At 37.8% G+C, this 46,293-nt stretch carries 49 protein-coding genes and 3 riboswitches; of the genes, 42 read left to right on the top strand and 7 right to left on the bottom strand.

What is annotated here, in order from left to right; translation table 11 throughout:
- Positions 1-83: 83 nt before the first annotated feature.
- Positions 84-257, bottom strand: coding sequence for a YozQ family protein (locus tag DIS06_RS13680; protein ID WP_110113806.1), 174 nt, complete (start codon positions 255-257; stop codon positions 84-86).
- 312 nt (positions 258-569) lie between these two features.
- Positions 570-1,562 (bottom strand): ABC transporter substrate-binding protein, encoded by a 993-nt coding sequence (locus DIS06_RS13675; protein WP_110113805.1) that lies wholly within the window; start codon positions 1,560-1,562, stop codon positions 570-572.
- Between the two features lie 187 nt (positions 1,563-1,749).
- Here DIS06_RS13675 and DIS06_RS13670 point away from each other — a divergent pair, with 187 nt between their 5' ends.
- The 6 genes from DIS06_RS13670 (at position 1,750) to DIS06_RS13645 (ending at position 6,893) form a co-directional block, all read left to right on the top strand.
- Positions 1,750-2,754 carry a FecCD family ABC transporter permease gene (locus DIS06_RS13670; RefSeq protein WP_110113804.1) on the top strand — a complete coding sequence of 335 codons (1,005 nt, stop codon included), beginning with the start codon at positions 1,750-1,752 and terminating at the stop codon, positions 2,752-2,754.
- Complete coding sequence (locus tag DIS06_RS13665; RefSeq protein WP_110113803.1) at positions 2,751-3,803, top strand: FecCD family ABC transporter permease; 1,053 nt, start codon at positions 2,751-2,753, stop codon at positions 3,801-3,803. The genes DIS06_RS13670 and DIS06_RS13665 overlap by 4 nt, the downstream gene beginning before the upstream one ends.
- Positions 3,804-3,875: 72 nt before the next feature.
- The gene (locus DIS06_RS13660; protein ID WP_110113802.1) at positions 3,876-4,700 is read left to right on the top strand and encodes an ABC transporter ATP-binding protein; all 825 of its coding nucleotides are present in this window, start codon (positions 3,876-3,878) and stop codon (positions 4,698-4,700) included.
- A complete protein-coding gene (locus tag DIS06_RS13655) occupies positions 4,687-5,460 on the top strand; it encodes a (2Fe-2S)-binding protein (RefSeq protein ID WP_110113811.1) in 774 nt (257 codons plus the stop codon). Before DIS06_RS13660 ends, DIS06_RS13655 begins: the two co-directional genes overlap by 14 nt.
- A 3-nt stretch (positions 5,461-5,463) precedes the next feature.
- Positions 5,464-5,709: a YusU family protein gene (locus DIS06_RS13650; protein WP_110113801.1), complete on the top strand. Its 246-nt coding sequence runs from the start codon at positions 5,464-5,466 to the stop codon at positions 5,707-5,709.
- A 266-nt stretch (positions 5,710-5,975) separates the two neighbouring features.
- Complete coding sequence (locus DIS06_RS13645; RefSeq protein ID WP_110113800.1) at positions 5,976-6,893, top strand: proline dehydrogenase family protein; 918 nt, start codon at positions 5,976-5,978, stop codon at positions 6,891-6,893.
- Positions 6,894-7,077: 184 nt separating this feature from the next.
- Here DIS06_RS13645 and DIS06_RS13640 read toward each other — a convergent pair whose 3' ends face one another.
- Positions 7,078-7,227 carry a YuzL family protein gene (locus DIS06_RS13640; protein ID WP_110113799.1) on the bottom strand — a complete coding sequence of 50 codons (150 nt, stop codon included), beginning with the start codon at positions 7,225-7,227 and terminating at the stop codon, positions 7,078-7,080.
- A gap of 184 nt (positions 7,228-7,411) precedes the next feature.
- On the opposite strand from DIS06_RS13640, the gene DIS06_RS13635 reads away from it, so the two are divergent.
- From DIS06_RS13635 to DIS06_RS13510, 27 genes are all read left to right on the top strand, one after another.
- Positions 7,412-9,796, top strand: a complete 2,385-nt coding sequence (locus DIS06_RS13635; RefSeq protein ID WP_110113798.1) for a 3-hydroxyacyl-CoA dehydrogenase/enoyl-CoA hydratase family protein — start codon at positions 7,412-7,414, stop codon at positions 9,794-9,796.
- A gap of 12 nt (positions 9,797-9,808) precedes the next feature.
- Positions 9,809-10,987 carry an acetyl-CoA C-acetyltransferase gene (locus DIS06_RS13630; protein ID WP_110113797.1) on the top strand — a complete coding sequence of 393 codons (1,179 nt, stop codon included), beginning with the start codon at positions 9,809-9,811 and terminating at the stop codon, positions 10,985-10,987.
- A gap of 29 nt (positions 10,988-11,016) precedes the next feature.
- Complete coding sequence (locus tag DIS06_RS13625; RefSeq protein ID WP_110113796.1) at positions 11,017-12,801, top strand: acyl-CoA dehydrogenase family protein; 1,785 nt, start codon at positions 11,017-11,019, stop codon at positions 12,799-12,801.
- Positions 12,802-13,066: 265 nt separating this feature from the next.
- Positions 13,067-13,423 carry an arsenate reductase family protein gene (locus tag DIS06_RS13620; RefSeq protein ID WP_110113795.1) on the top strand — a complete coding sequence of 119 codons (357 nt, stop codon included), beginning with the start codon at positions 13,067-13,069 and terminating at the stop codon, positions 13,421-13,423.
- Positions 13,424-13,551: 128 nt separating this feature from the next.
- A complete protein-coding gene (gcvH, locus tag DIS06_RS13615; protein WP_110113794.1) occupies positions 13,552-13,935 on the top strand; it encodes a glycine cleavage system protein GcvH in 384 nt (127 codons plus the stop codon).
- Between the two features lie 97 nt (positions 13,936-14,032).
- Positions 14,033-14,275: a YusG family protein gene (locus DIS06_RS13610; RefSeq protein WP_110113793.1), complete on the top strand. Its 243-nt coding sequence runs from the start codon at positions 14,033-14,035 to the stop codon at positions 14,273-14,275.
- Between the two features lie 225 nt (positions 14,276-14,500).
- On the top strand, positions 14,501-14,851 hold the full coding sequence (locus DIS06_RS13605; protein ID WP_110113792.1) for a toprim domain-containing protein: 351 nt from the start codon (positions 14,501-14,503) through the stop codon (positions 14,849-14,851).
- A 16-nt stretch (positions 14,852-14,867) separates the two neighbouring features.
- The gene (locus tag DIS06_RS13600) at positions 14,868-15,170 is read left to right on the top strand and encodes a thioredoxin family protein (RefSeq protein WP_110113791.1); all 303 of its coding nucleotides are present in this window, start codon (positions 14,868-14,870) and stop codon (positions 15,168-15,170) included.
- 173 nt (positions 15,171-15,343) lie between these two features.
- A riboswitch (SAM riboswitch) is annotated at positions 15,344-15,444 on the top strand.
- Between the two features lie 74 nt (positions 15,445-15,518).
- Positions 15,519-16,832 carry an O-acetylhomoserine aminocarboxypropyltransferase/cysteine synthase family protein gene (locus DIS06_RS13595; protein ID WP_239422060.1) on the top strand — a complete coding sequence of 438 codons (1,314 nt, stop codon included), beginning with the start codon at positions 15,519-15,521 and terminating at the stop codon, positions 16,830-16,832.
- A 92-nt stretch (positions 16,833-16,924) separates the two neighbouring features.
- Positions 16,925-17,031: riboswitch (SAM riboswitch) on the top strand.
- Positions 17,032-17,161: 130 nt separating this feature from the next.
- Positions 17,162-18,187 carry a methionine ABC transporter ATP-binding protein gene (locus DIS06_RS13590; protein ID WP_110113790.1) on the top strand — a complete coding sequence of 342 codons (1,026 nt, stop codon included), beginning with the start codon at positions 17,162-17,164 and terminating at the stop codon, positions 18,185-18,187.
- Positions 18,180-18,848, top strand: coding sequence for a methionine ABC transporter permease (locus tag DIS06_RS13585; RefSeq protein WP_110113789.1), 669 nt, complete (start codon positions 18,180-18,182; stop codon positions 18,846-18,848). Before DIS06_RS13590 ends, DIS06_RS13585 begins: the two co-directional genes overlap by 8 nt.
- A 22-nt stretch (positions 18,849-18,870) precedes the next feature.
- The gene (locus DIS06_RS13580) at positions 18,871-19,707 is read left to right on the top strand and encodes a MetQ/NlpA family ABC transporter substrate-binding protein (RefSeq protein ID WP_110113788.1); all 837 of its coding nucleotides are present in this window, start codon (positions 18,871-18,873) and stop codon (positions 19,705-19,707) included.
- Positions 19,708-19,830: 123 nt separating this feature from the next.
- Complete coding sequence (locus tag DIS06_RS13575; RefSeq protein WP_110113787.1) at positions 19,831-20,196, top strand: carboxymuconolactone decarboxylase family protein; 366 nt, start codon at positions 19,831-19,833, stop codon at positions 20,194-20,196.
- Between the two features lie 423 nt (positions 20,197-20,619).
- Positions 20,620-21,405, top strand: coding sequence for a Fe-S cluster assembly ATPase SufC (gene sufC / locus DIS06_RS13570; protein WP_110113786.1), 786 nt, complete (start codon positions 20,620-20,622; stop codon positions 21,403-21,405).
- 17 nt (positions 21,406-21,422) lie between these two features.
- The gene (sufD, locus tag DIS06_RS13565; protein WP_110113785.1) at positions 21,423-22,730 is read left to right on the top strand and encodes a Fe-S cluster assembly protein SufD; all 1,308 of its coding nucleotides are present in this window, start codon (positions 21,423-21,425) and stop codon (positions 22,728-22,730) included.
- Complete coding sequence (locus DIS06_RS13560) at positions 22,730-23,950, top strand: cysteine desulfurase (protein WP_110113784.1); 1,221 nt, start codon at positions 22,730-22,732, stop codon at positions 23,948-23,950. The genes sufD and DIS06_RS13560 overlap by 1 nt, the downstream gene beginning before the upstream one ends.
- A complete protein-coding gene (gene sufU / locus DIS06_RS13555) occupies positions 23,940-24,386 on the top strand; it encodes a Fe-S cluster assembly sulfur transfer protein SufU (RefSeq protein ID WP_110113783.1) in 447 nt (148 codons plus the stop codon). Before DIS06_RS13560 ends, sufU begins: the two co-directional genes overlap by 11 nt.
- Before the next feature lie 45 nt (positions 24,387-24,431).
- The gene (sufB, locus tag DIS06_RS13550) at positions 24,432-25,829 is read left to right on the top strand and encodes a Fe-S cluster assembly protein SufB (protein WP_110113782.1); all 1,398 of its coding nucleotides are present in this window, start codon (positions 24,432-24,434) and stop codon (positions 25,827-25,829) included.
- Between the two features lie 347 nt (positions 25,830-26,176).
- On the top strand, positions 26,177-27,031 hold the full coding sequence (locus tag DIS06_RS13545) for a DUF72 domain-containing protein (protein WP_110113781.1): 855 nt from the start codon (positions 26,177-26,179) through the stop codon (positions 27,029-27,031).
- Between the two features lie 30 nt (positions 27,032-27,061).
- Positions 27,062-27,226, top strand: a complete 165-nt coding sequence (locus DIS06_RS20180; protein WP_162595976.1) for a hypothetical protein — start codon at positions 27,062-27,064, stop codon at positions 27,224-27,226.
- Between the two features lie 34 nt (positions 27,227-27,260).
- Positions 27,261-28,085, top strand: coding sequence for a sulfite exporter TauE/SafE family protein (locus DIS06_RS13540; RefSeq protein ID WP_110113780.1), 825 nt, complete (start codon positions 27,261-27,263; stop codon positions 28,083-28,085).
- Positions 28,086-28,151: 66 nt separating this feature from the next.
- Positions 28,152-28,454: a YunC family protein gene (locus DIS06_RS13535; protein ID WP_110113779.1), complete on the top strand. Its 303-nt coding sequence runs from the start codon at positions 28,152-28,154 to the stop codon at positions 28,452-28,454.
- 253 nt (positions 28,455-28,707) lie between these two features.
- Positions 28,708-29,802: an HD-GYP domain-containing protein gene (locus tag DIS06_RS13530; protein ID WP_110113778.1), complete on the top strand. Its 1,095-nt coding sequence runs from the start codon at positions 28,708-28,710 to the stop codon at positions 29,800-29,802.
- 68 nt (positions 29,803-29,870) lie between these two features.
- Positions 29,871-30,635 carry a sporulation protein YunB gene (yunB, locus tag DIS06_RS13525; protein WP_110113777.1) on the top strand — a complete coding sequence of 255 codons (765 nt, stop codon included), beginning with the start codon at positions 29,871-29,873 and terminating at the stop codon, positions 30,633-30,635.
- Between the two features lie 78 nt (positions 30,636-30,713).
- Positions 30,714-30,904: riboswitch (Lysine riboswitch) on the top strand.
- A gap of 156 nt (positions 30,905-31,060) precedes the next feature.
- Entirely contained in the window at positions 31,061-32,641 is a 1,581-nt protein-coding gene (locus DIS06_RS13520) for a Na+/H+ antiporter NhaC family protein (RefSeq protein ID WP_110113776.1), read from the top strand.
- Positions 32,642-32,853: 212 nt separating this feature from the next.
- Entirely contained in the window at positions 32,854-34,368 is a 1,515-nt protein-coding gene (locus tag DIS06_RS13515; protein WP_110113775.1) for a sodium-dependent transporter, read from the top strand.
- On the top strand, positions 34,368-34,478 hold the full coding sequence (locus DIS06_RS13510) for a methionine/alanine import family NSS transporter small subunit (RefSeq protein WP_110113774.1): 111 nt from the start codon (positions 34,368-34,370) through the stop codon (positions 34,476-34,478). Before DIS06_RS13515 ends, DIS06_RS13510 begins: the two co-directional genes overlap by 1 nt.
- Before the next feature lie 131 nt (positions 34,479-34,609).
- Here DIS06_RS13510 and DIS06_RS13505 read toward each other — a convergent pair whose 3' ends face one another.
- A complete protein-coding gene (locus DIS06_RS13505; protein WP_481746866.1) occupies positions 34,610-35,611 on the bottom strand; it encodes a M23 family metallopeptidase in 1,002 nt (333 codons plus the stop codon).
- Between the two features lie 356 nt (positions 35,612-35,967).
- On the opposite strand from DIS06_RS13505, the gene lipA reads away from it, so the two are divergent.
- Complete coding sequence (gene lipA, locus DIS06_RS13500; RefSeq protein WP_110113773.1) at positions 35,968-36,870, top strand: lipoyl synthase; 903 nt, start codon at positions 35,968-35,970, stop codon at positions 36,868-36,870.
- Between the two features lie 44 nt (positions 36,871-36,914).
- On the opposite strand, the gene DIS06_RS13495 is transcribed toward lipA, so the two are convergent.
- Positions 36,915-37,586: a YhcN/YlaJ family sporulation lipoprotein gene (locus tag DIS06_RS13495; RefSeq protein ID WP_110113772.1), complete on the bottom strand. Its 672-nt coding sequence runs from the start codon at positions 37,584-37,586 to the stop codon at positions 36,915-36,917.
- Between the two features lie 117 nt (positions 37,587-37,703).
- On the opposite strand from DIS06_RS13495, the gene DIS06_RS13490 reads away from it, so the two are divergent.
- Entirely contained in the window at positions 37,704-37,979 is a 276-nt protein-coding gene (locus DIS06_RS13490; protein ID WP_110113771.1) for a YutD family protein, read from the top strand.
- 46 nt (positions 37,980-38,025) lie between these two features.
- On the opposite strand, the gene DIS06_RS13485 is transcribed toward DIS06_RS13490, so the two are convergent.
- A complete protein-coding gene (locus tag DIS06_RS13485) occupies positions 38,026-38,292 on the bottom strand; it encodes a DUF3055 domain-containing protein (RefSeq protein ID WP_110113770.1) in 267 nt (88 codons plus the stop codon).
- 129 nt (positions 38,293-38,421) lie between these two features.
- On the opposite strand from DIS06_RS13485, the gene DIS06_RS13480 reads away from it, so the two are divergent.
- Positions 38,422-38,859: a DUF86 domain-containing protein gene (locus tag DIS06_RS13480; RefSeq protein ID WP_110113769.1), complete on the top strand. Its 438-nt coding sequence runs from the start codon at positions 38,422-38,424 to the stop codon at positions 38,857-38,859.
- Positions 38,860-39,025: 166 nt separating this feature from the next.
- Positions 39,026-39,796: a TIGR01457 family HAD-type hydrolase gene (locus DIS06_RS13475; protein WP_110113768.1), complete on the top strand. Its 771-nt coding sequence runs from the start codon at positions 39,026-39,028 to the stop codon at positions 39,794-39,796.
- Positions 39,797-39,960: 164 nt separating this feature from the next.
- On the opposite strand, the gene DIS06_RS13470 is transcribed toward DIS06_RS13475, so the two are convergent.
- Positions 39,961-40,443 carry a phosphatidylglycerophosphatase A family protein gene (locus tag DIS06_RS13470; RefSeq protein WP_110113808.1) on the bottom strand — a complete coding sequence of 161 codons (483 nt, stop codon included), beginning with the start codon at positions 40,441-40,443 and terminating at the stop codon, positions 39,961-39,963.
- Positions 40,444-40,686: 243 nt separating this feature from the next.
- Here DIS06_RS13470 and yutH point away from each other — a divergent pair, with 243 nt between their 5' ends.
- From yutH to thrB, 5 genes are all read left to right on the top strand, one after another.
- The gene (gene yutH / locus DIS06_RS13465) at positions 40,687-41,694 is read left to right on the top strand and encodes a spore coat putative kinase YutH (RefSeq protein ID WP_110113767.1); all 1,008 of its coding nucleotides are present in this window, start codon (positions 40,687-40,689) and stop codon (positions 41,692-41,694) included.
- A gap of 74 nt (positions 41,695-41,768) precedes the next feature.
- Positions 41,769-42,758 carry a 2-hydroxyacid dehydrogenase gene (locus tag DIS06_RS13460; RefSeq protein WP_110113766.1) on the top strand — a complete coding sequence of 330 codons (990 nt, stop codon included), beginning with the start codon at positions 41,769-41,771 and terminating at the stop codon, positions 42,756-42,758.
- 245 nt (positions 42,759-43,003) lie between these two features.
- Positions 43,004-44,305: a homoserine dehydrogenase gene (locus DIS06_RS13455; protein ID WP_110113765.1), complete on the top strand. Its 1,302-nt coding sequence runs from the start codon at positions 43,004-43,006 to the stop codon at positions 44,303-44,305.
- Entirely contained in the window at positions 44,305-45,366 is a 1,062-nt protein-coding gene (gene thrC, locus DIS06_RS13450; protein ID WP_110113764.1) for a threonine synthase, read from the top strand. The genes DIS06_RS13455 and thrC overlap by 1 nt, the downstream gene beginning before the upstream one ends.
- Complete coding sequence (gene thrB, locus DIS06_RS13445) at positions 45,360-46,283, top strand: homoserine kinase (RefSeq protein ID WP_110113763.1); 924 nt, start codon at positions 45,360-45,362, stop codon at positions 46,281-46,283. The genes thrC and thrB overlap by 7 nt, the downstream gene beginning before the upstream one ends.
- Positions 46,284-46,293 lie beyond the last annotated feature (10 nt).

Here is a 46,293-nt window from a genome sequence, read left to right as displayed (position 1 = left end):
CATTTTGAGCAAGCAGCATAATGAAATAACCGTGTCTAACTTTTAGGGGTCACTTCATTCGTCCCTTGCTTTTTTTCTCATGATTAACGATTTGTATCTTCAACCGTTCCTTCGCTATATACATCGCTCATTTGCTCATGCGTTTCAGCAAGACCTTGCGATAACTCATCTTGGCGATTGTAATCTTCGGCTTCAAATTGACGATCAGCCATTTCTTCTGTATGTAGTTCATGTTGTTTTGGTTGCTTTGGATCCATGTTCATTCCTCCTTTTTATGTGTTCAGTATGTGTAAAACAAGCCGGAGCTATGCATACGCACACACAAGAGTAGGACAAGTCAGCGTATAATATATTAATGGCTCAAAAGAATGTCACATAAAGGAAGAGGCTAAGAGTTGGGTAGTTAAGTGACGTTGAGTCAAGAAGATTTACATGCTATTTCTCTTTAATCAAACGTTTGTTTAAAAGCGGTGGAGCTCAATGATAGAGCGAATCCTCAAAGGATTACTTTGATGTGTCTTCAAAATGAAAAAGGAATTGACACATGGCCAACTCCTTTTGTCTTCGTCTTATTTATTTTCTTCTAAGAAATACTTTTCGATGTCATCTAGCATTAAGTTTGCAGCAACAACACCACCAGCAGTGTTCCAGATAGGGTCACTTACTTTATGAACTTCTCCTGCTTTTGCTACGTTTAAGTTTTGGAATAATGGATCTTTTGTCCACTCTTCTTCAAGCTTTGTTGCTTCTCCATCACCTGTTTCGTAAGAGAAGTAGAACATTACGTCTCCGTCCATTGCAGGAATACGCTCTTTCGTTGCGTTCATTTCAGCAAAGTCATCGACGTTTTGTGATTCTGGACGAGCAAATCCTAGTTGTTCTAAAATCACACCCGAGAATGAATCTTTATGATAGATCCGAACATCGCCAGCCGTAAAACGAACAATTGATACTTCTTTTTGTAATTGATCGCCTAGTTTGCCTTTTAACTCTTCAATACGACCATCAAAGTCAGCAATCACTTTTTGACCGTCTTCTTCTTTATTTAATGCTTTTGCATAAAGTTCAAAGTTTTCTTTCCAATCACCACGTAAAGCTTCTGAAAAGACGGTTGGTGCAATTTGATTTAATTGATCATAAACAGCTTCTTGACGTTGCTTGTTTCCAATGATTAGATCAGGTTTTAGTGAAGCAATTGTTTCAAGACTTGGTTCGCTTTCTGTTCCGACACTTTTTACATCTTTCATGTCATCTTTAATGTGATCGTACCAAGGGTCACCAATCCAAGATTGAACAGCTCCAACAGGCGTTACACCCATTGCTACTAAAGCTTCTGTTCCTTCATTTGTTAAAATAACAACGCGTTTTGGCGTTCCTTCAATCTTTGTTTCACCCATTGCATGTTGAACGGTATATGTTTCTTCTGATGCTGCTTTATCTTTCTCGCCATCTTCAGCAGGCTTTTCTTCTGTTGTGTTACCGCAAGCGGATACAACTAATAGCGCCATAATAGATAGAAGTGCAAGAACATATGAAAAGCGATTTTTCACATATGTATTCATTTGTTTACCCCCATTTATCTTTATGATAATGATTTTCATTCACAAGTAAGATATTATTCCAAGTTCATAACACTGTCAACACAAAAGTGAAAATGATTCTCAAACTCATTGACACATATCATTTTCTTTCCTAAACTTAAAAATAGAGAAAAAGGACTTTTTACGCATAGTTTAGAGGAGCAACGATATGGTATTACGAACCTTCAATTTAAAAGTAGTCGGGTTAATAATAGGATTCATTATTTTAATGATATGTATTGGCTTGAGTATTATACTCGGTTATACAAATACGAGCATTGAAACATCCATTGCAGCTTTTCGCGCGTTTGACGGATCAAACGAACATCTTATTATTCAAAATGTAAGGTTGCCGCGTGCGTTAATTGGTGCAGCTGTTGGAAGTAGTTTAGGAATTGCAGGAGCCATGATGCAAGCGTTAACGAAAAACCCACTTGCATCTCCAGATATTATCGGGGTGAATGCTGGGGCAAGCTTTTTCATTGTCATTGCAATCATGATTTTTTCCATTACATCATTACAAGCTTTTACGTGGATTGCCTTTTTAGGAGCTGCAATTACAGTAGTCGTGGTTTATTTCTTAGGTTCACTAGGAAGAGAGGGGTTAACACCTATTAAATTAACGTTAGCTGGAGCTGCGATTGCCGCTTTGTTCTCCTCATTAACACAAGGTTTCCTCGTATTAGATGAATCATCTTTAGATCAAGTACTTTATTGGCTAGCAGGTTCGGTTCAAGGAAGAAAGTTAGAAATCTTATATTCGGTTCTACCTTACCTTGTGGTTGCCACGGTAGGAGCATTTTTACTAGCTAACAAGATTAATATTTTAACAATTGGAGAAGACGTTGCAAAAGGATTAGGACAGCGCACGGGAATGGTGAAGATAGGTGCAGGTATCATCATCGTTCTTTTAGCAGGAGGAGCCGTAGCCATTGCAGGGCCCATTAGTTTTGTAGGTATCATTGTACCTCATATGGTGCGTTGGTTAGTCGGCCAAGATTATCGCTGGATTTTCCCTTACTGTGGAGTAATGGGGGGCATTTTATTATTGGTTGCCGACATTTCTGCTCGTTATGTCATTATGCCAGAAGAAATACCAGTTGGGATTATGACAGCTTTTATTGGAACTCCTTTCTTTATTTATATTGCACGTAAGGGGGTTCGCTCATCATGAATAAACATAAATCGGTTCGAGTTGGCAAGCTCTCATTTTTGCTGAATGTTCCAGCAACCGTTGTTCTATCTATCTTATCGATCTTATTAATAGGATTATTTCTTTTAAGTGCAGGTATGGGAGAGTTATTTATCGGCCCTCTTAAAATCATTCAAATTATCTTTGGACAAGGTGCAGAATTTGAACAACTCATTGTAAAGTCATTCCGTTTGCCACGTATTATAATCGCGATCTTAGCAGGGGTTTGCTTGGCTGTTGCAGGAGCTATTTTACAAGGGCTTGTTCGAAATCCTCTTGCTTCACCGGATTTAATTGGATTGACAGGAGGGGCATCTGTTGCCGTCGTCTTATTCTTAACACTGTTTAGTGATGAAAACCACTCTCTGACAGTGAGCATCCATTGGTTACCTCTTAGTGCGTTTATTGGAGCATCTGTCGTCGCTTTATTGCTATATGTCTTAGCTTGGAAAGACGGTGTATCGCCCATTACTCTTGTATTAATTGGGATTGGGTTAACAGCTTTGACGAAATCTCTTACCACGTTATTTATGATCATTGGTCCCATTTATCAAGCGAGTCAAGCAAACATTTGGATTACAGGTAGTGTATATGGATCTAACTGGAAAAATGTTTATACATTGTTTCCTGTGACTTGTTTGTTAGTCGTAATCAGTTTTATGATGGTTCGACATGTTAATATTCAAGAACTTGGTGAGGATATGGCAAAGAACGTAGGAAGTCATGTTCAAAAAAATCGACTCAGTTTGCTCTTGATGAGTACCGCTCTAACAGGAAGTGCTGTTGCATTTGCTGGAGGAATCAGCTTTGTCGGATTGCTTGCACCGCATATCGCAAGAAGATTAGTTGGTTCTTCGTTTGGGGCATTGTTACCTGTATCAGCACTAATTGGGGCGATTCTTGTATTAGTCGCTGACTTAATAGGTCGAACGATGTTTTTACCAATTGAAATACCAGCGGGCGTTTTTACAGCTGCCATTGGAGCACCTTATTTTATTTACTTGTTATATAAACAAAGAAATGCGTCATAAATTAAATAGTCAAAGAGTTGATTACTGTTCGCGAATGCGAAGTTACATTCTTTGTTAAAAGGAGCGATTGAGATGAACTCACTCGAAACAAAGTCGCTAACGTTGTCTTATGGAGAATCAATTATTATAAATGAACTAGATTTAAAGATTCCAAAAGGAGAAATTACCGTTTTTATCGGTAGTAACGGTTGTGGAAAATCAACGTTACTTCGTTCTTTGGCTCGCTTGTTAAAACCACAAGATGGTTCCATTCTTATTGAGGGAGAGAAGATATCAAAACTCCCGACAAAAGAAATTGCCAAGCAACTTGCGATTTTACCTCAAGGGCCAGTTGCACCAGAAGGGCTAACGGTTTTACAACTTGTAAAGCAAGGACGCTATCCTTATCAAAACTGGTTTCGTCAGTGGTCAGAGGAAGATGAGCGAAAAGTAAACGAAGCCCTCGAAGCAACGGGGATGAAAGAGTTGGCAGATCGTGCGGTTGATTCCTTATCAGGTGGTCAGCGTCAACGTGCTTGGATTGCTATGACATTGGCGCAAGATACGGATATTATCTTGTTAGATGAGCCAACTACTTATCTTGATATGACACATCAAATCGAGATTTTAGATTTATTGTTTGAACTGAATGAAAGGGAGAATCGGACCATTATTATGGTTCTTCATGATTTGAACTTGGCTTGTCGTTATGCGCATAACCTTGTTGCTCTTCAAAATAAACAGATTTATGCACAAGGGAAGCCAGAAGATGTAATTAGCTGTGACCTAGTACGTAACGTTTTTCAAATGAATTGTGACGTGACAGTTGACCCACTCTTTGGAACACCATTATGCATTCCGCACGGAAGAGGGCGATGCATTGTAAAAAAGGTAGGGACAGCAAATGAAGCAATTTAGTCATGAAGAACTCACTCTTTTAGAAGAAAAATTTCGTCTTATCGTAAAAAAAGTACCCTCTTCTTTAACAATGAAAACGACTGAACTAATGAGTGAACAAACATTGCGTTCACATTTACAGTTTGTGCAACAGCAAATAGAAGCGCCAGATTTTAAAGTGGCTGCTTCTATTTTTGCAAAAAGGTACAGTTTTGTTGTATTGGTTTTCCTTTATTCTTTTTCCGTGCTTCATAAAAAAATAAACATCAATCGTGAGCATATTTCGTTAGAAACAACCGATATGAACGATCGCTTATGGTTGCCATCCATTTACTTAGACAGCTATGAGGTCGAGGAAGTGAATGAAACCAATCGGGTGCAAAAGCGTGAAGAGCTTTTACAAGAATTATTTGCCCAACACATTGATAAAATATGGATAGAAGCTCGAAAAATTTCAAAGGTTTCTAAGCTTATTCTTTGGGAGAACGCTTCGGTTTATGTCATGTGGATGTATGAGATGCTTTTAAATGAACCAGCTTTAGAGTCAATAAAAGAGCGCATTCAAGCTGATTTCTCCTATTTGTATGAAGAAGAAAACGGTTCGTTATTTGGGGCGTATCATCAAAACCCTTTATCAAGATATAACAAACCGAAGCAGTTTGTAGAAAGTTTACAGGTAGATGTGAGAGTAAGAAAAACGTGTTGTTTTTCTTATCAAACAGCAGCCAAAAATCAATATTGTACAACGTGCCCAATTATGTGCAAAGTGAAAGGAGAGTAATGATTGGATCAAAAATTGAAAGATCAATTCGACGGACTGTTAGAAAAGTATACAGAATTAATGGTTGGAGAAAGTTCGGAGGAGTTAAAGGAAAAGGTACAGATGTGGGCCTTATATACATACATTGCGAAAACAATGCCGGCTCTAGCCAAACACTGGAATGAAACGTATCCGGACGGGAAAACAGAAATGATGAATGTCATTCGCGAAATTAAAGAATTAAACGATAAGCACCGCTCGAAGCGATAAAAATAAGAAGCAGAATAATCATGCTTGTCATGGTCGTTCTGCTTCTTATTTTTGTTTATGCGCGCAAGTGAGAGGGTATTTAGACGACAAAGGAATCTATTCTTCAAGTTAATATATGACACCGCTGATAAAACGACAAATTTTTCAAAAAAATATATTCAAATAATAAAAAAAGTGCTAAAATTTTAATAAATCGTTTTATTCGTTTGCTTCATATATTTATAGATAATAACAACACTATCTTGATTGGAACTGGGGGATGAGCTATGGAACAAGCGATGCGTGATTTCTTTTTATTTTTATCAAAAAATAAAACGCTTACAAAATTAGCGAAGAGATACGGCTTACGCTTTGGTGCGTCACGTTTTGTAGCAGGAGAAACAATTGATTTAGCGGTAAAGGCAATTAGGGAGTTAAATGAAAAAGGATTAGCGGTTACAATTGACTATTTAGGTGAGTTTGTTGATAACGAAAGAGAAGCAAACGAAATGGCAGATCACTGTATCGATGCCATTCGTGCAATTGGGCGTGAAAAGTTAAATGCTCAATTGTCATTAAAGATGACCTCGATGGGGTTAGATATTTCAGATGACATTGTGTTGCGAAACATGAGAAAAATTTTGGATGCAGCACAAACGCATGATGTGTTTGTAACAATCGATATGGAAGATTATTCACGGTGTGGTAAGACCATTGAAATTTTTAAGACATTAAAATCAGAGTACGATCACATCGGAACGGTTATTCAAGCGTATCTATACCGTACAGAACAAGATATGAACGATTTAAATGCATACAGCCCAAATTTACGTCTTGTAAAAGGGGCCTATAAAGAGTCACCTGAAGTAGCATTTCCTGATAAAAAAGATGTAGATGATAATTTTAAAAAGATTATTAAAACCCATTTAATGAATGGAAATTATACAGCGATAGCTACACATGATGACAACATGATTGAATACACAAAACAACTTGTAAAAGAGCAAGGTATTTCAAATGATCAATTTGAATTTCAAATGCTCTATGGCATTCGCCCTGAACGTCAAGAACAACTAGTAAGTGAAGGGTATACGATGAGAGTATATGTGCCGTACGGGACAGACTGGTATGGTTATTTTATGAGACGTTTAGCAGAGCGTCCCGCTAATGTTGCATTTGTTTTAAAAGGAATTGTGAAGAAATAATAAAGAGCAAAGGGGATGAGTCCAAATGACAGGAAAGAACGCCTTAATTAGATTCATCCCGCAACATCGTTTGCTTGCAAAATCTAGTCCTATCAATGGACAGATTGGCAAAGGATGTTGCACATAAGTTTTACTCACTTATGTCTAGGTCTCTTTGTTTTTAGTCTTGTTGCATGTTTTGTTTTTAGTCTTGTTGCATGTTTTGTTTTTTATATTGTTGATTTTGAGACGTTTTTTTGCCGTGTGCGTCCATTTCGATGGTTGGACCTGCGTTTCCTTTTACACTAGAAGCGCTGACTCCTCCTGGAGAAGGGTTCTTTTTTAATCGTGACATGGTATATTCACCTCCCATTTATTAAAGTAACCAGTTCAAGAAAAAATAGGCTTAGACTTTTTTGTAAATATATTGCGAAAATTTAAAAAATGTTTTATAGTAAAAAATAGAGATGGAAGCAGTTCTATTTTTTTATCCATAAAATGAATGACTGTTCATTCAATATATTAAGGGGGATATGTATATGAGCCTACGAATTAAGAAAGCCGCTGTTCTTGGTTCAGGAGTAATGGGATCAGGAATTGCTGCGCATTTAGCAAATGTTGGCATCCCAACATTACTTCTTGATATCGTGCCAAAGGAGTTAACAGAAGAAGAGAAAGCAAAGGGATTGACGTTAGAAGATAAGAAAGTTCGTGACCGCTTTAGCTCTTCGGCTCTACAGAAGTTAGTGAAACAAAAGCCAGCTCCACTGACGTCGAAAGCAAACTTATCGCTTATTCAATCAGGTAACTTAGAAGATGACCTGCAAAAGTTAGCAGAATGTGATTGGATCATTGAAGTAGTGGTTGAAAACTTAGACGTGAAAAAGCAATTATTCAGCAAAGTTGATGCTGTGCGCAAACAAGGCAGTATCGTAAGTTCAAATACATCAGGTATCTCTGTAGAGGCAATGGCTGAGGGACGTTCTGAAGATTTTAAAGCGCATTTCTTAGGAACGCATTTCTTCAATCCACCTCGTTACTTAAAGTTATTAGAAATCATTCCAACAAATGACACAAAACAAGAAATTGTTCAACATATGAAAGAATTTAGTGAAGATGTATTAGGAAAAGGTGTAGTTTTAGCAAAAGATACACCTAACTTTATTGCGAACCGCATTGGAACATATGGACTACTTGTAACGGTTCAGGAAATGTTAAAGGGTGGTTACAGTGTCGGTGAAGTAGACTCGGTTACAGGACCTTTAATTGGTCGACCAAAGAGTGCGACGTTCCGTACATTAGATGTCGTAGGATTAGATACTTTTATTCATGTAGCGCACAACGTTTACGAAAAAGTAGAGGGCGCTGAGAAAGAAGTCTTTGATGTACCGGTATTTATGAAGGCGATGCTAGAAAATAAATGGCTTGGAAGTAAAACAGGTCAAGGGTTCTTCTTGAAAAAAGGCAAAGAGATCTTAGAACTGAATCCAACAACTCTTCAATACGAAGAAAGAAAGAAATTAAAAACAGCAGCGACTGAAATGAGTAAGCAGGAAAAAGGTTTAGCTAACAAAATGAAAGCGCTTGTATATGCGAATGACAAAGCAGGAACATTACTGTGGAATATCATCAGTCCGGTTCTTCTTTACTCAGCACAATTAAAAGACGAAATTGCAGATGATATCGTTGCAATTGACCGCGCGATGAAGTGGGGCTTCGGTTGGGAACTTGGTCCATTTGAAACATGGGATGCAATCGGTGTAGCTCGATCTGTTGAGAAGCTTCAACAAGAAGGAAAAGAAATTCCAGGTTGGATCACAGAGATGCTTGAAAGTGGCATCACATCGTTTTATAGCGAATTAGATGGCGATCTTCACTACTACAATAAGGGTGAATATAAGCAAGTAGAAGAAAATAAAAAAGTCATTCACTTGAAAAAGTTACGTAATCAAGAACGTGTAATCAAAAAAAATAGCGGTGCTAGTTTAATAGATTTAGGTGATGATGTTGCATGCTTGCAATTTACATCACCAAATAATGCAATTGGATTAGACATTATCCAAATGATCAACTACTCGTTAGAAGAAGTAGGAAGAAACTATAAAGGTCTTGTGATTGGAAATCAGGCAAAGAATTTCTGTGTGGGTGCAAACCTTGCGATGATTCTAATGGAAGCACAAGATGATAATTACTTTGAAATTGACTTTGTGATTCGTCAGTTCCAACAAGCGATGATGAACATTAAGTACAGTGATAAGCCTGTTGTTTCTGCACCATTCGGCATGACACTAGGTGGTGGAACAGAAATTTGTTTACCAACTTCTCATATTCAAGCTTCTTCTGAAACGTATATGGGACTTGTGGAAGTAGGTGTAGGCCTTATCCCAGGTGGTGGTGGTAACAAAGAGTTGTACATCAAACAACTTAATAGCTTACCAAAAGGTGTCGAGTTTGATCTTCAGAAAGTCGCGAATAAGACATTTGAAACAATTGCAACAGCAAAAGTTTCAACATCTGGAGCAGAAGCGCGTGAATTGAACTTTTTAAATGCTCAAGATGGCATTAGCATGAATGGCGATCACTTATTACATGATGCAAAGCAAGCAGCTATTCAGTTGTTTGATAACGGTTATAAAGCACCGGTTCGACAAAAAGTTCCGGTTGTAGGTGAGACAGGATATGCAACGCTTTTATTAGGCGCACAAGCAATGAAATACTCTGGCTACATTTCAGAGCATGACTATAAAATTGCTAAAAAGCTTGCTTTTGTTATTGCAGGAGGAAGCGTACCGTATGGAACAGAAGTTGACGAGCAATATTTATTAGACTTAGAGCGCGAAGCTTTCTTAAGTCTCGTTGGAGAAGGAAAGTCACAGCAACGTATGCAACACATGTTAGTAAAAGGAAAGCCACTTCGTAACTAAGGGGGAGAAAAAATGAGAGAAGCGGTCATCGTAGCTGGTGCTAGAACACCAGTTGGAAGAGCTAAGAAAGGGACGCTTGCAAATGTTCGTCCAGATGATTTAGGAGCGATTGCAGTAAAAGAAACGTTAAAACGAGCAGGTGGCTATGAAGGTCCAATTGATGATTTAATCTTTGGTTGTGCGATTCCAGAAGCAGAACAAGGGCTCAATATGGCGCGTAACATTGGGGCATTAGCGGGATTACCATATACAGTACCAGCGATTACAATTAACCGTTATTGTTCATCTGGTTTACAAAGTATCGCCTATGGTGCAGAGCGTATCATGCTAGGACATGCAAAAACAGTATTAGCGGGCGGAGCAGAATCTATGAGTCTAGTACCGATGACTGGACACGTTGTTCGTCCAAACATTCAATTAGTGGAACATGCACCTGAATACTACATGGGGATGGGACATACAGCGGAGCAAGTAGCTGTAAAATATGGAATTTCTCGCGAAGATCAAGATGCATTTGCCGTTCGCAGTCATCAACTTGCAGCCAAAGCACTTCAAGAAGGACGATTCAATGATGAGATTGTGCCAGTAGAGGTGAAGAGGCGCTCAGTTGGTCGCGACAATAAATTGAGAGAAGAATCATTTTTATTCTCTCAAGATGAAGGAGTTCGTGCTAGTACAACGGCAGCCGTACTTGGCAAGTTACGTCCTGCGTTCTCAGTAACAGGTAGTGTAACAGCTGGTAACTCTTCACAAACAAGTGATGGAGCAGCATCTGTACTGTTAATGGATCGTGAACAAGCAGAGGCTGAAGGATTACAGCCACTAGCTCGATTCCGTTCTTTTGCAGTTGGTGGAGTACCACCTGAAGTAATGGGAGTGGGGCCAGTTGTTGCAATTCCAAAAGCATTAGAGTTAGCAGGCCTTGAGCTTTCAGATATTGGATTATTCGAGTTAAATGAAGCATTCGCATCACAAGCGATTCAAGTTATGCGTGAACTTCACATTGACCAAGATAAAGTAAACGTAAATGGTGGAGCCATTGCATTAGGGCATCCATTAGGGTGTACAGGAGCTAAATTAACGTTAAGTCTTATTCATGAGATGAAGCGTCGTAATGAGCAGTTTGGTGTTGTGACAATGTGTATCGGTGGCGGCATGGGTGCTGCTGGTGTGTTTGAATTACTTGCTTAATAAAACGAGTTAATTAAGGGGGAAAAATGATGTCAAAGACAACTGAAAACGTAACTAAAGGTGGAAGCTTTTTAATCGAGGAAGTGTTATCAAGTCAAGTGTATACACCAGAGGATTACACTGATGAGCATAAAATGATTGCGAAAACAACAGACGAATATGTAGAAAATGAAGTGCTTCCGCAAGTCGAGCATTTAGAGAACCACGAGTTTGATCGTTCAGTAAAATTATTAAAGCAAGCTGGTGATTTAGGTTTATTAGGTGCAGATGTACCTGAAGAGTATGGTGGATTGGGCTTAGATAAAGTAAGCTCAGCATTAATTGCTGAAAAAATGTCGAAGGCAGGGGGATTCTCTATTACGCATGGTGCACATGTTGGAATCGGTTCACTGCCAATCGTGTTATTCGGTACAGAAGAGCAAAAGCAACAATACTTACCTGCATTAGCAACAGGTGAGAAGATTGCTGCGTATGCATTAACAGAGCCAGGTTCAGGATCAGATGCATTAGGTGCGAAAACGACAGCTCGCTTAAATGCTGAAGGTACACACTATGTATTAAACGGTGAAAAACAATGGATTACAAATGCAGGATTTGCAGATGTATTCGTTGTGTATGCAAAAATTGATGGTGAGCAGTTCTCAGCTTTTATCGTAGAACGTGAGTATGAAGGTGTATCAACAGGGCCAGAAGAGAAGAAAATGGGGATTAAAAGCTCATCTACTCGTACGCTCATTTTAGAAGATGCCCTTGTTCCGAAAGAAAACTTACTAGGTGAAGCTGGTAAAGGCCATATTATTGCATTTAACATTTTAAACATTGGTCGTTATAAATTAGGTGTAGGAGCAGTAGGAGCAGGTAAGCGCGCATTTGAATTATCGGTTCAATATGCAAACCAACGTCAACAATTCAAAACGCCAATTTCAAAGTTCTCGTTAACACAAGAAAAATTAGCAACGATGGCTGCAAAGCTTTATGCATCTGAAAGTTCTGTTTACCGTACAGTTGGTTTGTTTGAAGAGCGTATGGGTGGTTTATCAGAAGATGAACAAAAAGACGGAAAGCATGTAGCTGCATCGATTGCTGAGTACGCAATTGAGTGTTCATTAAATAAAGTATTTGCGACAGAAGTGCTAGACTATATTGTAGACGAAGGTGTTCAACTTCACGGTGGATATGGCTTTATGAGTGAGTACGAAATTGAAAGAATGTATCGTGATTCTCGTATTAACCGTATCTTTGAAGGAACAAATGAAATTAACCGTTTATTAGTTCCAGGTACGTATTTACGTAAAGCGTTAAAAGGAGAGCTTCCACTTCTACAAAAAGCACAAGCATTACAAGAAGAGCTAATGATGATGATGCCAGAAGAAATTGGTGACGGTCCATTAGATCAAGAGAAATATTTAGTGCGTAATGGAAAGAAAATCGCATTATTAATGGCTGGATTGGCTGCTCAAAAATACGGAAAAGCACTTGACAGAGAGCAAGAAATTTTGGTCAACATTGCAGATGTCATTAGTAACGTCTATGCAATGGAATCAGCATTATTACGTACAGAAAAAGCGATTGAAAAGTCAGGTGTGGAAAAGAACAACTTAAAAGTTCTTTATACAAAGATTTTCTGCCAAGAAGCATTCAACAAAATCGAAGCAGATGCGAAAGAAACACTTGTTGCAGCCGAGCAAGGCGATGTTCTTCGCATGATGTTATCAGCTCTACGCAAGCTTACTCGCTATACGCCAATTAACGTTATTGCAACAAAGCGTGAAGCGGCACAAACATTAATTGAAGCTGAAAAGTTTATCGTTTAATCTTATCTTACTGTTTGACTCACCCCCAATGAGTAAACATATATGACCAGGGCAAAATGAGGTAAAGAATACCTTTGTTTCGCTCAGTTCACAACAACCCTTGCCGACAAAATCCAGTATCAATGGATAAAGCGGTAAGGGTTGTTACATGTATACGTTCTTTTTTGGATTTCTTCACTTATGGCCTAATCTCTTTATTTAGGTATTTTGAGAATCGATGTGTTAAAATACGAAAAAAGTCCAAAATAGTAAAGGTGGTTTTAACATGTCGCTGACTTTTTACTCGTATCCTAAATGTGGTACTTGCCGCAAAGCGAAAAAATGGTTAGATGATCAAGGGATTACATATGAAGAAATCCACATTGTAGAAAATCCTCCAACTCGTGAGCAAATCAAGTCTTATTACGAAAATAGTGGCTTAGAATTGAAAAAGTTCTTTAATACAAGCGGTCAAAAGTACCGTGAGTTAGGGATGAAAGACAAAATGAAAACAGCAAGTGAAGACGAATTGCTGGACCTTCTTGCTTCTGACGGTATGTTAATCAAACGTCCGTTACTAACAGATGGCAAAAAGGTAACGGTAGGGTTTAAAGAAGAGCAGTTTAACGAAGTGTGGGCATGAATTTTTTTGATAAACAAGAATGTTTCGAATAGAAAAATGAAACTGTTTACGTTACACTAAAAATGGAAATTCTTCTTTTATGTTAGCTTTCGTAAAAGAATATACATACTTTATTTGGAGGGATTAAGATGAGTACACCAAAAGAATTGCGTTATTCTGAAGAACATGAGTGGGTAAAAGTAGAAGGTGATTTAGTTCGTGTAGGAATTACAGACTTTGCTCAATCTGAATTAGGTGACATCGTATTCGTAGAACTACCAGAAGTAGGCGCAATGATTCAAGCAGACGAGCCGTTTGGCAGTGTTGAGTCAGTAAAAACGGTTTCTGAACTTTATGCACCAATTAGTGGAGAAGTTGTAGAAGTGAACGAAGACTTAGACGATAGCCCTGAGCATGTGAATGAATCTCCATATGAAAAAGCATGGATGATTGTTGTGAAACCATCTGATGCAGGTGAAGTAGACAAGCTCATGACAGCTGAAGAATATGAAAATATGGTAAATGAAGGCTAATCGTTCATTTAAATTAGCCAAAATTTTCACAGATTGATGAACGTAACCGACGGACACTCTATTAGTATGATGACTTACTAAAGGAGTGTCTTTTATTATGTTTGAACATAAGAAAATGGATATAACAGATCGTGTAACAGCCAGATTTAATGAAAGTGGTATGAAGTTATATGTTGATAAACAGCCGATTGGAACTGTTTCATCGAATGACCATGGAAATGAGTATCACCTAGAAGAAGGATACATGATGGAAAACAATCGCTTCTATCAATATGCGGATATTCAAACAGGAAAAGATCAGAAGTATACAGATTGTGATTCGGAAGAAGGCTGGTGCTAACAAATTACAGTGGAGAAACCTCCACTGTTTTTTTCTATATGCTTTATTATAAATAGGCGAGAAAAACTTCATCTTCAAGAGATGACATGTCGCTTGATGAGTAATGTAAAAGAAAATTTGTAAATTATCTTAAAAAACAGGGGAACTGTCGTACATTAACGAATAGTTTATAATATAGAGTAAGTCCTTGCTTTAACACACAACTTTTGAGTACGGGTGATGACAATGACAATTGAAGAAATTGAAAAAGTGATCATTGTAGAAGGTAGATCAGATAAGAAGCGAATTGAAGGAATCATTAAAGAACCAATCGAAATTATTTGTACAAATGGGACAATTAGTGTTGCGAAGCTGGATGAAATTATTGATTCGATTTACCATAAAGAAGTCTATATTTTGGTGGACTCTGATGATTCAGGCAATAAACTTCGTAAACAATTTAAGCGTGAATTACCAGAGGCTGAGCACCTCTATATTGATAAAATGTATCGTGAAGTAGCGGCCGCACCAAGAAATCATATTGCCACAGTGTTACTAAGTGCTAATATTGATGTAAACACGGAATTTTTGATATAAAAGGATGACAAAAGAGATGCAAGAATGGACAGAGCAAGAACTTGAACAAAAATATCAAGAACACGAGGACCTCATAATCTTTTTTTACACACCTTTATGTGGTACGTGTCAAGTGTCAAAAAAAATGTTAACTGTTGTTGAACAGTTACTTCCGAATTTGAATGTCGGAATGTGTAACTTAAATTACATGCCAAAACAAGCAGCAGTGTATGAAATTGAAAGTGTTCCTTGTCTAATTGTATTAAACAACAACAAGGTAACAAAAAAGCTTTATGCTTTTCAATCTGTTGAGTACTTACTAAATGAATTAAAAGAATAAATAGAACGAACAATCCATCAAATCATTTGTTCATGCAGAAGTATTTCTCTACATACGCTTTTTGGTCATGACACGACAAATTCCGCAGGAAATAATGCGAAATTTGTTTGATGATAAAAGTTGAATAAATTTTCTGAAATATAGTATGATGAACTTGTACGAACGAATAAACAACCTTATCAAGAGTGGCGGAGGGACTGGCCCTTTGAAGCCCGGCAACCGGTTATATACACGGTGCTACATCCAGCAGAGTGAAGACTCTGAAAGATAAGAGGAGATATTGAGTAATGAGGGCTCTCTTCTTTCGCGAAGAGAGTCCTTTTTTATAACGAACAAAGGGGAGAAAACATGATGTCAAAAAAGTATCGTTTAGAAACAATTAACATACACGGGGGATTACAAGCCAGTAAAGAGACGGGAGCACGCGCATTACCAATTTATATGTCAAATGCGTATCAATTTGAAAACACAGATCATGCAGCAGATTTATTTGCGTTAAAAGAGCAAGGATACATTTACACCCGTATTCATAATCCAACTGTTACTGCATTCGAAGAACGAGTGGCACAGCTTGAAGGAGGAGTTGGTGCTTTAGCTGTTTCAAGTGGAATGGCAGCGATTACGACGGCAATTTTAAACCTTGCAGGAGCAGGAGATGAGATTGTTTCCTCATCTGCCTTATATGGTGGTACATATAATTTATTTGAGACAACGCTTCCGAAATACGGGATTAAAACACATTTTGTCGATCCTACCAATGTAGAGAATTTTAGACAAGCCATTACACCGAATACGAAAGCCATCTTTGCAGAAACAATTGGTAACCCTAGCTTAACGGTTTTGGATATTGAAAAAGTAGCTGAAGTTGCACACGAAGCTGGTGTCCCGTTAATTATTGATAATACATTTGCCACTCCTTATTTATGTAGACCAATTGAATATGGAGCAGATATTGTCATTCATTCCGCAACAAAGTGGTTATTAGGAAATGGTACGACGTTAGGGGGAATCATTGTAGATGGTGGGAAATTTGATTGGAATTCACCTAAATTTCCACACTTTATAACGCCAGACCCTAGTTACCATAACCTTGTGTATGCAGAAGCGTTAGGTCCGCTTGCTTATATTGTAAAGGCGAGAGTACAACTATTACGTGACATTGGTGCCTCTATTAGTCCGTTCAATGCGTATCAATTCAGCTTAGGGTTAGAAACGTTGCATGTCAGAATGAAAGAGCATATCGCTAATACAAGAGAGATTGTTCAATATTTAGAAACACACTCTGCAGTTGAATGGGTTTTATATCCGGAATCCGAAACACATCCGCAGGCAGTAGAAGCCAAGAAATATTTACCTAAAGGTGCAGGAGCAGTTGTTGTTTTCGGTATTAAAGGCGGACGTGAAGCGGGTAAGGCATTAATTAATGCTGTTGAACTATGGTCTCATGTAGCGAATGTGGGAGATGCGAAGAGTTTAATTATTCACCCTGCTAGTACAACGCATCAGCAGCTAAATGAAGAACAATTAAAATTAGCTGGTGTAACCGAAGATCTTATTCGACTTTCAGTTGGGATTGAACATATTGATGATCTTAAAGAAGACCTTGAACAAGCTATTAAAAAGGCGACTGGATTGACTTCAGAATCTGTCGTTTTAAAATAGTATTATTTGTTGACACGTAAAAAGTAGCATGCTACAATCACTCACATAACTTTAAGAATATTATCTTTTAATTAAATAATCTGTCGTATTAACTCTTATCAAGAGAGGTGGAGGGACTGAGCCCTGTGAAACCCGGCAACCGTCAGCCTAGCTGAAATGGTGCCAATTCCTGCAAAGCAGTTGCTTTGAGAGATGAGAGAAAGGAATAAGATATTAAACCTTTCTGCTCACTTACGCAGAAAGGTTTTTTATCGTCAAACAGATAAAAGAGATTTGATTAAGGGAACAGTAACAATAGATGATTTTAGAAAAAAAGAAGGTGAGACAGCATGATTACGTTAACAGGTGTGACAAAAATATATGAAGCAAAAAGCGGTACAGTGACCGCTGTTAACAATATTGATTTAAACATAAATAAAGGTGAAATATTTGGGATTATTGGATATAGCGGAGCTGGAAAAAGTTCATTAATTCGGTTGTTAAATGGGTTAGAAACCCCTACAAAAGGAATGGTAAAGGTAGCTGGAAATGATATTGGAAAAATTCGAGGAGAAAAGCTACGAAAAGCACGCCAAGATATTAGCATGATCTTTCAGCATTTTAACTTACTGTGGTCGCGTACTGTTCGTGAAAACATTTCTTTTCCATTAGAAATTGCGGGCGTATCAAAGGGCGAAAGAGCCAAAAGAGTAGATGAACTCATTAAGTTAGTCGGACTAGAAGGGCGCGAAGATGCCTATCCTTCACAACTTAGTGGAGGACAAAAGCAACGTGTAGGGATTGCACGTGCATTAGCAAATAATCCAAAAGTGTTATTGTGTGATGAAGCAACATCGGCGCTGGATCCACAAACAACCGATTCAATTTTAGACCTATTAGTCGACATTAATGAAAAGTTGGGGCTAACGATTGTTCTTATTACACATGAAATGCATGTGATTCGTAAAATTTGCCATCGTGTAGCGGTGATGGAGAACGGATTTGTTGTTGAACAAGGAAATGTGTTAGACGTATTTAGGAAGCCAAAACAGTCAATTACAAAACGTTTTGTACAGCAAGTAACAGAACCTGAAGAAACATTCGAAACGATGGAACACGTGTTAGAGTTGTACCCAAGTGGTCAAGTCATTCAGTTGTCATTTGTAGGGGATAAAGCGGAACAGCCGTTAATTACAAGCATTTTAAAAGAGTTTGATGTCACGATTAACATTTTACAAGGTAAAATCTCTCATACTCAAACGGGATCTTATGGCACTTTGTTTGTTCATATTGATGGAAACAAAGAAGAAGTGAAAAAGGCTATCTCCTTTATACGTGAGCAACAAGTAGAAGTGGAGGTAATGGCAAATGGTTGAACAACTATTTCCGAATGTAAGGCCTGATCGTATGTGGGAAGCAACAGTTGAAACGTTGTATATGACGGGTGTATCTGTATTAGCTACCTTTATTTTAGGGATTGCATTAGGACTTTTACTCTTTTTAACATCAAAAGGTCAGTTGTGGGAAAACAAGATTGTTAATGTGATTACAGCTGCATTTGTGAATATTTTTCGTTCCATTCCATTTATTATTTTAATCATTCTGCTCATTCCATTTACAAAAGCGATCGTTGGGACAATGCTTGGTGCAGATGCAGCTCTTCCTGCTTTAATCATTGGTGCTGCACCGTTCTATGCGCGTATGGTTGAAATTGGATTGAGAGAAATTGATAAAGGTGTCATTGAAGCGGCGAAATCGATGGGAGCAAAAACTAGTACGATTATTTTTAAGGTATTACTTCCGGAATCAATGCCAGCTCTTGCGTCTGGTATTACGGTAACAGCTATTGCGTTAGTGGGCTACACGGCAATGGCGGGTGTTGTTGGTGCAGGAGGATTAGGGAATCTTGCATACTTAGAAGGATTTCAACGAAACAATAATGATGTCACAATTTTAGCGACTATTCTAATTTTAGTTATCGTCTTTATTCTCCAATTCATTGGTGATATGGTGACATCTCGAATTGATAAACGATAAAACATACAGGAGGATTTAAATTATGAAAAAATGGTTAACAACAATTGCAGCATCGTCTGCATTAGTAGTAGGTTTAACAGCTTGTGGTACAGGAGGAGACAGCGGTTCATCTAAAGAGGAGAAGGAACTTGTTGTGGGTGCTTCAAATGTACCTCATGCTGAAATTTTAGAAGAAGCACAACCGCTTTTAGAGCAAAAAGGAATTAAATTAGAGATTGAACCATTCCAGGATTATATTTTCCCAAATAAAGCATTAGCAGATGGAGAAATTGATGCAAACTATTTTCAACATATTCCTTATTTAGAGTCACAAATGAAAGAAAACGATTATGACTTCGTGAACGCTGGTGGTATTCACATTGAGCCAATCGGTGTGTATTCAAGTAAGCATAAAAGCTTAGAAGATTTACCAGAGGGTGGAACTGTTATTATGAGTAACTCAGTAGCAGATCATGGTCGTATCTTATCGATGCTAGAAGAAAAAGGTGTTATTAAGTTAAAAGAAGGTATCGATAAGACAGAAGCAACCGTGGATGATATTGCTGACAATCCAAAAAATTTAAAGTTTAAGGCAGATGTTGAAGCAGGACTGCTTCCGCGAGCTTATCAAAATAATGAAGGTGACGCGATTTTAATTAATGCAAACTATGCATTAGATGCAGGATTAGATCCAGCGAAAGACCCAATTGCAGTTGAATCACCAGAAAACAACCCTTATGTGAATGTCATTGCTACTCGCAAAGGGGATGAAGATCGCGAAGAAATTAAAGCATTAGTAGAAGTATTACAATCAAAAGAAATTCAAGACTTCATTAAAGAAGAATATAAAGGCGCTGTACTTCCAGCACCTAAGCAATAGTAATTGTAGAGCCTGGCCTGATGATGGTCAGGCTTATTTTTTCTACGCGAATCTATCATAGATTAAGTCAGAACTAGGCATACTAACGATGAAATTTTAACTTGATGGGAGATGACGTTACGTATGCAAGAACAGCCACGTAATTCAACAGATCGTGCTTTACATGATTATAAAGTAGGAATCGGAACATTCACTGAGAAGTTACCTGAAGTTGCGAAAACGTTTAACGCATTTACAGAAGCGTGTTTCGAAGAAGGACAATTATCAAAAAGAGAAAAGCAGTTAATTGCACTTGGTATTAGTCTAGTTGCCCAAGATGAATACTGCATGATTTATCATACAAAAGGTTGTTTAGACCAAGGTGCTAGTGAGCAAGAGATTTTAGAAGCTTGTGGTGTAGCTGCTGCATTTGGTGGAGGAGCTGCAATGAGTCAAGCTGTGACGTTGGTACAGGAGTGTATCCAAGAGCTTGATCGACCAACACATTAATTAATACGATGGTTGATGAATAAAATACCCTGTTATTTCAATCCGATAAATGGATGGAGTACAGGGTATTTTGTTGCGCGATGAATTGGTGAATGTCTAAAGAAAATAACCAACGTAACGTAGCCTTCTTTACTGAAAGTTTAGTGAATTTGCATAATGATTTTAATACAAGTAGAATTGTGTTAATTACTTAATGAAAGGTGTAAAACCTTTCTCATTTAATGACATAGATACACAGGGATGTTATCAGTTCTTTCTTTTAATTGACAGCCCACTACATATGCACGGACTTTACCGTCGCAAAAGGTTGCTATCATCTTTCATTTAGTATAAGATTGTAATGAGAATAAAATGAGAATAATTAAAATCATGTAGGTATATCCAACTTATTGAGTATATACGTATATAACTGGAGGTTTTAACATGGCAGGTTCAACGTTAACAATTAAAGATCTTCATGTTGCGATTGAAGGTAAAGAAATCCTTAAAGGTGTAAATTTAGAAGTTAAGGGCGGCGAAATCCATGCAATCATGGGGCCAAACGGTACTGGTAAATCAACACTTTCTTCAGCAATCATGGGACACCCTAAGTACGAAGTAACAAAAGGTAGCATTACATTTGATGGAGAAGATGTATTAGAAATGGAAGTAGACGAGCGCGCTCGTGTAGGTCTGTTTTTAGCAATGCAATACCCAAGTGAAATTAGTGGTGTAACGAATGCTGATTTCTTACGTTCAGCAATTAACGCACGTCGTGAAGAAGGCGAAGAAATTTCATTAATGAAGTTTATTCGTCAATTAGATAAAAACATGGACTTTTTAGAAATGGATCAAGATATGGCACAACGTTATTTAAATGAAGGATTCTCTGGTGGAGAAAAGAAGCGTAACGAGATCCTTCAATTAATGATGTTACAGCCGAAAATTGCGATTCTAGATGAAATTGACTCTGGTTTAGACATCGACGCATTAAAAGTTGTATCTAAAGGTATTAACGAAATGCGTGGAGAAGACTTTGGTTGCTTAATCATTACTCACTATCAACGTCTATTAAATTACATCACACCAGATTATGTACATGTAATGATGCAAGGTCGCGTTGTAAAATCAGGTGGACCTGAATTAGCGCAACGCCTTGAAGCAGAAGGTTATGACTGGATTAAACAAGAATTAGGTATTGAAGACGAAACTGTAGGGCAAGAAGCGTAAGCGTTAGGAGGATTCGCATGACTATCGATACGAAACTACCATTTGATCAGGCGTATGTTAGCAACTTTTCAAAAGAAGCTGCAGAACCGAACTGGCTTTTAGATCTTCGCTTACAAGCTCTTGCGAAGGCGGATGAGCTTTCATTACCAAAGCCAGATAAAACAAATATTTTAAAATGGAACTTTACATCTTTTGCAAAGCACGTAGCGGAAGCAAAAACAGTAAGTTCAATTAATGAACTACCTGAAGTTGTAAAGGCACTTATTAACGCTGAACAAGCAAACAATTTGTATGTGCAACGTGATCAAACACCCGCATACAATGCTTTGTCTCAAGACTTAAAAGATAAAGGCGTTATTTTTACTGATATCCGTACAGCAGCAAAAGAGCACAGTGATCTTGTTCAACAATATTTCATGAAAGATGGCGTGAAAGTTGACGAGCATCGTCTAACAGCTCTTCATGCAGCATTAATGAACGGCGGCGTATTTGTATACGTTCCGAAAAATGTAGAAGTAAAAGAACCACTACAAGCTGTGTTCGTTCGTGAAGATGAAGACGCAGCATTGTTTAACCATGTTATTGTGGTAGCGGAAGATAACAGTCAAGTCACATATGTAGAAAACTATATTGCGACTTCTCAACAATCTGAAGGTGTTGTTAACATCATCACAGAAGTATTTGCAAATGCAAATGCCAAAGTAACATTTGGTGCAGTTGACTACTTGGCAGAAGGCACAACAACGTACGTAAATCGTCGTGGTGTCGCTGGTAAAGATGGTCGTATCGAATGGGCTCTTGGCTTAATGAACGAAGGAAATACAATTTCTGAAAACATCACGTATTTAATGGGTGATGGTTCATATGGTGACACGAAAACTGTAACAGTAGGTCGTGGAGAGCAAAAACAAAACTTAACAACAAGTGTTGTTCATTACGGTAAAAACTCAGAAGGTTATATTCTAAAGCATGGTGTGATGAAAGACAGTGCATCTTCAATCTTTAACGGTATCGGGAAAATTGAGCATGGTGCATCAAAATCAAATGCTGAGCAAGAGTCTCGTGTCTTAATGTTAAGTGAAAAAGCACGTGGAGATGCAAATCCAATTCTTCTAATTGATGAAGATGATGTAACAGCAGGACATGCGGCATCAGTAGGACGTGTAGATCCACTTCAACTTTATTATTTAATGAGTCGCGGAATTTCACAAACGGAAGCAGAGCGTCTAGTGATTCACGGATTCTTAGCACCTGTTGTAAATGAATTACCTATTGACACAGTGAAAAAGCAGTTAACGGAGCTAATCGAAAGGAAAGTTAAGTAATGAATATCCAAGATGTTCGTCAACTTTTCCCGATTTTGGATCAAGAAGTTAATGGGCATAAATTGGTTTACCTTGATAGTGCTGCTACATCTCAAAAGCCACTTCCTGTTATTGAAGCATTAGAAAGCTATTACCGAGAGTATAATTCGAACGTCCATCGTGGCGTTCATACTCTTGGTACGAAGGCGACGGATGGGTATGAAGGAGCACGTGAAAAGGTTCGAAAGTTCATTAACGCATCGTCAACTGAAGAAGTTATTTTCACAAGAGGAACAACAACTGCATTAAATACGATTGCAGCAAGTTATGGACGTGCGAATTTGCAGCCTGGTGATGAAATTGTGATTACGTATATGGAACATCACAGTAACATCATTCCTTGGCAGCAAGTTGCCAAACAAACAGGTGCAACGTTAAAATATATTCCTCTAACAGAAGATCACTCGCTTTCTTTAGAGGATGTGAGAAGTACGATTACATCAAATACAAAGATTGTATCGGTGATGCAAGTATCAAACGTATTAGGTGCAATCAACCCAATTAAAGAGATTGCCAAGATTGCTCATGAAAATGGTGCAGTGATGGTTGTCGATGGAGCTCAAAGTGCGCCACACATGAAGATTGATGTACAAGATTTAGATTGTGATTTCTTCGTGTTTTCTGGTCATAAAATGTGTGGGCCAACGGGTATTGGGGTACTGTATGGAAAGAAAGCGTTGCTTGAAGAAATGGAACCAGTTGAGTTTGGTGGAGAAATGATTGATTTTGTAAACTTATACGATTCAACATGGAAAGAACTACCTTGGAAATTCGAAGGTGGAACACCTATCATTGCAGGTGCAATTGGTTTAGGAGCAGCAATTGATTTCCTTGAAGAAATAGGACTTGAAAACATTGAAGCGTATGAGTATAAGTTAGCTCAGTATGCATTAGAGCGTATGAGTACAATTGATGGTATGACGATTTATGGTCCGAAAGAGCGTGCAGGACTCGTGACGTTTAACATTGAAGATGTTCATCCACATGATGTAGCAACAGTGTTAGATGCACAAGGAATTGCTGTTCGTGCTGGTCACCATTGTGCTCAGCCATTGATGAAATATTTAAAGGTTTCAGCTACAGCTCGTGCAAGCTTTTATTTGTATAATACAGAAGAAGAGATTGATCAGTTTGTTTCTGCATTAATCAAAACGAAGGAGTATTTTTCAAATGTCTTTTAACAACAACCTTGATACTCTTTATCGTCAAGTCATTATGGATCACTATAAAAATCCGCGTAATCGTGGTGTTTTATCAGAAGATACAGTGACAATCAATATGAATAATCCAACTTGTGGTGATCGTATTCAACTCGCTTTAAAAGTTGAAGACGGTAAAGTTGTGGATGCGAAGTTTGAAGGAGAAGGATGTTCGATTTCTATGTCTTCTGCATCTATGATGACACAAGCAATTAAAGGTCAAGAAATTGAACGTGCTTTACAAATGTCTCAAATCTTTTCAGATATGATGCAAGGTAAAGATTATGATGATAGCATAGATTTAGGAGACATTGAAGCACTGCAAGGTGTAGCAAAGTTTCCGGCGCGTATTAAATGTGCAACATTAGCTTGGAAAGCGATGGAAAAAGGCCTAAAAAATCAGCCAGAAGCTGAATAAAGGCCTTTGTTCATTCCCAATCCTATTACGTAGGGGGTATTAATGATGGCGAAAAAAATGCCAGAGATCGGCGATTATAAATATGGTTTCTCCGATAAAGACGTATCTATTTTCCGTTCAAAACGCGGTTTAACAAAAGAGATTGTAGAAGAAATTTCACGCATGAAAGAAGAGCCTCAATGGATGCTTGACTTCCGTTTGAAATCATTAGAGCATTTCTACAATATGCCAATGCCTCAGTGGGGCGGTGATTTAGCTAGCTTAAACTTTGATGAAATTACGTACTATGTAAAACCATCAGAAAAGTCTGAGCGTTCATGGGATGAAGTACCAGAGGAAATTAAACAAACGTTTGATAAGCTTGGTATTCCAGAAGCAGAACAAAAATATCTTGCAGGTGTATCTGCTCAGTACGAGTCAGAAGTTGTGTATCACAACATGAAAGAAGATCTTGAAGCACAAGGTATCGTCTTCAAAGATACAGATACAGCGTTAAAAGAAAACGAAGATATTTTCCGTGAGCACTGGGCGAAAGTGATTCCACCAACAGATAACAAATTCTCAGCTTTAAACTCTGCAGTATGGTCTGGTGGATCATTCATCTACGTCCCAAAAGGTATCAAGGTAGACACGCCGTTACAAGCGTACTTCCGTATTAACTCTGAAAACATGGGGCAATTTGAGCGTACACTTATCATTGTAGATGAAGGCGCACATGTTCACTATGTAGAAGGATGTACAGCACCTGTTTATACAACAAATTCACTACACAGTGCGGTAGTAGAAATTATTATTAAAAAAGATGCATATTGCCGTTATACAACGATTCAAAACTGGGCGAACAACGTATATAACTTAGTAACGAAGCGTGCTGTATGTGAAGCAAATGCAACAATGGAATGGATTGATGGAAACATCGGTTCAAAACTAACAATGAAATACCCAGCTGTTATCTTAAAAGGTGAAGGCGCTCGTGGTATGACTCTTTCAATTGCGCTTGCAGGTAAAGGGCAACACCAAGATGCAGGTGCAAAAATGATCCATTTAGCACCAAATACGTCTTCAACAATTGTGTCAAAATCAATTTCTAAGCAAGGTGGTAAAGTAACATACCGTGGTATCGTTCACTTTGGCCGCAAAGCAGACGGAGCTCGCTCAAACATTGAGTGTGACACATTAATCATGGATAACAAATCAACATCTGATACAATTCCTTACAATGAAATTTTAAATGATAACATTTCACTTGAGCATGAAGCGAAAGTATCGAAAGTATCAGAAGAACAATTATTCTATCTAATGAGCCGCGGTATTTCAGAAGAAGAAGCAACTGAAATGATCGTTATGGGCTTCATCGAGCCATTTACGAAAGAACTTCCAATGGAATATGCGGTTGAAATGAACCGTTTAATTAAGTTCGAGATGGAAGGTAGTATCGGCTAAGATAGACGTAAGCATATAGTAGACGAAAGAGGCGAACTAATAGAGTTCGTCTCTTTTTTTAGTATAAAAAACGTTAAGATGGAAACATGTCGATCATAAGAGAGGACATGTTTTCACGATCTTGACTTTTATTAGAATGTGAATGTGATGGCGGGAAGTGTTCATTCATGTTTGAAAGGTTTTTTGATGGTAATAAGAAGAACAAAAAACGATTGAACAATGACCTATTACAAAGAAAGTGATTATAATAAAAGTAAGACCTTCATGCATCTCTTTTAAGGAAAATGAAATGTGAAACTAAAATATATTTTATACACAAATAGAAATTTATGGATGAGGTGATATAATTGATTTATATAGGAGTTACAGGTTGGGGCGACCACGATGTTTTATACGAACAAGGAGTACCTTCTAGGGACAAGCTTGCCGTGTATGTAGGTCATTTTCCAATTGTTGAAGTAGATGCATCTTTTTACGCGATTCAACCTAAAACAAACGTTGAAAAGTGGGTAGCCCAGACTCCAGAATCATTTCAGTTTATTGTGAAAGCATATCAAGGCATGACAGGTCACCAGCGTGAGGAGAGCTTCTATAAAAGTAAAGATGAGATGTTTGATGCGTTCATTGATTCAATCCAACCATATCTTTCTACAAATAAATTAGGGATGATTTTGTTTCAGGTACCACCTTGGTTTGATTGTACAAAAGAGAATGTTCATTATTTACGATATAGCCGAGAGAAATTGCGTGACTTTCCGGTTGCACTGGAATTTCGTAACCAAACGTGGTTTTCACCTCAATTCTATGATCGAACCTTAACATTTATGGAGCAAGAAAACTGGATACATGGTATTTGTGATGAGCCACAAGCAGGAGAAGGATCTGTTCCTATTGTTTTGCACGCAACTAGCCGTGAGAAGACCTTAATTCGGTTTCATGGCCGAAATGTCCATGGATGGAATAAACCAGGTGAAGGAAATTGGCGGGCCGTTCGGTTTTTGTATCGTTACAATGAAAAAGAATTGATGGAGTGGAAAGACCGATTAACACGTTTGCAAAAGCAAACGAAGGACATTTATCTTTTGTTTAACAATAACTCAGGTGGCGACGCCGTTGATAATGCGAAACAAATGATTCAATTATTAGGTCTTGAATATGAAAACCTAGCTCCAAAGCAACTAGATCTCTTTGAAGGACTGTAAGCGAAGACAACATGTTAAAGGTGGGGGAATATGACAACTTCTTTGATGGGAATTTTAGCGTTATTTTTTATTGGTTTTTTACTGCTTCTTTTTGGTTTTAAACGAAAAAATGTATGGATGCTCATTTTATCTCTTCTATTGTTTATCGGCGGATTTGTTGCTTTATTTTTAGCCGTTCGTGTGTTAACAACATGAACAGATGAAAAAATAGAAGAGATGAGGTGAGAAGTTGGAGTGGCTAGTGTTACTGCTAATCGGTTTAGTTGGTGGAACAATAGGTAGTTTAGTAGGACTTGGTGGCGGTATTATTGTTGTTCCTGCGTTACTTTTCTTTAGTACATATACAGTCATATTAAATGACATATCTCCTCAAGTAGCAGTCGGAACATCGCTTCTTGTCATTGTTTTTACAGGGCTTTCCTCTACCTTAATGTATATGAAACATAAAAAGGTTGACTACAAAAGTGGCTTTCTCTTTTTTATCGGAAGTGGACCTGGTGGTGTAGTAGGAGCTTATGTAAATAGTTATTTAAAAGTTGATTCGTTTTCAGTCTATTTTGGTATTTTCGTTATTTTGACTTCTATTATTCTTATGTTTAGGGAAAAGCTTAAGCGAAAAGAGAAAGTCAATCACTTTCCATTTCAACGTGTATATACAGATGGAGAAGGTACGACATATACATATGGATTTAGACCTATTACGGCTGTTATAATCTCTTTTATCGTCGGCTTTTCTTCAGGGTTGTTTGGGATTGGCGGCGGTTCTTTAATGGTTCCGGCAATGATTTTATTGTTTGGGTTTCCAGCTCATGTAGCAGTTGCAACGTCGATGTTTATGATTTTTCTTTCATCGATTCTAAGCTCGGTCACTCATATGACAATGGGAAACATTGATTGGGAGTTAGCCCTCTTTTTAGTACCAGGTGCATGGGTTGGCGGTCAAATGGGTGCATGGTTAAATACACGATTAAAAAGCAAAACAGTCATCCATTTGTTCCGTATGGTTTTAATTATTGTTGGTTTTCGTTTAATTTATGAAGGACTAGCTCAATAAGTTCATATATACAATCACTCTTTTTGTTCCCTGTCATAAGTTGATAGAGAAAGGGGTGAAGCTTACGTGGTTACAGTAATTCCAATAGTAATTGAAGGTCACCCTTTTACAGCTGTGACGGTGGTATTGCCTAAAACAACATTACTCACGGTTTCATCTGATAAAGGGTACATTATGTGTGGAGCTCTTGATGTTGGTTTGTTAAATGAAAAGTTAAAAGATCGACAAATTATTGCAGGAAGATCAGTCGGTGTACGAACGATTGAACAATTAATTGATGCTCCGTTAGAGTCTGTTACAGTAGAAGCGGAACGTTTAGGGATTTTTGCAGGAATGCGAGGACGAGATGCTCTTTTAAAAATGATATAAAAGTAGTTTTTAAAGAAGCAGACCTTGTGATGCTCTTTTTATGGGAGAGGTATTTAATAGGTTTTCTTAGTAAATGCCTTTCTCATTTTTAAAAGACTAGACAAAGAATATGAGTAAGAGGGTTTTCTTGTACTATCTTTAATGTGCAACCTGTACAGGAAGCAGCCATTTAATTATTACATAAAGCCAAGTGATCTAAAATCTATTTGCATAGCGAAGGTGTTCTCTAGGCTAAATTGATAAAGGAGTTCTCATGAAATTAGTTGCTGTTGAATCGTTAAGTCCAGGAGTCTGTTTAAGCAAATCTATTTACAATGAACAAGGGCACATACTTGTGAAAAAAGGCATTGCTTTAACGACGACTGTTATCAATCGTTTGAAAATATTAGGGATTTCATATGTGTATATTCAAGATGACCGAACACAGGACATTGATGCTTATTCTTCGATTCCGTCTGAAGCACGTAATCGGGCTATGAATACCATCCGAGACTCATTTTTAAAGTTGAAAAATCAACCTAGTGGTCGTAAGCAGATTTCACTATTTGAGCAATCGTTGAGAGATATCACAGAGATTACAGATGAATTTGTAAGAGACCTGACCGATAATGATGACGTTTTTTCTTTACTCACAGATGTATATGTGTACGACAATTACGTATTTTCTCATTCAGTTAATGTAACGTTATATGCTTTGGCGCTTGGTATTGAGTTAGGGATGTCACAAAAAGAGTTAGAGAAGCTAGGTGTAGGTGGGATGCTTCATGATGTTGGAAAAATGTTCATTCCCAATGAAATCTTAAACAAACCTGGTAAGTTAACAAACGAGGAATTCTCTATCATAAAGAAGCATACGACATATGGGTTTGAATTATTGAGAGAAATACCTAGCGTTTCGATTATTTCTGCTTATTGTGCACGTCAGCATCATGAACGATTAGATGGGACAGGCTATCCTTACGGGTTAAAAGAGGATCAAATCCATTATTTTAGTAAAGTCTTAGCAATAGCGGATGTATACGATGCGGTGACGTCTCATCGGATTTATCGAAAAGCGATGTTACCTCATGAAGCATTAGAGATTTTATATGCAGGAGCAGGGACACATTTTGACCGAGAAATGGTTGAAGCTTTTAGGAAGGCGATTACGATCTATCCAATAGGGCTAAGTGTGACATTAAGCGATGGTCGAAAAGGGATTGTCAGTGGACAAAACAAAGGTTTAAGTGATCGTCCTATCGTGAGAGTTTTAGAGGAAAATCAGATAAAGTTAACGGAACCTTATCATGTAGATTTGAAAGAGCAAGTAGATATTGTTATTACAGCATCTGAAACAACAATTTCATAACAAATAAATAAAAAAGCGTTAACCCTCTTTATACATGCATACATATAGCTTGTAAGGAGGGGTTTTTCGTGCCTAAATTTCGACGTAAACTATTCAGAAAAGGTCCTTTACCATTTCGATATGTATTTTTATTAACCTTTGTCTTCTTTATTTTCTCAACTGCATCGGGACTTTGGTTTATTAATAAAGGAATTGAGCCCACTTTGATGGATTATGCTGAAGCACAAACGAAGCGAATTGCTACACTAGTTATTAACAAAGCGGTAAACAAACAGATTACAGAAGAATTAGATACAAGTCAGTTAGTGAATGTAGAGAAAAATGCGAATGGTGAGGTTACATTCATCGGAATTAATGCACCTATGGTGAGTCGGGCATTAGCACAGACAACGAATCTCGTTCAAGCGAACTTACGAGCTGTTGAAAAAGGTGAAGTAGATACATTGGACCTCCCAATGGACGTTGAGATTGAAACAGATGACACATTGAGGGAAAAAGGTATCATTTATCAAGTTCCACTTGGGCAAGCAACTGATAATGCTTTATTAGGAAATCTAGGACCTCTTGTACCTGTTAAATTTCATGCAATTGGTTATGTGAATTCGGATGTGAAAGAAGTGATTGAAGAATATGGGATTAATAATGCGGTTTACAAAATCGTCATTCATGTCGAAGTTAATGTGCAAGTCATTATTCCATTTTCAACGAAGATGACAACTGTAACGACAGATATACCAATTGTGATGCAAGTCCTTCCAGGAGGAGTTCCTGATTATTATAACAAAGGAGGAGACTCAAGCCCTGCCATTCAACTTCCAAAAAAGAGCAATTAAAAAGTGGTTGATAAAAGTAACAATCATAGATATAATGAACTATATTCAATTTAATTAAATACCATCACCTTATCGGATCGATGAGGTAGAGGCTGCAAAAAATATCAGTATGTGATGTGAGGATGACAACGTTGATCATCATAGAAAGGGTTTTTTGCCGAAGTGAACGTACATTGTCGTATGGATGTTCGCTGGGGTTACCTTGAATAAGGGTAACACTGTCATTATGAATGGAACGCTTGTTTTCATAATGGAGGGCTACTGATCGTGATGGAGGATAACATAACATTACAAAAGAGTAATGATAGTTATTTTCTATCATTACTCTTTTTTGCGTTTTTTTATAATAATTTTTCATGTTATCTCGTACGCTTAAAGTAACCCTTTTATGAAAGACAAGTTTACACTTAAAGGAGGTTAATGAAATGGAAGGAACGATCTATTCTTTGTTACCGCCATTAGTAGCCATTATTATGGTGGTGTTAACGAGGCGTGTACTTTTATCTTTAGGAGTAGGGATCTTAGCAGCTGCTCTTGTATTAACTGAGTTTGCAGTTGGAGAGTCATTACAAAAGGTATGGGGGGCATTTTCTGCTATTTTTTATGCAGACGGTGAAATTAATACGTACAACTTGTATATCTTGCTATTCTTACTTATTTTAGGTGTTATTACTGCATTTATTTCGATTACAGGTGGAAGTCGTGCATTTGGAGAGTGGGCATTAAAGCGTATTAAAACGAGAAAAGGTGCACACCTAACGACAGCTATTTTAGGAATTATTATCTTTATCGATGATTACTTTAATGCTTTAGCGGTGGGGCAAGTTAGTAAGCCATTAACGGATCGTCAACGTATTTCTCGTGCGAAACTTGCATACTTAATTGATTCAACGTCTGCTCCGGTATGCGTAATTGCGCCTTTCTCAAGTTGGGGTGCGTACATTATTACGGTAATTGGAACGATTTTAGCTACACATGGAGTAACGGATTATTCACCATTCTCTGCCTTTGTACAGATGATTCCAATGAATTTCTATGTGTTTGTGACAATTCTTCTTGTATTTGCGGTAAGTATTTATAATATTAACCTTGGTAGCATGAGAATTCACGAAGAGCGTGCTGTAAAGACGGGTGAAGTTGTGGACTCGTCAAAAGGTGAAGTAGCTGGGGAATTAAAAGATGACCTTCCAACAAGTGACAAAGGACGCGTACTTGATTTAGCTTTACCAATCATTGCGTTAGCTATCGGTACGATCTCAGCCATGATGTGGACGGGTTACAAAGCAACAGAAGGTAAAGTAACGATTTTTACCATGTTTGAAAACACTGATGTACCAACTTCTCTTGTTTACGGAGGTACACTAGGGTTAATCGTAACACTTATTTTATTCATTATTCAAACAAACAAAACGTCGGCAGTATCAATGAGTGTGTTACCAAAAGGAATGGTGGCGGGAATTAAATCAATGTTACCAGCTATCTATATTTTAGTGATGGCTTGGACGATTGTTGATTTAATTAGCCAATTAAAAACAGGTGAATATTTAGCAGGTGTTGTCGAAAGTGCCAACTTAAATATTGCATTTTTACCAGCTATTCTATTTTTGGTAGCAGGTATCATGGCATTTTCAACGGGTACATCATGGGGCACATTCGGAATTATGCTTCCAATTGCCGGTGATATTGCAGCTGCAACAGATATCACGTTATTATTACCAGCATTATCTGCAGTTTTGGCAGGGGCAGTATTTGGAGATCATTGTTCTCCAATTTCAGATACGACGATTTTATCTTCAACAGGAGCAGGTAGTCATCATATTGACCACGTGATTACGCAGTTACCATATGCTGTGTCTTCAGCCAGCATTGCAGTCGTGGGTTACCTTGTTCTAGGGTTTACAGGCAGTACGTTATTTGGTTTTATCGTTTCAATGATTTTATTAGCAATCTTTGTATTCGTTGTACGAAATAAAGGAAATACAGATGAATTGCAAGAAACCTCATAATTAGAAAAAGCGTCTAACGTAATTCGTTGGACGCTTTTCTTTTCACTGTTTGAAACTTTGTCTAAATTTTTAGAAAGTTTGTTTTGACAGGAGGAATAAGACTAGCTATACTGTCTATATGATATAGTAAACTAAATTATCAGAAAAGTATAAAAATTCCCAACAATAAACAAAAATAAAGATGGGAATAGAAGTAAAAGGGGGAAATATAAATGGAAAATCGCCCACAGTGGGGGACAAGAGCAGGCTTTATTTTAGCTGCTGCAGGATCAGCGATTGGATTAGGAAACATCTGGCGCTTTCCAGCTACAGCATATGAAAACGGAGGGGGAGCGTTCTTCTTACCGTACTTATTCGCATTATTAACAGCAGGGATTCCATTATTGATTATGGAGTTTACCATTGGTCATAAATATAGGGGTTCTGCTCCTCTATCGTTTGCACGCATGAATCGAAAAACAGAATGGCTAGGTTGGTGGCAAGTTGCTATTTCATTCGTTATTTCCGTTTATTACGCAGCTATTATCGCTTGGGCGATGGCATACTCTGTTTTTTCACTAAACTTAAAATGGGGTTCAGATACAGAAGGATTCTTATTTGGAGAATACTTGAAGTTAGCTGAGGTTCCAGGTCAAACAGGTAGTCTGGTACCAGGAGTATTTATACCGTTAGTTTTAGTCTGGATCATTACACTAGGTGTTTTATTTAAAGGAATTAAAAAAGGAATTGAAGTTGCAAATAAGATTTTCTTACCAACGTTGATTGTTCTATTCTTAATTATCGTTATTCGTGCTCTAACATTAGATGGTGCTGTAGAAGGGTTAAATGCTTTCTTCAAACCAGATTGGAGTGCAATTACAAGCGGAAAAGTGTGGGTAGCCGCTTACGGGCAAATCTTCTTTAGTTTATCTATTGCGTTTGCAATCATGGTTACGTATTCCAGTTACTTACCAAAGAAATCAGATATTACAAACAATGCTTTCATCACAGGGTTTGGTAACTCTGCGTTTGAATTATTAGCTGGTATTGGAGTATTCAGTGTATTAGGGTTCATGGCTGTTCAACAAGGCGTGAACGTAGATGAGGTTGTAGCAGGAGGCGTGGGGTTAGCATTCGTTGTATTCCCTCAAATTATCAATGAGTTTCCAGCATTCAATGAATTCTTTGGATTTTTGTTCTTTGGATCTCTTGTGTTAGCAGGTTTGAGTTCACTTATCTCAATTGTTGAGACATTCGTAGCGGGTGTCCAAGATAAATTTAACGTATCTCGTACAAAAGCAGTTTTAGTTGGTGGAGGATTATCAGCAATCATTTCTATTTTGTTTGCAACTCAAGGTGGTTTATACTTCCTAGACGTAGCAGATTACTTCATTAATAACTTTGGTGTAGCGTTAGCCGGGTTAGTAGAAGTTATTGTGGTTGCATGGGTATTGAAAGAATTAAAGAATCTTCAAGAGCATGCAAATTCTGTATCAGATATTATGTTAGGTGCTTGGTGGAAAATTTGTTTAGCATTTGTCACACCGGTTGTATTAGGGTATATGATGTTTGACAATATCCGCACAAATATTGCAGAGAATTATGGTGGTTACGGAACATCTTTTGTTATTGCATCTGGATGGGCAGTTGCAATTGGAGCCATTTTAGTTGGAATCTTGTTCTCATTAAAAGGATGGAAGAAAGAAACAATCGAGTTACCATCTAACGATAAGGAGGTTTCAAGCTAATGGAAGCAAGTGCATTAGTCATGATGGTAGTAGGAATGGTTATTATCTGGGGTGGTTTAGCAGCTAGTATTACGCATGCTGTGAAAAAAGCGAAAGCAAGTAAAGCTTAATAAAAGAATTTAATAAGTAGAAAACGAAGCGGATGCTTCGTTTTCTTTTTTACTGTTAATATGTTAGGGGAGGCGCTTTTTTCCCTCTGTTGACACATCCATGACACTTTAATCAAACGTTTGTTTAAACTTTATTTCTTCTTAGCCTTCGTGCGATCTAGCCGTTCCCAGTTTCGTAAATGGGGGTATGGATCAAATGACCATTCAATTTTTCCATTGTCTTTATACATCCCGTAATGAAGGTGAGGAGGAAATTTTCCAGATGTACCTGGTGGTCCGTAACCTGAGCTTCCAACACCACCAATCACCATACCTGGCTCTACAACTTGACCTACTTGTAGTCCTTTTGTAAATCCACTTAAATGAGCTAAATAGTGATACGTATTATTGATATCGCGAATACCTACTCGCCAACCGCCATATCGATTCCAACCTTTGATCTCTAATATTCCATAACATGTTGCGCGAACAGGAACACCATAATCGGCAAAGATATCGGTGCCTTCATGAACACGGCGACCACCCCATCCGCGAGCATCCCCCCACGTACTTCGATAACTATGGTTTGAACGAAAAGGGACAGGGAATGCTTTTTCTTGCAAATTTAATCTACCATATGTTTTAAATAACTTGGCATTCCCTAATACGGCATCAACTGTACGGCTTCTTTTATAATAGTCCCATATTCCGATTTTAATTTGAGCGTGTGTAACGCCGTATGTTTGAAGGTAGTTAGCCATTGTAAAGAGCAAATCTTCATCATCATTTATATTGGCTTTTCCATCACCATTTCCATCTTTTCCAAGACCTCCAAATAAGGCAATCGTGATAGGGTTTGTATCTTGTTTTGTTGGATTTAAAGGACCTGACCATCTTTCATCTTCATAGTAGATAGAGATGGCTCCTTTTTCTTGTGGGATATCTTTTCGGGCACGACGTGTACTACGTTCATATTGGTCAATTCCAGCGAAGTAGTACCAAGGAATGTGAGTGACTGATTCCATATGATGAAATAATTCCATTCGTCGATTGTTAATTTTAACTTCGTCTTGTTTTGCTTCATTGGCATAAGAGTGTGGCACATGACTAAATGCTAATAGCATAATAAATGTGAATAAAATAAATGAGCGCAACAAAATCTCCTCCTCTCGAACGTTTTCGTAATGTTAGTTTGGCGATTGATGAAATATTTCATAAATATCAATAAATGGAAAATGAACAGTTTAACTAGTGAGCACGACGGAAGAGCTGTCATGTCTTACTGGTTAAATCTACGTAAATCATGCTTTTTTAGGTGCGTGCTATATGATTGTGGTTTTTTTGAAAATATGGTACGAAGTTTGAGTAGAAAATATAGGAAATAAAAAGCAGAGAACTTGTCGAAAATAAGTTTTGTATGATAAAGTGACATGTAGTTAGGTGTAATCTTAAATGCAGAGTATTCGTATAGAGGTTATCGACATTTTGTGAATGTATGGAGTTGATAGAGATGGCAACAAAAGAAGAGCATGTGCGTAAACCTGAGTGGCTAAAAATCAAATTAAATACAAACGAAAATTACACTGGTTTGAAGAAAATGATGCGCGAGAAAAACCTGCATACTGTTTGTGAGGAAGCAAGATGTCCGAACATTCATGAATGTTGGGCTGTTCGTCGTACTGCAACGTTTATGATTTTAGGAGAAGTGTGTACACGCGCCTGTCGTTTCTGTGCGGTTAAAACAGGTTTACCAACAGAATTAGATTGGGAAGAGCCAGAACGCGTGGCAGATTCTGTTCAATTAATGAATTTAAAGCACGCGGTTATTACAGTGGTAGCACGTGATGATTTAAAAGATGGCGGAGCAGGCGTTTTAGCTGAAACGGTTCGTGCGATTCGTCGCAAAAATCCATTGACAACGATTGAAGTTCTTCCTTCAGATATGGGTGGAGTAGAAGAGAACTTACGTATGGTCATGGATGCAAAACCAGATATTTTAAATCATAACATTGAAACGGTTCGTAGCTTAACACCACGAGTTCGTGCACGTGCAAAATATGATCGTTCGTTAGAGTTTTTACGTCGTGCAAAAGAAATGCAACCGGATATCCCGACCAAATCAAGTATTATGCTTGGATTAGGTGAAACAAAAGAAGAAATTATTGAAACAATGGATGACTTACGTGCTAATAATGTAGATATTATGACAATTGGTCAATACCTACAGCCGACGAAGAAACATTTAAAAGTACAAAAGTATTATCATCCAAAAGAATTTGATGAGTTAAAAGAAATTGCGTTAAGCAAAGGCTTTAGCCATGTAGAAGCAGGTCCACTAGTACGTTCATCATATCATGCTGATGAGCAAGTAAATGCTGCGAAAAAGAATGAAGCAGACAGCAAGACTTCATAATGACAAAAAGGGTTGACTCACTTTGTAGTGGTCAACCTTTTTCGTTATTCCATTATATTTTTTCTAGTTGATGCTTTATCTGTATCATCTGTCATGGGTTCGTTAAGCTCATTTTTACCTTCACCATTCGCATTTTCTCCGTCTGTCATTTTGCGACCTTGAGGAGATTGAAGCATCTCTTTAATGGTTTGGTTAATAGAGCTTTGAATATTTTTATCGCGAATATCAACTTGACTAAAACGTTCAATATCAGCCATGTGACTTGGGTTATCAGACACATATACGTGATAATAACGAGGCACGACTGACATAGCAGTACGCTTTACCTGATCTGCCGTTTCACTTCGGTTTTGTGTGTCTGTTTTGTAAACAATTAAAACTTCTTCATCTGTAACCAACACGGCCACATCGTTTACATTTGGAGTAGCAGTACTCAAGCGACTAATTGAATCTGCAGCTTGTTCACGGTCAAATGTAGAGATGTTTTGAGCCATTTGATTTTCGTTTGCAACCGGGCTTTTTTGATGACGTACATATCCGTATCGATTGTTTTTCTTTTTATCTTGATTATACATATCATTCGTTTCAGATACATTAATGGTGTTACCATTTTGATGTAACGCTTGACCATCTTCTTCAGTGACATTGTTTTGTTCTTGACAACCTGTGACTGCGATACTAATTGTCAACATTCCCATGAGCATATATTTGTGCATGAACAGCACCTCCTATAGTATATAGGGTGCAGAGATTGTCTGAAATTTTTCCTGTCAATTGATGGTTTAAGTGTCTTAATTATGGTATGGTAAATTTGAAGAAACGAGGTGACGGCAATGATTTGTGTAGGTAATGTATGTTATGAAATTGTAAAAGAGGAAAAAGAAGGATTTAATGAAGAGGCTTTTAGAGGTCGTTACATTGATGTATTAGCGCGTTATGATTACATTGTAGGCGATTGGGGTTACAATCAATTAAGACTTCGTGGTTTTTTTGATGATCAAAACCAAAAAGCAACGTATGATACGAAAATCAGTACGCTGCAAGATTATTTACAAGAGTATTGTAACTTTGGATGCTCACATTTTGTGTTGCGAAAAGTACATAAATAAAAAGCAAGACAGAAAGACGTTTTGTCCTTCTTCTTGCTTTTTGTTTTTATACAATCTCATATAAAAATTCACGCAGCTCTTGTGCATCTTCTTCGTCAAGTTTATAGGCATGTTCCAAATAGCCTGGCTCTTCTAGGTCATCCTGGCCGATAATGGCAAATCGCCCTCCTTGAATATCTAATACTAAATATTTTCCGTAGTAACGATCTGATTGGATAATAGCCAAGTCAAATCGTTGCTTCTCTCCAACAAAGCTTACAAACCGTGTTTTTGTATCAACAAGGTCATCGTATAAGTAAAAACGTTCACTCATGACATAACGCCTCCTGCTTTCTTTTGTTTTCATCATATCAAATAGCGATTCAAACAAACATGATTAATTATAAATTCTCCAGTAAAACATGCTAAGATATAAGTAAGCTTAACAAGGAGGAACTTCACCATGTATTTTGTAGATCGTCAAAAAATTGAAGCTACACTTCAATTTCTAGAAACAAACATCGAATTGTTCTCTTCACAAACTCAATGGAATAGTGAAATGGAAAAAAAGAGCTTAGAACGTTTATCTCATTTAATGATTGAGTCGATTTTAGATGTAGGGAATGCAATGATTGACGGGTTTATCATGCGTGATCCAGGTAGTTACGAAGATATTATTGACATTTTAGTCGATGAGAAAGTTGTCACGCCAGAGCAAGATGAACCGCTAAAAGATATTATCAGTTTACGTAAACCATTAGTTCAAGACTACTTAGAGATTAGTCATGAAGACATTCAACAACGCATACAACGACATGTAGGTGTACTCAATGACTTTCCTGTTCGTGTAAGGGCTTACTTAGAGAATGAATTAGGCCCTGTTTCAGCTTTTCGTAATTGATAAGCACAACGTTTGTTTTTTATTGAAAAATAAGCTATGATACGCACGTAATAGAGGGACTGACTTGCATTTTAATCGTCAGCCCTTTTTTAGTATTTCACATACATAATAAATGGATTTTGTTATGATAATGAAACATAGGCGGTTAGTGAAGGAGGCTTTTTTGATGAAGCATTATAAAGGTTATTTGATTGATTTAGATGGAACGATGTATAAAGGAACAGAATTGATTCAAGAAGCACGCGATTTTGTGGTTGCATTAAAAGAGAAGCAAATTCCATATTTGTTTGTGACAAACAATTCAACGAAAACACCTGAACAAGTAGCAGCTAAGCTTGAAACGTTTGGAATTCCAGCAACAGAACATCAAGTGTTTACAACCAGTCAAGCAACTGCCAACTATTTGCATGACCGTAAGCCTAATGGTTCTGCTTATGTAATTGGTGGAGATGGTATTCGTCACGCTCTTACAGAAAAAGGATTCACCATCAAAGATGAAGATACTGATTTTGTTGTAGTAGGCCTTGATCAAAACATTACGTATGAAAAGCTTGCGAAAGCATGCTTAAATGTACGTAATGGAGCTTTTTTTGTCTCTACTAACGGAGATATTGCGATTCCAACAGAGCGTGGCTTATTACCTGGTAACGGGTCTATCACATCTGTTGTAACGGTATCAACACAAACGAATCCAGTTTTTATTGGAAAGCCTGAAAGCATTATTATGGAGCAAGCTCTAGAAGTATTAGGAACATCTAAAGAAGAAACGTTAATGGTTGGCGATAATTATGACACAGACATTTCAGCAGGTATGAGAGCAGGGTTAGATACGTTGCTTGTACATACGGGTGTTACGACGAAAGAGTTACTAAAAGGGTATAACGAACAACCTACATATGTTGTTGATTCGTTAGAAGAGTGGATTTCACACATTTAAAAGGTATCAAAGTAAAAAGAGGAGAGAGTCTACATTCAGTAAAATGAAATAAAAATAGGCTTTTACATGCAACAGTCCTTGCCGATTGTCTAAAAATCGGCAAGGACTGTTGGAGGATGAGTGGAATAAGGGGTTCATGTCCCTTGTTCACTTATCTTTTTTTATCATTCCACATTAGCTGCACGGTGAGCAAGTCGACTTGAAGCTGCTGCTGCAATGGCACCGACAATATCATCGAGAAACGTATGACAAGCACCAGATGACTTAGAATTTAATTTCTCTAAAATGCCTGGTTTTTGTTTGTCTACATATCCATAATTTGTGAAACCAATTGATCCATACACATTTACAATCGATAGAGCTAAGATTTCGTCAATGCCATATAATCCTTCATCAGCCGATAAAATAGATTGCAGCGGCTCCTCAATTAGTCCTTTTTCAGTTAATACGTCTAATTGAATGCCAGTTAAAATGGCATTTTGTACTTCGCGCTTAGAAATGACTCGTTCGACATTGTATACACATTCTTTCATGTCCAAATTTGGATGGTATTTTTGTTGTAAATAGTACACAAGGTCAGCGATATCTTGAATGGTTACGCCTCTTTCAATTAACCATTGTCTAGCTTTCTTTTCTACTGCACTCATCTCATTCTTTTTCTCCAAATAATTTCACCTAATTTCATCATGTTTTCGTTAATGTCTTCTACATGGCTGGCTTCTGTCTATTAGTATTGCTAAGATTGCTTAAATCATAAGGATGATCTCATGCAAATATCGTTTGAAAATAAAGTGTGTAATTCTACTGTATTCCTGAAAGGGGAAAGATTATGACAAGTATCCATGCTACTCTACATATAATTTTATGAGATAAAAGAAAGAGGGATGGATATGTTAGAGACCATTTATGAAAACTACGGGATACGTCCAACAGAGTTAATGAATGTCGGCCAGCATAAAGGGTTTCAGTACCGAAATATACTATATACTATTATTGACGTACGAAATATGGAACAAGAAGAACTAACAGAGTTACATCAAATGAGTCAGTTTTTAATGACACAAGGCGATCGTCAGGTAGCAACCTTTATGCCTAATCAACAAGGAACGGGGATTACAGAGAGTGACAATCAGCGATTTATTATTTGTCGATGCCCTGTGTTTCAACCAGTTTCATCATCAAATATTGGAAAAGAATTAGCGTTATTTCATCAGAAAGGGCGCATGATTCCTTATGAAATTGAAAGAAATAATCGTCTAGGTCAGTGGAAAACAATGTGGGAAACAAGATTAGATCAAATGGAAAAATTTTGGTATAGAAAAGTGCAAGAACATCCAAATCATGAAATGGAAAAAAAGTTCATCGAATCGTTTCCTTATTACGTAGGCTTAACAGAAAATGCTATTCAGTATTTAGTTGATACGGAAATTGACGATTTACCAAGGACAATTGATACAGCAACTGTTTGTCACCACCGATTTACAAGTGAAACGTGGGGGAAGAATCATTACTACAAGCTACCTGTGGATTGGGTATATGATCACCCTAGTCGTGACTTGGCCGAGTATATTAGAGCAAATTATGTAGAAAATGATCACGGGATTCATAAACAAACGATTCATGAATATTTAAGTGAATACGAAAAAGTCAATCCGCTATCATCATTTGCTTGGAGGCTCCTTTACGCTCGTTTATTGTTTCCTGTACATTATTTTGAAGTCATCGAAGGCTACTATAGTACGGGAGATAAAAATATACAGCATCGTTATTTTAAACAACTAGAGAGTATCCTTGACCATTCTACTCAATATGAGCAGTTTCTTCATCATTTCTATACATTTGTTGGAATCTCAGCTACACGTTATAACATTCCAGAACTCGAATGGTTAAGTAGTTAATCACAAATTCGTTCTTCACTTATGATACAATGTTGTCATGAACGCGCTTACTTTTGACAACGAGGTGGGAAGAAATGATGAAACCATACGTATTTATTACACGCAAATTACCTGATGATTTAGTAAAACCTTTGATGGATGTAGCGGAAGTGGAAATGTGGAACAAGGAAGCAGAACCTGTTCCTGCTGATGTATTACGTGAAAAAGCAAGCCGAGCAACGGCGTTGTTAACGATGTTATCAGATAAAATTGATGAGTCTTTATTAGAAAATTCTCCTCATTTAAAAGTGGTTGCAAATTTAGCAGTTGGATTTGATAATATTGATGTTTCTGCTGCAACAAAACGAAACATTGTCATTTGTAATACACCGGATGTACTATCAGATACGACAGCTGATTTAACATTTGGTTTATTAATGGCAACAGCTCGACGTCTTGTAGAGTCAGCAAATTATATAAAAGAAGGTCAATGGCAAGGTTGGAGCCCTTATTTGTTAGCAGGTCATGATATTCACCATAAAACTATTGGTATTATAGGGATGGGGAAAATCGGGCAATCGCTAGCGAAGCGTGCTACAGGTTTTGATATGGAAATTTTGTATCATAACCGCAGTCGAAATGAAGTAGCAGAAAAGGAACTCCACGCGATCTATTGTTCCTTTGATGATTTACTTGAGAGATCAGATTTTGTGGTATGTTTAACCCCTTTAACGAATGAAACAAAGCATTTATTTAATCGAAAAGCATTTCAGAGAATGAAATCTTCTGCTATCTTTGTAAATGCTTCGCGCGGTGCGGTAGTAGACGAAGATGCGTTAATTGAAGCGCTGAAAACAGGAGAAATTACAGCAGCAGGATTGGACGTTTTTGTCAAAGAGCCAATTGATGTTGATCATCCATTGCTTTCTTTATCAAATGTTGTCGCTCTTCCGCACATCGGGAGTGCAAGTATTGAAACGCGCACTGTCATGATGGAGCTGTGCATAGAGAACATTATCCGGTTATTACAGGATCAATCTCCTAAAACGATTGTAAACAAAGAGTTACTTTCACAAAATTGTTAAAAATTCGTAAAAGACATTTTCGAAAGCTGAAAATGTCTTTTTTTTGTTAAAAAGCGGAAAGAAGCATGGTATGATAATAGATAAAATATTTATAAAATTTTAATTAGTCTTGATATACCGCAGTGTACATCGCTTTCAAGGCGTATTTTAAACAAGGAAGGTCTTGTAAAAAAAGAAAAGAGGGTCTATAATGTCCTCTATAAGAAAACAAATGTTTACGTATAAAACACACAGGGGTGGATAACATGACGAAAAGCATCAAGATTGGTTTATTAGGTCTAGGAACAGTTGGAAGTGGTGTTGTACAAATTATCGAAAATCATCAAGATAAATTAATGCATCAAGTTGGGTGTCCGGTGGAAGTTCAAAAAGTACTTGTAAAAGATTTATCGAAAGCTCGAGGAGTAGATATTGCACCCGAAAAACTAACGACAAGTGTCGAGGACATTTTACATAATCCAGAAGTAGACGTAATCATTGAAGTAATGGGCGGTATTGAGCATACGCGTGACTATATTTTAACGGCGTTGCGCAATAAAAAACACGTTGTAACGGCAAATAAAGATTTAATGGCTTTATACGGATCAGAACTACTCACAGTTGCTTCTGAAAGTGGATGTGACTTGTTCTATGAAGCGAGTGTTGCAGGTGGTATTCCAATTCTTCGTAGTTTAGTAGAAGGATTAGCGTCAGATCGTATTACTAAAATGATGGGTATTGTGAACGGAACGACAAACTTCATTTTAACGAAGATGATGAATGAAGGTAGCGCATATGAAGAAGTATTGAAGGAAGCGCAAGATTTAGGGTACGCAGAATCTGATCCAACAGCTGATGTAGAAGGATTAGATGCAGCACGAAAAATGGCCATTTTATCAACATTAGGCTTCTCGATGAAAATCGATTTAGATGATGTACGAGTTCAAGGGATTACAAATGTCACAGAAGAAGATTTGCAATATAGTAAGCAATTAGGCTATACAATGAAATTAATTGGGTATGCACATCGAGATGGTGAAAATGTCGAGGTGAGTGTAGAGCCAACATTGTTAGCTAATGCCCATCCACTTGCGTCAGTAAACGACGAGTACAACGCAGTGTATGTATACGGAGAAGCAGTCGGTGAAACGATGTTTTATGGACCAGGTGCAGGGAGTCTTCCAACAGCGACAGCAGTTGTGTCAGACTTAGTAGGCGTGATGAAAAACATGCGTTTAGGTGTGAACGGAAAAAGTGCCGTAACACCACAATATCCAAAACAATTAAAAGAGCCAGAAGATGTGTATTCAAAATATTTCTTACGTATCCATGTGAAAGATCAAGTAGGTGCTTTCGCTACGCTAACATCTCTTTTCTCTGAAAAAGGTGTGAGCTTTGAGAAAATCATTCAGTTACCAGTTAAAAACAGCGAATTAGCAGAAATCGTAGTAGTAACTCATAAGTCATCGTTAAAAGATTATGAAGAAATTGTACAGAAACTACGTGATTTATCGATTGTTGAAAGTGTGAAAAGTAGTTACCGAGTTGAGGGAGTGGGAGAAGTATGATGTGGAAAGGCTTATTAGCTCAGTATAAAGAATATTTACCAGTCACAGAACAAACACCGATGCTGACATTACATGAAGGGAATACACCTCTCATTCATTTAGCTAATTTGTCAGAACAGCTTGGCATTAACTTGCATGTCAAAGTAGAAGGAGTCAATCCAACAGGTTCTTTTAAAGACCGTGGAATGGTAATGGCTGTAGCGAAAGCAAAAGAAGAAGGTAGTCATACAGTTATTTGTGCATCGACAGGAAACACATCAGCAGCGGCAGCGGCTTACGCTTCACGTGCGGGTATGCGCTGTATCATTGTTATTCCAAACGGTAAGATTGCGATGGGGAAACTTGCTCAAGCCGTTATGTACGGTGCTGAAATTGTAGCAATTGAAGGAAACTTTGATCAAGCATTAGCGATGGTACGAAAACTGAGTGAAACAGCTCCTGTCACACTTGTAAACTCTGTAAACCCTTATCGTATTGAAGGACAAAAAACAGCTGCATTCGAAGTGTGTGACCAACTTGGTAAGGCACCTGATATTTTAGCAATCCCAGTCGGTAATGCAGGGAACATTACGGCTTATTGGAAAGGATTTAAAGAATACAACGACCAGCATCAAACAGGTCTTCCTAAAATGCACGGGTTTGAAGCAGAAGGAGCAGCGGCGATTGTTCGTGGTGAAGTGATTGAAAACCCGGAAACGATTGCAACAGCAATTCGCATTGGTAATCCTGCTAGTTGGCAGCATGCAGTAAATGCTGCAAATGAATCAGATGGGAAGATTGATGAAGTGACGGACGAAGAAATTATTGAAGCGTATCGTCTCATTGCAAGAAATGAAGGTGTTTTTGCTGAGCCTGGTTCATGTGCATCGATTGCCGGTGTTTTAAAAGATGTGAAGTCAGGAAAGATTCCGCAAGGTTCAACAGTTGTAGCGGTGTTAACGGGTAACGGATTAAAAGATCCTAACGTTGCTATTGATGTGAATAATGTGACACCAACAGTATTGCCGAACGATGACCAAAAGGTGTTTGAGCATATTCAAGGTGTTGTTGCATCATGTTAAAAAATGAAAGAGCCATCATTAAAGTTCCAGCAAGTTCTGCTAACATTGGACCAGGGTTTGACTCAATTGGTGTGGCCTTATCAAGATATTTAACATTAACAGTAGAAATAGCTGATGAGTGGTTGTTTGTTCCTCAATCAAAAGAAGTACAAACAATTCCAAAGGGGAAAGATAACTTGATGTATGAAGTGGCGCAAGAAGTTGCCACTTCACACAAAGTGAATCTCCCACCAGCGACAGTGTATGTAAAGAGTGACATCCCGTTAGCTCGAGGGTTAGGGAGTAGTGCATCAGCAATTGTAGCAGGAATTGAGTTAGCGAACTTGTTATGCGAGTTAAACCTTTCATTAGAGGAAAAGTTACGAATTGCTAGTGTAATGGAAGGTCATCCTGACAATGTGAGCCCATCATTATATGGAGGCATTGTCGTTGGCTATCATCATAAAGATGATACGTATATTACACAAGTTCCTCATGTTGATGTTGACGTTGTTATGGTGATTCCAGCGTATGAGTTAAAAACAACAGATGCACGTGACGTGCTACCGAAGGAACTCTCTTATCGAGCAGCAGTAGAAGTTGGAGCAGTAGGCAATATGCTTGTAGCCTCTTTAATGAGAGGTGATTGGTCGTTAGTTGGTACGCTCATGGAAAAAGATTTGTATCATGAACCGTATCGAATGCGTTTAGTAGCAGAATTACCTGTTGTGAGAGAAGAGGCAAAAAGAGCGGGCGCCTATGGTGTCGCACTAAGTGGAGCAGGTCCGAGTATTTTGTGTCTAGCTCGTAAAGGAGAAGGGCAACGCATTGCAGAACATCTTCGTACAGTTGTTCCTCATTGTGAAGTTGATGTGCTCGTGATTGATCGTAGCGGTATACAAGTAGAGAAAGAAATGATTACGACGTGTCAGTCATAACAGCAAAGAT

Origin of the sequence: Bacillus sp. CGMCC 1.16541 (genome assembly GCF_003184905.1) — a bacterium.
Taxonomy (GTDB): Bacteria; Bacillota; Bacilli; order Bacillales; family Bacillaceae_H; genus Priestia.
This window is presented reverse-complemented; position numbering and strand designations above follow the sequence as displayed.

Coding starts and splice junctions, on each gene's coding strand:
- DIS06_RS13680 (WP_110113806.1), bottom strand. CDS start 257: ATGGATCCAAAGCAACCAAAACAACATGAACTACATACAGAAGAAATG.
- DIS06_RS13675 (WP_110113805.1), bottom strand. CDS start 1,562: ATGAATACATATGTGAAAAATCGCTTTTCATATGTTCTTGCACTTCTA.
- DIS06_RS13670 (WP_110113804.1), top strand. CDS start 1,750: ATGGTATTACGAACCTTCAATTTAAAAGTAGTCGGGTTAATAATAGGA.
- DIS06_RS13665 (WP_110113803.1), top strand. CDS start 2,751: ATGAATAAACATAAATCGGTTCGAGTTGGCAAGCTCTCATTTTTGCTG.
- DIS06_RS13660 (WP_110113802.1), top strand. CDS start 3,876: ATGAACTCACTCGAAACAAAGTCGCTAACGTTGTCTTATGGAGAATCA.
- DIS06_RS13655 (WP_110113811.1), top strand. CDS start 4,687: ATGAAGCAATTTAGTCATGAAGAACTCACTCTTTTAGAAGAAAAATTT.
- DIS06_RS13645 (WP_110113800.1), top strand. CDS start 5,976: ATGGAACAAGCGATGCGTGATTTCTTTTTATTTTTATCAAAAAATAAA.
- DIS06_RS13640 (WP_110113799.1), bottom strand. CDS start 7,227: ATGTCACGATTAAAAAAGAACCCTTCTCCAGGAGGAGTCAGCGCTTCT.
- DIS06_RS13635 (WP_110113798.1), top strand. CDS start 7,412: ATGAGCCTACGAATTAAGAAAGCCGCTGTTCTTGGTTCAGGAGTAATG.
- DIS06_RS13630 (WP_110113797.1), top strand. CDS start 9,809: ATGAGAGAAGCGGTCATCGTAGCTGGTGCTAGAACACCAGTTGGAAGA.
- DIS06_RS13625 (WP_110113796.1), top strand. CDS start 11,017: ATGTCAAAGACAACTGAAAACGTAACTAAAGGTGGAAGCTTTTTAATC.
- DIS06_RS13620 (WP_110113795.1), top strand. CDS start 13,067: ATGTCGCTGACTTTTTACTCGTATCCTAAATGTGGTACTTGCCGCAAA.
- gcvH (WP_110113794.1), top strand. CDS start 13,552: ATGAGTACACCAAAAGAATTGCGTTATTCTGAAGAACATGAGTGGGTA.
- DIS06_RS13610 (WP_110113793.1), top strand. CDS start 14,033: ATGTTTGAACATAAGAAAATGGATATAACAGATCGTGTAACAGCCAGA.
- DIS06_RS13605 (WP_110113792.1), top strand. CDS start 14,501: ATGACAATTGAAGAAATTGAAAAAGTGATCATTGTAGAAGGTAGATCA.
- DIS06_RS13600 (WP_110113791.1), top strand. CDS start 14,868: ATGCAAGAATGGACAGAGCAAGAACTTGAACAAAAATATCAAGAACAC.
- DIS06_RS13595 (WP_239422060.1), top strand. CDS start 15,519: ATGATGTCAAAAAAGTATCGTTTAGAAACAATTAACATACACGGGGGA.
- DIS06_RS13590 (WP_110113790.1), top strand. CDS start 17,162: ATGATTACGTTAACAGGTGTGACAAAAATATATGAAGCAAAAAGCGGT.
- DIS06_RS13585 (WP_110113789.1), top strand. CDS start 18,180: ATGGTTGAACAACTATTTCCGAATGTAAGGCCTGATCGTATGTGGGAA.
- DIS06_RS13580 (WP_110113788.1), top strand. CDS start 18,871: ATGAAAAAATGGTTAACAACAATTGCAGCATCGTCTGCATTAGTAGTA.
- DIS06_RS13575 (WP_110113787.1), top strand. CDS start 19,831: ATGCAAGAACAGCCACGTAATTCAACAGATCGTGCTTTACATGATTAT.
- sufC (WP_110113786.1), top strand. CDS start 20,620: ATGGCAGGTTCAACGTTAACAATTAAAGATCTTCATGTTGCGATTGAA.
- sufD (WP_110113785.1), top strand. CDS start 21,423: ATGACTATCGATACGAAACTACCATTTGATCAGGCGTATGTTAGCAAC.
- DIS06_RS13560 (WP_110113784.1), top strand. CDS start 22,730: ATGAATATCCAAGATGTTCGTCAACTTTTCCCGATTTTGGATCAAGAA.
- sufU (WP_110113783.1), top strand. CDS start 23,940: ATGTCTTTTAACAACAACCTTGATACTCTTTATCGTCAAGTCATTATG.
- sufB (WP_110113782.1), top strand. CDS start 24,432: ATGGCGAAAAAAATGCCAGAGATCGGCGATTATAAATATGGTTTCTCC.
- DIS06_RS20180 (WP_162595976.1), top strand. CDS start 27,062: ATGACAACTTCTTTGATGGGAATTTTAGCGTTATTTTTTATTGGTTTT.
- DIS06_RS13530 (WP_110113778.1), top strand. CDS start 28,708: ATGAAATTAGTTGCTGTTGAATCGTTAAGTCCAGGAGTCTGTTTAAGC.
- DIS06_RS13520 (WP_110113776.1), top strand. CDS start 31,061: ATGGAAGGAACGATCTATTCTTTGTTACCGCCATTAGTAGCCATTATT.
- DIS06_RS13515 (WP_110113775.1), top strand. CDS start 32,854: ATGGAAAATCGCCCACAGTGGGGGACAAGAGCAGGCTTTATTTTAGCT.
- DIS06_RS13510 (WP_110113774.1), top strand. CDS start 34,368: ATGGAAGCAAGTGCATTAGTCATGATGGTAGTAGGAATGGTTATTATC.
- lipA (WP_110113773.1), top strand. CDS start 35,968: ATGGCAACAAAAGAAGAGCATGTGCGTAAACCTGAGTGGCTAAAAATC.
- DIS06_RS13495 (WP_110113772.1), bottom strand. CDS start 37,586: ATGCACAAATATATGCTCATGGGAATGTTGACAATTAGTATCGCAGTC.
- DIS06_RS13490 (WP_110113771.1), top strand. CDS start 37,704: ATGATTTGTGTAGGTAATGTATGTTATGAAATTGTAAAAGAGGAAAAA.
- DIS06_RS13485 (WP_110113770.1), bottom strand. CDS start 38,292: ATGAGTGAACGTTTTTACTTATACGATGACCTTGTTGATACAAAAACA.
- DIS06_RS13480 (WP_110113769.1), top strand. CDS start 38,422: ATGTATTTTGTAGATCGTCAAAAAATTGAAGCTACACTTCAATTTCTA.
- DIS06_RS13475 (WP_110113768.1), top strand. CDS start 39,026: ATGAAGCATTATAAAGGTTATTTGATTGATTTAGATGGAACGATGTAT.
- DIS06_RS13470 (WP_110113808.1), bottom strand. CDS start 40,443: ATGAGTGCAGTAGAAAAGAAAGCTAGACAATGGTTAATTGAAAGAGGC.
- yutH (WP_110113767.1), top strand. CDS start 40,687: ATGTTAGAGACCATTTATGAAAACTACGGGATACGTCCAACAGAGTTA.
- DIS06_RS13460 (WP_110113766.1), top strand. CDS start 41,769: ATGATGAAACCATACGTATTTATTACACGCAAATTACCTGATGATTTA.
- DIS06_RS13455 (WP_110113765.1), top strand. CDS start 43,004: ATGACGAAAAGCATCAAGATTGGTTTATTAGGTCTAGGAACAGTTGGA.
- thrC (WP_110113764.1), top strand. CDS start 44,305: ATGTGGAAAGGCTTATTAGCTCAGTATAAAGAATATTTACCAGTCACA.
- thrB (WP_110113763.1), top strand. CDS start 45,360: ATGTTAAAAAATGAAAGAGCCATCATTAAAGTTCCAGCAAGTTCTGCT.